At 57.2% G+C, this 55587-nt stretch carries 56 protein-coding genes (2 of these 56 only partly in view); 28 read left to right on the top strand and 28 right to left on the bottom strand.

All coding sequences use genetic code 11. From position 1 onward, the window contains the following. The 6 genes from AC2FIC_RS00580 to AC2FIC_RS00555 form a co-directional block, all read left to right on the top strand. Positions 1-813 carry the 3' portion of an ABC transporter substrate-binding protein gene (locus AC2FIC_RS00580; protein WP_496690977.1) on the top strand. 441 nt of this gene lie to the left of the window's left edge, so only the last 813 of its 1254 coding nucleotides appear in the window; its start codon lies beyond the left edge, outside the window; its stop codon occupies positions 811-813. A 65-nt stretch (positions 814-878) separates the two neighbouring features. Then, positions 879-1793 (top strand): carbohydrate ABC transporter permease, encoded by a 915-nt coding sequence (locus AC2FIC_RS00575; protein WP_142636674.1) that lies wholly within the window; start codon positions 879-881, stop codon positions 1791-1793. A gap of 10 nt (positions 1794-1803) precedes the next feature. Continuing rightward, positions 1804-2643: a carbohydrate ABC transporter permease gene (locus tag AC2FIC_RS00570; protein WP_142636672.1), complete on the top strand. Its 840-nt coding sequence runs from the start codon at positions 1804-1806 to the stop codon at positions 2641-2643. Next, positions 2640-3674: a Gfo/Idh/MocA family protein gene (locus AC2FIC_RS00565; protein ID WP_496869999.1), complete on the top strand. Its 1035-nt coding sequence runs from the start codon at positions 2640-2642 to the stop codon at positions 3672-3674. The genes AC2FIC_RS00570 and AC2FIC_RS00565 overlap by 4 nt, the downstream gene beginning before the upstream one ends. Continuing rightward, positions 3671-4666, top strand: a complete 996-nt coding sequence (locus tag AC2FIC_RS00560; RefSeq protein WP_496869998.1) for an ABC transporter ATP-binding protein — start codon at positions 3671-3673, stop codon at positions 4664-4666. Before AC2FIC_RS00565 ends, AC2FIC_RS00560 begins: the two co-directional genes overlap by 4 nt. A 207-nt stretch (positions 4667-4873) precedes the next feature. Beyond that, a complete protein-coding gene (locus AC2FIC_RS00555) occupies positions 4874-6763 on the top strand; it encodes a PhoX family protein (RefSeq protein WP_496869997.1) in 1890 nt (629 codons plus the stop codon). 47 nt (positions 6764-6810) lie between these two features. Here AC2FIC_RS00555 and AC2FIC_RS00550 read toward each other — a convergent pair whose 3' ends face one another. Beyond that, on the bottom strand, positions 6811-7377 hold the full coding sequence (locus tag AC2FIC_RS00550; protein WP_496690981.1) for a tetratricopeptide repeat protein: 567 nt from the start codon (positions 7375-7377) through the stop codon (positions 6811-6813). A 30-nt stretch (positions 7378-7407) separates the two neighbouring features. Beyond that, positions 7408-7890 carry an Lrp/AsnC family transcriptional regulator gene (locus AC2FIC_RS00545; RefSeq protein ID WP_496691044.1) on the bottom strand — a complete coding sequence of 161 codons (483 nt, stop codon included), beginning with the start codon at positions 7888-7890 and terminating at the stop codon, positions 7408-7410. A gap of 108 nt (positions 7891-7998) precedes the next feature. Between AC2FIC_RS00545 and putA the strand changes: the two genes are divergently transcribed. Further along, a complete protein-coding gene (putA, locus tag AC2FIC_RS00540) occupies positions 7999-11400 on the top strand; it encodes a bifunctional proline dehydrogenase/L-glutamate gamma-semialdehyde dehydrogenase PutA (protein ID WP_496690982.1) in 3402 nt (1133 codons plus the stop codon). 42 nt (positions 11401-11442) lie between these two features. Then, positions 11443-12186: a rhomboid family intramembrane serine protease gene (locus tag AC2FIC_RS00535; RefSeq protein WP_142636658.1), complete on the top strand. Its 744-nt coding sequence runs from the start codon at positions 11443-11445 to the stop codon at positions 12184-12186. Here the strand turns inward: AC2FIC_RS00535 and AC2FIC_RS00530 are convergent. Next, the gene (locus tag AC2FIC_RS00530) at positions 12151-12993 is read right to left on the bottom strand and encodes an IclR family transcriptional regulator (RefSeq protein WP_496690983.1); all 843 of its coding nucleotides are present in this window, start codon (positions 12991-12993) and stop codon (positions 12151-12153) included. The two genes, AC2FIC_RS00535 and AC2FIC_RS00530, sit on opposite strands and share 36 nt — an antisense overlap. A 189-nt stretch (positions 12994-13182) precedes the next feature. Between AC2FIC_RS00530 and bhcA the strand changes: the two genes are divergently transcribed. The 4 genes from bhcA to bhcD are packed head-to-tail and all read left to right on the top strand — an operon-like array spanning position 13183 to position 17525. Further along, the gene (gene bhcA / locus AC2FIC_RS00525) at positions 13183-14373 is read left to right on the top strand and encodes an L-aspartate--glyoxylate aminotransferase BhcA (protein ID WP_496690984.1); all 1191 of its coding nucleotides are present in this window, start codon (positions 13183-13185) and stop codon (positions 14371-14373) included. Positions 14374-14384: 11 nt separating this feature from the next. Continuing rightward, the gene (gene bhcB, locus AC2FIC_RS00520) at positions 14385-15356 is read left to right on the top strand and encodes a beta-hydroxyaspartate dehydratase BhcB (protein WP_496690985.1); all 972 of its coding nucleotides are present in this window, start codon (positions 14385-14387) and stop codon (positions 15354-15356) included. A gap of 11 nt (positions 15357-15367) precedes the next feature. Further along, entirely contained in the window at positions 15368-16531 is a 1164-nt protein-coding gene (gene bhcC / locus AC2FIC_RS00515) for a 3-hydroxy-D-aspartate aldolase BhcC (protein ID WP_496690986.1), read from the top strand. Positions 16532-16544: 13 nt separating this feature from the next. Further along, positions 16545-17525 carry an iminosuccinate reductase BhcD gene (bhcD, locus tag AC2FIC_RS00510; RefSeq protein WP_496690987.1) on the top strand — a complete coding sequence of 327 codons (981 nt, stop codon included), beginning with the start codon at positions 16545-16547 and terminating at the stop codon, positions 17523-17525. 54 nt (positions 17526-17579) lie between these two features. Here the strand turns inward: bhcD and AC2FIC_RS00505 are convergent, their stop codons facing one another. Further along, the gene (locus tag AC2FIC_RS00505; protein WP_142636646.1) at positions 17580-18365 is read right to left on the bottom strand and encodes an inositol monophosphatase family protein; all 786 of its coding nucleotides are present in this window, start codon (positions 18363-18365) and stop codon (positions 17580-17582) included. Positions 18366-18461: 96 nt separating this feature from the next. After that, on the bottom strand, positions 18462-19367 hold the full coding sequence (locus AC2FIC_RS00500; RefSeq protein ID WP_271949308.1) for a LysR family transcriptional regulator: 906 nt from the start codon (positions 19365-19367) through the stop codon (positions 18462-18464). 93 nt (positions 19368-19460) lie between these two features. On the opposite strand from AC2FIC_RS00500, the gene metF reads away from it, so the two are divergent. Together metF and AC2FIC_RS00490 are read left to right on the top strand one after the other, a co-directional pair. Beyond that, complete coding sequence (gene metF / locus AC2FIC_RS00495) at positions 19461-20327, top strand: methylenetetrahydrofolate reductase [NAD(P)H] (protein WP_496690988.1); 867 nt, start codon at positions 19461-19463, stop codon at positions 20325-20327. A gap of 214 nt (positions 20328-20541) precedes the next feature. Continuing rightward, a complete protein-coding gene (locus AC2FIC_RS00490; protein ID WP_496708716.1) occupies positions 20542-21213 on the top strand; it encodes a J domain-containing protein in 672 nt (223 codons plus the stop codon). A gap of 52 nt (positions 21214-21265) precedes the next feature. On the opposite strand, the gene AC2FIC_RS00485 is transcribed toward AC2FIC_RS00490, so the two are convergent. Beyond that, positions 21266-21784, bottom strand: coding sequence for a YHS domain-containing (seleno)protein (locus AC2FIC_RS00485; RefSeq protein ID WP_496690990.1), 519 nt, complete (start codon positions 21782-21784; stop codon positions 21266-21268). A 246-nt stretch (positions 21785-22030) separates the two neighbouring features. Between AC2FIC_RS00485 and yghU the strand changes: the two genes are divergently transcribed. After that, complete coding sequence (yghU, locus tag AC2FIC_RS00480) at positions 22031-22909, top strand: glutathione-dependent disulfide-bond oxidoreductase (RefSeq protein ID WP_271949300.1); 879 nt, start codon at positions 22031-22033, stop codon at positions 22907-22909. Between the two features lie 45 nt (positions 22910-22954). Here yghU and AC2FIC_RS00475 read toward each other — a convergent pair whose 3' ends face one another. Further along, complete coding sequence (locus AC2FIC_RS00475) at positions 22955-23743, bottom strand: SseB family protein (protein WP_281972684.1); 789 nt, start codon at positions 23741-23743, stop codon at positions 22955-22957. Continuing rightward, positions 23736-24323, bottom strand: coding sequence for a uracil-DNA glycosylase family protein (locus AC2FIC_RS00470; RefSeq protein WP_496690991.1), 588 nt, complete (start codon positions 24321-24323; stop codon positions 23736-23738). The genes AC2FIC_RS00475 and AC2FIC_RS00470 overlap by 8 nt, the downstream gene beginning before the upstream one ends. A 228-nt stretch (positions 24324-24551) precedes the next feature. On the opposite strand from AC2FIC_RS00470, the gene AC2FIC_RS00465 reads away from it, so the two are divergent. The 4 genes from AC2FIC_RS00465 to AC2FIC_RS00450 are packed head-to-tail and all read left to right on the top strand — an operon-like array spanning position 24552 to position 29113. Further along, complete coding sequence (locus AC2FIC_RS00465; RefSeq protein ID WP_142636630.1) at positions 24552-25211, top strand: ABC transporter ATP-binding protein; 660 nt, start codon at positions 24552-24554, stop codon at positions 25209-25211. Then, complete coding sequence (locus AC2FIC_RS00460; protein ID WP_496690992.1) at positions 25189-26763, top strand: KpsE/RkpR family capsule polysaccharide export protein; 1575 nt, start codon at positions 25189-25191, stop codon at positions 26761-26763. Before AC2FIC_RS00465 ends, AC2FIC_RS00460 begins: the two co-directional genes overlap by 23 nt. A 5-nt stretch (positions 26764-26768) precedes the next feature. Then, positions 26769-27602, top strand: coding sequence for a 3-deoxy-8-phosphooctulonate synthase (kdsA, locus tag AC2FIC_RS00455; RefSeq protein ID WP_496690993.1), 834 nt, complete (start codon positions 26769-26771; stop codon positions 27600-27602). Between the two features lie 14 nt (positions 27603-27616). Further along, positions 27617-29113, top strand: coding sequence for a phosphomannomutase/phosphoglucomutase (locus AC2FIC_RS00450; RefSeq protein WP_281994962.1), 1497 nt, complete (start codon positions 27617-27619; stop codon positions 29111-29113). 31 nt (positions 29114-29144) lie between these two features. Here the strand turns inward: AC2FIC_RS00450 and AC2FIC_RS00445 are convergent, their stop codons facing one another. Next, the gene (locus AC2FIC_RS00445) at positions 29145-31103 is read right to left on the bottom strand and encodes an AsmA family protein (RefSeq protein ID WP_496690994.1); all 1959 of its coding nucleotides are present in this window, start codon (positions 31101-31103) and stop codon (positions 29145-29147) included. Between the two features lie 96 nt (positions 31104-31199). Between AC2FIC_RS00445 and rimO the strand changes: the two genes are divergently transcribed. Beyond that, positions 31200-32588, top strand: a complete 1389-nt coding sequence (gene rimO, locus AC2FIC_RS00440; protein WP_142636620.1) for a 30S ribosomal protein S12 methylthiotransferase RimO — start codon at positions 31200-31202, stop codon at positions 32586-32588. A gap of 34 nt (positions 32589-32622) precedes the next feature. Here rimO and AC2FIC_RS00435 read toward each other — a convergent pair whose 3' ends face one another. Continuing rightward, positions 32623-32979, bottom strand: a complete 357-nt coding sequence (locus tag AC2FIC_RS00435) for a diacylglycerol kinase (RefSeq protein WP_496690995.1) — start codon at positions 32977-32979, stop codon at positions 32623-32625. Positions 32980-33110: 131 nt separating this feature from the next. Beyond that, the gene (locus tag AC2FIC_RS00430) at positions 33111-33299 is read right to left on the bottom strand and encodes a hypothetical protein (RefSeq protein ID WP_142636616.1); all 189 of its coding nucleotides are present in this window, start codon (positions 33297-33299) and stop codon (positions 33111-33113) included. Positions 33300-33525: 226 nt separating this feature from the next. On the opposite strand from AC2FIC_RS00430, the gene AC2FIC_RS00425 reads away from it, so the two are divergent. Next, positions 33526-33768, top strand: a complete 243-nt coding sequence (locus AC2FIC_RS00425) for a CDGSH iron-sulfur domain-containing protein (protein ID WP_142636614.1) — start codon at positions 33526-33528, stop codon at positions 33766-33768. Here the strand turns inward: AC2FIC_RS00425 and AC2FIC_RS00420 are convergent, their stop codons facing one another. The 5 genes from AC2FIC_RS00420 to AC2FIC_RS00400 all read right to left on the bottom strand — a co-directional run bounded on the left by AC2FIC_RS00420 (position 33769) and on the right by AC2FIC_RS00400 (position 35700). Beyond that, a complete protein-coding gene (locus tag AC2FIC_RS00420; RefSeq protein WP_271949278.1) occupies positions 33769-34026 on the bottom strand; it encodes a DUF6455 family protein in 258 nt (85 codons plus the stop codon). Next, positions 34023-34295, bottom strand: coding sequence for a DUF6455 family protein (locus AC2FIC_RS00415; protein ID WP_271949276.1), 273 nt, complete (start codon positions 34293-34295; stop codon positions 34023-34025). Before AC2FIC_RS00415 ends, AC2FIC_RS00420 begins: the two co-directional genes overlap by 4 nt. Positions 34296-34305: 10 nt before the next feature. Further along, positions 34306-34563 carry a DUF6455 family protein gene (locus AC2FIC_RS00410; protein WP_496701527.1) on the bottom strand — a complete coding sequence of 86 codons (258 nt, stop codon included), beginning with the start codon at positions 34561-34563 and terminating at the stop codon, positions 34306-34308. Positions 34564-34627: 64 nt separating this feature from the next. Continuing rightward, positions 34628-34996: a YigZ family protein gene (locus AC2FIC_RS00405; protein WP_142636608.1), complete on the bottom strand. Its 369-nt coding sequence runs from the start codon at positions 34994-34996 to the stop codon at positions 34628-34630. Next, a complete protein-coding gene (locus tag AC2FIC_RS00400; RefSeq protein WP_271949271.1) occupies positions 34993-35700 on the bottom strand; it encodes a M48 family metallopeptidase in 708 nt (235 codons plus the stop codon). The genes AC2FIC_RS00405 and AC2FIC_RS00400 overlap by 4 nt, the downstream gene beginning before the upstream one ends. Positions 35701-35822: 122 nt before the next feature. Between AC2FIC_RS00400 and AC2FIC_RS00395 the strand changes: the two genes are divergently transcribed. After that, a complete protein-coding gene (locus AC2FIC_RS00395) occupies positions 35823-36068 on the top strand; it encodes a DUF8831 family protein (protein ID WP_142636604.1) in 246 nt (81 codons plus the stop codon). Here AC2FIC_RS00395 and AC2FIC_RS00390 read toward each other — a convergent pair. Further along, a complete protein-coding gene (locus tag AC2FIC_RS00390) occupies positions 36059-36334 on the bottom strand; it encodes a DUF167 domain-containing protein (RefSeq protein WP_142636602.1) in 276 nt (91 codons plus the stop codon). The two genes, AC2FIC_RS00395 and AC2FIC_RS00390, sit on opposite strands and share 10 nt — an antisense overlap. 136 nt (positions 36335-36470) lie before the next feature. Between AC2FIC_RS00390 and AC2FIC_RS00385 the strand changes: the two genes are divergently transcribed. Both AC2FIC_RS00385 and AC2FIC_RS00380 read left to right on the top strand, forming a co-directional pair. Then, a complete protein-coding gene (locus AC2FIC_RS00385; protein WP_496690997.1) occupies positions 36471-37049 on the top strand; it encodes a nitroreductase family protein in 579 nt (192 codons plus the stop codon). Beyond that, the gene (locus AC2FIC_RS00380; RefSeq protein ID WP_496690998.1) at positions 37046-37744 is read left to right on the top strand and encodes an EI24 domain-containing protein; all 699 of its coding nucleotides are present in this window, start codon (positions 37046-37048) and stop codon (positions 37742-37744) included. Before AC2FIC_RS00385 ends, AC2FIC_RS00380 begins: the two co-directional genes overlap by 4 nt. Before the next feature lie 3 nt (positions 37745-37747). On the opposite strand, the gene AC2FIC_RS00375 is transcribed toward AC2FIC_RS00380, so the two are convergent. Continuing rightward, entirely contained in the window at positions 37748-38023 is a 276-nt protein-coding gene (locus tag AC2FIC_RS00375; RefSeq protein WP_142636598.1) for a DUF1467 family protein, read from the bottom strand. 17 nt (positions 38024-38040) lie between these two features. Further along, positions 38041-38445: a methylmalonyl-CoA epimerase gene (mce, locus tag AC2FIC_RS00370; protein WP_282168947.1), complete on the bottom strand. Its 405-nt coding sequence runs from the start codon at positions 38443-38445 to the stop codon at positions 38041-38043. 134 nt (positions 38446-38579) lie between these two features. Between mce and AC2FIC_RS00365 the strand changes: the two genes are divergently transcribed. Further along, entirely contained in the window at positions 38580-39296 is a 717-nt protein-coding gene (locus tag AC2FIC_RS00365; RefSeq protein ID WP_496690999.1) for a response regulator, read from the top strand. 194 nt (positions 39297-39490) lie between these two features. Here the strand turns inward: AC2FIC_RS00365 and aspS are convergent, their stop codons facing one another. From aspS to AC2FIC_RS00345, 4 genes are all read right to left on the bottom strand, one after another. Continuing rightward, positions 39491-41266, bottom strand: a complete 1776-nt coding sequence (gene aspS / locus AC2FIC_RS00360) for an aspartate--tRNA ligase (protein ID WP_142636592.1) — start codon at positions 41264-41266, stop codon at positions 39491-39493. Positions 41267-41345: 79 nt separating this feature from the next. After that, positions 41346-42017: a CPBP family intramembrane glutamic endopeptidase gene (locus AC2FIC_RS00355; protein ID WP_496691000.1), complete on the bottom strand. Its 672-nt coding sequence runs from the start codon at positions 42015-42017 to the stop codon at positions 41346-41348. Beyond that, a complete protein-coding gene (locus AC2FIC_RS00350; RefSeq protein WP_496691001.1) occupies positions 42014-42661 on the bottom strand; it encodes an aminotransferase class IV family protein in 648 nt (215 codons plus the stop codon). Before AC2FIC_RS00350 ends, AC2FIC_RS00355 begins: the two co-directional genes overlap by 4 nt. Further along, complete coding sequence (locus AC2FIC_RS00345) at positions 42616-43743, bottom strand: aminodeoxychorismate synthase component I (protein WP_142636586.1); 1128 nt, start codon at positions 43741-43743, stop codon at positions 42616-42618. Before AC2FIC_RS00345 ends, AC2FIC_RS00350 begins: the two co-directional genes overlap by 46 nt. Positions 43744-43920: 177 nt before the next feature. Here AC2FIC_RS00345 and carB point away from each other — a divergent pair, with 177 nt between their 5' ends. Continuing rightward, entirely contained in the window at positions 43921-47265 is a 3345-nt protein-coding gene (gene carB, locus AC2FIC_RS00340; RefSeq protein WP_496691002.1) for a carbamoyl-phosphate synthase large subunit, read from the top strand. A 60-nt stretch (positions 47266-47325) separates the two neighbouring features. Here carB and AC2FIC_RS00335 read toward each other — a convergent pair whose 3' ends face one another. The 3 genes from AC2FIC_RS00335 to AC2FIC_RS00325 are packed head-to-tail and all read right to left on the bottom strand — an operon-like array spanning position 47326 to position 51889. Continuing rightward, positions 47326-50376 (bottom strand): efflux RND transporter permease subunit, encoded by a 3051-nt coding sequence (locus tag AC2FIC_RS00335; protein WP_496691003.1) that lies wholly within the window; start codon positions 50374-50376, stop codon positions 47326-47328. An 11-nt stretch (positions 50377-50387) separates the two neighbouring features. Continuing rightward, the gene (locus AC2FIC_RS00330) at positions 50388-51425 is read right to left on the bottom strand and encodes an efflux RND transporter periplasmic adaptor subunit (RefSeq protein WP_271949243.1); all 1038 of its coding nucleotides are present in this window, start codon (positions 51423-51425) and stop codon (positions 50388-50390) included. Beyond that, positions 51422-51889 (bottom strand): MarR family winged helix-turn-helix transcriptional regulator, encoded by a 468-nt coding sequence (locus AC2FIC_RS00325; RefSeq protein ID WP_185956678.1) that lies wholly within the window; start codon positions 51887-51889, stop codon positions 51422-51424. The genes AC2FIC_RS00330 and AC2FIC_RS00325 overlap by 4 nt, the downstream gene beginning before the upstream one ends. Positions 51890-52055: 166 nt before the next feature. On the opposite strand from AC2FIC_RS00325, the gene AC2FIC_RS00320 reads away from it, so the two are divergent. Next, positions 52056-53180: a beta-ketoacyl-ACP synthase III gene (locus AC2FIC_RS00320; RefSeq protein WP_142636578.1), complete on the top strand. Its 1125-nt coding sequence runs from the start codon at positions 52056-52058 to the stop codon at positions 53178-53180. Positions 53181-53400: 220 nt separating this feature from the next. On the opposite strand, the gene AC2FIC_RS00315 is transcribed toward AC2FIC_RS00320, so the two are convergent. Beyond that, a complete protein-coding gene (locus AC2FIC_RS00315; RefSeq protein WP_142636888.1) occupies positions 53401-53862 on the bottom strand; it encodes a hypothetical protein in 462 nt (153 codons plus the stop codon). A gap of 353 nt (positions 53863-54215) precedes the next feature. Here AC2FIC_RS00315 and AC2FIC_RS00310 point away from each other — a divergent pair, with 353 nt between their 5' ends. Further along, positions 54216-54794, top strand: coding sequence for a thymidine kinase (locus tag AC2FIC_RS00310; protein WP_142636576.1), 579 nt, complete (start codon positions 54216-54218; stop codon positions 54792-54794). Here AC2FIC_RS00310 and AC2FIC_RS00305 read toward each other — a convergent pair. Beyond that, a protein-coding gene (locus AC2FIC_RS00305) for a 2-hydroxyacid dehydrogenase (RefSeq protein ID WP_496691004.1) crosses the window boundary here: on the bottom strand, positions 54791-55587 show its 3' portion. It continues 154 nt past the right edge of the window; 797 of the gene's 951 nt are visible here — the last part of the coding sequence; its start codon lies off the right edge, out of view; it ends in the stop codon at positions 54791-54793. The two genes, AC2FIC_RS00310 and AC2FIC_RS00305, sit on opposite strands and share 4 nt — an antisense overlap.

Below are 55587 nucleotides of genomic sequence, written 5' to 3'. Positions count from 1 at the left end.
TTTACCGAACTGGGTATCGAAGTTCCCACAACCGAGGACGAGTTCTTTGCCGCCCTCGACAAGATCAAGGAAGACGGCACTTATATCCCGATGGCGATGGGCACCAACGACCAGTGGGAAGCCGCCACTATGGGTTATAACAACATCGGCCCGAACTATTGGAAAGGCGAAGAGGGCCGCCAGGCGCTGATCGCGGGCGAGCAAAAGCTGACCGATGAAGCCTGGACCGCCCCCTATGCCACCCTGGCCCGTTGGGGCGCTTATCTGGGTGATGGATATGAGGCGCAGACCTATCCGGACAGCCAGAACATCTTTACCTTGGGCCGCGCAGCCGTCTACCCTGCGGGATCCTGGGAAATTTCGGGCTTCAATGCGCAGGCCGATTTCGAAATGGGCGCCTTTAAGCCCCCAGTCCAGAATGCGGGCGATACCTGCTATATCTCGGACCACACCGACATTGGCATTGGTATGAATGCGGCCACAGCGAATCCCGAAGCTGCCGAGACGTTCCTGGCCTGGGTCGCAAGCCCGGAATTCGCCGAAATCTTCGGCAACGCCCTGCCTGGCTTCTTCCCGCTCTCGAACACTCCGGTCGAGCTGCAGGATCCGCTGGCCAAGGAAATCGTAGGCTGGCGCGAAGACTGTGAATCGACCATCCGCTCGACCTATCAAATCCTGTCGCGTGGCACACCGAACCTTGAAAACGATACCTGGGGCGCTTCGGTTGCCGCCATCAAAGGCGCAAAATCCCCCGAGGAACTGGGTGCCGAACTGCAGGAAGGCCTGGCCTCCTGGTACGCTCCGCATCAGTAAGCTGATCCATACCCGGGCGGTGCCGACCGCCCGGGTAACTCCGACACCCCTTTGAAAGCAATCCCATGACCCGCCCCCGCATCCGCTGGCATATCGTTGTATTTCTGGCACCTGCCGTACTCGTCTATACCGCTGTGATGATTTTCCCGCTGTTCAACACACTGCGCCTTGCACTGTATACAGAGGTTGATCAGGCTCGCGTGTTTGTCGGATTGCAGAATTTCCGGACCCTGTTTTTCGATCCCAACTGGTCGGATCAGTTCTGGAATGCTCTGGGTAATAATTTTTGGTTCTTCCTGATCCATATGTTGGTTCAGAACCCGATCGGCATCGCGCTGGCCGCCCTTCTCAGCCACCCCCGCCTACGGTTTGCCGCCCTGTATCGCTCGGCGATCTTTATTCCTACGATCCTCAGCTTTGTGATCGTGGGCTTTGCCTGGAAACTGATCCTGTCGCCGATCTGGGGCATCGCACCTTCGATGCTGGATGCGGTTGGGCTGAAGTCCCTCTTTGCGCCGTGGTTGGGCAAAGAGGAATACGCACTGACCACGCTGGCGCTGATCTCGGTCTGGCAGTTCGTAGGCATCCCGATGATGCTGATCTATGCCGCCCTGCTGACCATCCCCGAAGAAATCCTTGAGGCCGGAGAGATCGACGGCATCACCGGGGCCTCGGCCTTCTGGAAGATCAAACTACCGCTGATCCTGCCCTCGATCGGGATCATCTCGATCCTGACCTTTGTGGGAAATTTCAACGCATTCGACCTGATCTATGCCTCACAAGGCGCGCTGGCGGGGCCGGATTTCTCAACCGATATTCTGGGCACCTTCATGTACCGCACCTTCTTTGGCTTCCAGTTGCAGCTGGGCGACCCGCATATGGGGTCCGCCATCGCCGGGGCCATGTTCGCAATCATCCTGGTGGGCGTCTGTATCTATCTGTTCGGCATCCAGACCCGGATGCGCCGGTATCAACTGTGAGGGCCAAGTGATGAACAAAGCACGCCAAAACCCCCTCAACACCGCAGCAATGCATGCCGGGTTGATCCTGTACACGCTGATCGCGCTGTTCCCGGTCTTTGTGATCCTGATCAACAGCTTCAAAACCCGCCGGTCGATCTTTCGCGAACCGCTGGCCCTGCCCAACGCAGACAGTTTTTCGCTGATCGGCTATGAGACGGTGATGAAGCAGGGGGATTTCTTCCTCTACTTTCAGAACTCGATGATCGTCACCGTGGCGTCGTTGTTCTTTATCCTGCTGTTCGGTGCCATGGCGGCCTATGCGCTGTCCGAATACCAGTTCAAAGGCAACCTGCTGATGGGCCTGTATCTGGCACTGGGGATCATGATTCCGATCCGCATCGGCACTGTCGCAATCCTTGAGATGATGGTGGCGACCGGGTTGGTGAACTCACTTTGGGCGCTGATCCTGGTCTATACGGCACAGGGTTTGCCGCTGGCTGTGTTCATCCTGTCCGAATTCATGCGGCAGGTCAGCGACGATCTGAAAAACGCCGGGCGCATCGACGGGCTGTCGGAATATACGATCTTCTTCCGCCTGGTGCTGCCACTGGTGCGGCCCGCCATGGCGACGGTGGCCGTATTCAACATGATCCCGATCTGGAACGACCTTTGGTTCCCGCTGATCCTGGCCCCCGCCGAAGAGACCAAGACCCTGACGCTGGGCAGCCAGGTCTTTATTGGTCAATTTGTCACCGACTGGAACGCGGTCTTGTCAGCCTTGTCGATGGCAATCCTGCCGGTCCTGGTTCTCTATGTCATATTCTCGCGCCAGTTGATCCGCGGCATCACGTCAGGGGCTGTCAAATGACACGTGTTCTGATCGCAGGTCTTGGCAATATGGGGTTCAGCCACGCGCTGGCCCATCACCATCACCCGGACGTGCAAATTGCTGGGCTGGTGAACCGATCCGGGCGCGTGGATGACCCCGATCTGGCGGATTATCCTGCCTATTCGGATTTCGAAACCGCGCTGGCCGAAACAAACCCGGATCTGGTCGTGATCGCCACCTATTCCGACAGCCATGCGGATTATGCCTGTGCGGCGATGGAAGCCGGGGCGCATGTCTTTGTAGAGAAACCGCTGGCCACCAATGTCGCTGATGCGCAGCGCGTGGTCGAAACCGCCACCCGACTGAACCGCAAGCTGGTTGTTGGCTACATCCTGCGCCACCACCCCTCGTGGGTGCGGCTGATTGCCGAGGCCCGCAACCTGGGTGGGCCTTATGTATTCCGCCTGAACCTGAACCAGCAATCCAGCGGCGCGGAATGGGAGACGCATAAAGCGTTGATGCAGACCACCTCGCCCATCGTGGATTGCGGCGTTCACTATGTCGATGTGATGTGTCAGATCACCGACGCGCAACCGGTGCGCGTCCACGGCATGGGTCTGCGCCTGTCCGATGAGATCGCGCCCGAAATGTATAATTATGGCCAGTTCCAGGTGGTCTTCGATGACGGCTCGGTCGGCTGGTACGAGGCCGGCTGGGGCCCGATGATGTCGGAAACCGCGTTCTTCGTGAAAGATATCGTGTCGCCCAACGGCTCGGTCTCGATCACCGACGGGAACAAGGGCGCCTCGGCGGATATCGACGGCCACACAAAGGTTGGCGGTCTGCTGGTCCACACACCGCAAGGCGACCACACAATCGACATGCCCGGTGAACCCGGTCACCAGGAACTCTGCGATGCCGAGCAGGGCTATATGCTGCGCGCCATCGCCGAAGACATAGACTTGACGCGTCATATGAATGACGCTGTCCAATCCCTTGCCATTTGCCTGGCCGCAGATGAAAGCATCCGCACTGGCCAGCCCGTTTCCTTTGAGGAGCAAGCGACATGACCGCCCTGACGCTGAACAAAATCAATAAATCCTTCGGCAATGTGCATGTCCTAAAAGACATCACGCTTGAAGTCGAAGACGGCGAGTTTGTCGTCTTTGTCGGCCCTTCGGGCTGTGGCAAATCCACCCTGTTGCGGGTGATTGCGGGGCTCGAGGATGCATCGTCCGGTGAGATCAACATTGGCGGGCAGCAGGTCAATCTGGTGCCCCCATCCAAGCGCGGGATCGCGATGGTGTTCCAAAGCTATGCGCTCTATCCGCATCTCAGCGTTCGGGGCAACATGACCCTGGCGCTGAAGCAGGAAAAGCAGCCCAAATCGGAAATCGAAGGCCGCGTGGCCAAAGCCAGCCGGATGCTGAACCTCGAGCCCTATCTGGATCGCTTCCCCTCGGAATTGTCGGGCGGTCAGCGTCAGCGGGTTGCCATTGGCCGCGCCATCGTGCGCGAACCCAAACTGTTCCTGTTTGATGAGCCTCTGTCCAACCTGGACGCCGCGCTTCGCATGAATACGCGAATCGAGATCGCCAACCTGCACCGAGCGCTGGATGCGTCGATGATCTATGTCACCCATGATCAGACCGAGGCCATGACATTGGCCGACAAGATCGTCGTTCTGCGTGACGGCCAGGTAGAACAGATCGGCAGCCCGATGGAGCTGTATAACAACCCCGCCAACCAGTTCGTGGCGGGGTTCCTCGGCTCTCCGTCAATGAATTTTCTGCCTCAAGGATTGCTCAACGAAAGCGGTCAGAACACGATCGGCATTCGGCCCGAGGATCTGTTCCTTGCAGATGACGGCCCGCTTACTGCACGCGTCAGCCATGTTGAGAAGCTGGGCGGAGACACCAATGTCATCGCACAGGTCAACGAACACGCCGTAACCGCCCGCCTGTTTGGCCAGCATGCGATATCTGAGGGGCAGGAATTGCGACTCGCCTATTCTCCGGACAAGGCCTATCGGTTCAATCCAGAAGGTCAGCGCCTTACCTGACCGCTTTTTCACTGGCAAATTACTAATAAAACACGCTGTGATCAGTCCGTTTTGACGGGCTGGTCCAATCGGCGTATCCTAACGCATCCCGAGTAAATCTGTTTCCTGAGTATCCCGGCGCCATCGTTATTGGCGCTGTTATCACCCTGTCACAAATGCCCCCTAAATCCGTTTCATCGACTTTTCACAGACAGCCAGGAGCAATCCATGAAAGACGTTGACCCTACCACACTTTCCGCCGACGACTGGGACGAGCTGCATTTCCCCCGCCCCGAAGAAAACGACTTTGACCGTGTCGTCGAAAGCGCCATTTCCCGCCGCGGATTTCTGTCCGGTGTCGTGGCCTTCGGCTCTGGCGCGGCTGCGATGGGTACTGGCCTACTTGGTTCGACCTCGGCGCAGGCACAGGCTGCATCCCGCTTTGCCTTCACGCCAATCGCCGCACAGACCGACGGCACCGTCCATGTGCCCGAAGGGTACGACTGGCAGATCCTGATGCGCTGGGGCGACCCGCTGTTTTCGGATGCCGATGGCTATGACCTAGCCGAGGGCGGCCCAGTCGAGAACTCGGACCGCATCTTTGGCGAGAATACCGACGGAATGGAGACCTTTATCTTCCAGGGTCATGAGCTGATTGCGATCAATCACGAATATCCGAACGGTAAGATCAACCTGCCCGCCGCGCAGGAAGGCGTTCCAGCCAGTGCTGACGACGTGCGCAAACTGCAGAACCTGCAGGGTGTGACCGTGATGGAAATCACCGAAGGCCCCGAAGGCTGGTCCGTGGTTAAAGACAGCCCGTTCAACCGGCGCATTCACCACAACACGCTGATGGCTATCGTCGGCCCCGCCGCTGGCCACGATCTGCTGAAGACCGAGGCCGACCCGACCGGCACAACCTCGCTGGGCACCATGAACAACTGCGGTGCAGGCAAGACGCCTTGGGGCACGTATCTGACCTGCGAAGAGAACTTTAACGGCTATTTCGGCTCCAGCGACGAAAACGCCAGCTATGATCAAAAGGTCGCGGACGGTTTCAAACGCTATGGTGTCAAAGCCGAAAGCTGGAACGGCTACGAACTGTTCGATCCGCGGTTCGATACCTCCAAAAACCCCAATGAGCCGCACCGGGTGGGCTGGATCGTCGAAATCGACCCGACCAAACCGGACAGCACCCCGGTCAAACACACTGGTCTGGGTCGCTTCAAGCATGAGAATGCCGAGGTGACTCTGGCCGCTGATGGCCGCGTGGTTGTCTATATGGGCGATGATGAGCGGGGCGAGTATCTGTACAAATTCGTCTCGAACGGCACCTATCAGCCCGGCGGCGAAACCCAGAGCCTGTTGAACGACGGCACGCTTTATGTGGCGAAATTCGATGACGACATGACAGGCACCTGGCTGCCGCTGACGCCGGATGCAACAGGCATGGATGCGGCGGATATTGCGATCTTCACCCGATTGGCGGCGTCCAAGGCGGGTGGCACGACCATGGATCGCCCTGAATGGGTGGCGTCCAGCCCGGTGGCGGTCGAAGCCTATTGCTGCCTGACCAACAACAAGAACCGCGGCGTGAAACCAAATGCCGGGGGTGACGATACGTCGACCAATGGACCCAACCCGCGTGAGGCCAATAGATATGGCCAGATCGTTCGCTGGAAACCGGATAATGACGACCACGCAGCCGATGCGTTCGTCTGGGATCTCTATGTCATGGCCGGCAATCCGACGGTGCATTCTGACGCCCGCGCCGGGTCGGCCAATGTGAACGAGGGCAACCTGTTCAACTCACCCGACGGGATGACCATCGACTCGACCGGTCTGGTCTGGATCCAGACCGACGGCAATGACGACAATGAAGAAGACTTCGCAGGCCACGGCAACAACCAGATGCTGGTCGGCGATCCGGTCACAGGCGAAATCGCCCGTTTCATGACCGGTCCAAACGGGTGTGAGGTCACGGGTCTGGCCTGGTCCAGCGATCTGCGCACCATGTTTGTCGGCATCCAGCATCCCGGCAGCGAATGGCCGGATGGTGGCACACCGCGCTCGTCGGTGATCACGATCAAGCGCACCGATAACGGGCTGGTCGGTTAAGCTGTTCCAGATTGTCCCCGGTCCTATGGGTCGGGGACGTCTATTCCTCAGATATCCTTACCCGGCGGCTCCAACGGTCCGCCCGGAGCCATCAGGTGGCGCTCGGACAGCCAGGGGTTAAGCTCCAAAGCACGTGACAGTGCCGCACGGGCTTCATCAATCCGATTCAAGCCAAGCAGCGTCAGGGCGCGCCCACTGATCGCAGCGACATGGTTCGGAGACAGCTCGATCGCCTTGTCCAGATCCGGCAACGCAGATGCGAAATCCTGGCTAAGATAATATGCAAAGGCGCGCTGATTGTACCCTTCGGCATAATGCGGGCAGTATTCGATGAGCTTGTCAAACTCCTCGATGGCGCCCCGAAGGTCCCAGCCACTGCGGCGGGTCATGCCCCGGTCCAGCACGGCCTGCGCAACAGCGTCGGGCGCATCGGTCCAGAACTCCCATAACTGATTGGAAAATGTCTGGGCTTCGGCCTCGTTTCCAACATCCTGAATTTGCGCGATTACGGCCGAGATGCTTTCGGTATGATCCGGCGAGGACGGGCATTCTTCAGACCAGGCGACACCTGGAAGGGCCGCCAACACTAGCAGAGGGAACACAAAACGCTTCATACGCGTATGGTGACGCGCTTGCGCAATTCGTCAACCCACCCTGTCCAAAGCGCCTGAAACAACGGTTTCCTTAACTGCCTCCATCGCCACAAAGGTCGAGGTATTCGCCACATGCGGAAGCGAGGATATCTTCTCAGCCAAAACGGCGCGGTATTCCGACATTGAACCAGTGCGGATTTTCAGCAGATAGTCGAAATTCGACGCGATCATATGGGCTTGCTCGATTTCGGGCACCTTGCGGACTGCGGCGTTAAACTCGGCCAGTGCCTTCTCTCTTGTGTCTGTCAGGCGCACCTCGACAAAAGCCACATGGTCCAGCCCCAGTCGGATCGGGTCCAGTAGAGCGCGATACCCGGTGATCACCCCGCTAACCTCAAGTCGCTTTAGACGCGCCTGGGTTGGGGATTTCGACAGCCCGATCCGCCGCGCAAGGTCGGCAACTGATATGCGCCCATCCTCTGAGAGAATCGCCAAGATCGCTCGATCAAACCGATCCAAATCCGGAAAGTTCATTTGCACGGCATTATCCCCTAAATACAGTCCATCCGACCAGATGAATTAAAAAATACGGCAATCGTCCTGAGAAATCGACATTATATTCAACAAAAGCCTGGAGGATTCATGTCACACAGCCTGAGCACCCATATCGACAGCCAAACCTACGCTGATCAAACCGCCGTTCTCGACAATCTTATCGATCATGCCGCGCTGTCTGAAACTGATCGAGCCCAAATCTGTGCGGCAGCCGCCCAGCTTGTGCGTGATATTCGATCCAGTACATCGCCGGGCATGATGGAGGTGTTTCTGGCCGAATATGGCCTGTCCACCGATGAGGGCGTGGCGCTGATGTGTCTGGCCGAAGCGCTGCTGCGCGTGCCGGATGCCGACACGATCGATGCTCTCATCGAAGACAAGATCGCGCCGTCCGACTGGGGCAAGCATCTTGGGCAATCCTCCTCGCCGCTGGTGAATGCCTCGACCTGGGCGCTGATGCTGACCGGTAAAGTTCTCGACGACGGCAAGCCCTCGCCTGTCAGTGCCCTGCGAGGTGCGATCAAAAGACTGGGTGAACCGGTTATCCGCACGGCCGTCGGGCGCGCAATGAAGGAAATGGGCCGTCAGTTCGTGCTGGGCGAGACCATCCAGTCGGCCATGGAACGTGCCAGCGGGATGGAGGCCAAGGGCTATACCTATTCCTACGATATGCTGGGTGAAGCCGCACGGACCGAGGCCGACGCGGCCCGATATCATTTGTCTTATTCCCGTGCCATCACCGCCATTGCAGAGGCCTGCACCCATGATGACATTCGGGCTAATCCGGGCATCTCGGTCAAGCTGTCGGCGCTGCACCCCCGGTATGAGCTGGCCCAAGAACAGCGTGTGATGGCCGAGCTTGTTCCCCGCCTGCGCGCCCTGTGCCTTTTGGCCAAAGCCGCTGGCATGGGCCTGAATATCGACGCCGAAGAGGCCGACCGCCTGTCGCTGTCCCTGCAGGTCATCGAAGCGGTGATGGCTGAACCTGCGCTGGCAGGATGGGACGGGTTCGGAATTGTGGTTCAGGCCTATGGTCCGCGTGCCGGAATCGCTCTGGACGCGCTCTATGGAATGGCCGAGCGCTATGACCGCAAACTGATGGTGCGGCTGGTCAAAGGCGCCTATTGGGATACCGAGATCAAGCGCGCTCAGGTTGAAGGCGTAGAGGGTTTTCCGGTGTTTACCAGCAAGGCCGTGACCGATGTTTCCTATATTGCTAATGTGCGAAAATTGCTGACCATGACCGACAGGATCTATCCGCAGTTTGCCACCCATAACGCTCATACGGTCAGTGCAATTCTGCAGATGGCAACTGATCAGCCTTTCGAATTCCAGCGGCTGCACGGGATGGGGGAAACCCTGCACCATCTGGTTAAGGACGCAAACAAGACACGCTGCCGCATATATGCGCCTGTCGGGGCCCATCGTGACTTGCTGGCCTATCTGGTGCGGCGACTGCTTGAAAATGGTGCGAACTCTTCATTCGTGAACCAAATCGTGGATGATACTGTTCCCCCGGAGGAAGTTGCGGCCGATCCGTTTCTGACTCTCCTCGAACCGGCGCGCGCCATTCCAACCGGACCCGAACTGTATCAACCCGAGCGGCCCAATTCGCAGGGGTTTGATCTGCGGCACATTCCCACTTTGGACCGGGTCAACGCCGCCCGCGACGCGTTTCGGGCGCATCGCTGGTATGCGCGCCCGTTGTTGTCCGGCGATGCGCGGCCCGATGACGATCAGCCCATCGTCAACCCCGCACAGTCGCGGGATCGCCCCGGTGCCGTTGCTCCGGCCAGCGCACAAGATGTCGAGCTTGCTTTGACTGCAGCCACCCCCTGGCAGGTAGTGGCAGATCAACGCTCGCAGGTTCTGAATGCCGCCGCCGACCTTTACGAGACCCATTTCGGTGAACTTTTCGCCCTGCTGGCCCGTGAGGCTGGTAAGTCCCTGCCCGATGCAGTCGCCGAACTGCGCGAGGCGGTAGATTTCCTGCGCTATTATGCGGCGAATATACCCGACGCAGAACCAGCGGGTGTGTTCACCTGCATCAGCCCGTGGAACTTTCCGCTGGCCATTTTCACCGGTCAAATATCCGCCGCTTTGGCCACTGGGAATGCGGTGTTGGCAAAGCCCGCACCGCAGACACCATTGATCGCGCATCGCGCCGTTGAATTGCTGCACGAGGCCGGAGTGCCACGCAGCGCGCTACAGTTGCTGCCGGGCGGTCCATCGGTGGGCGCAGCCCTGACCTCGGACCCGAGAGTGTCGGGAGTGGCCTTTACCGGCTCGACCGGGACCGCCCTGAAAATCCGTGCGGCCATGGCCGGAAACTTGCGGCCGGGAACGCCTCTGATCGCGGAAACTGGTGGCTTGAATGCGATGATCGTGGACAGCACCGCCCTGCCCGAACAGGCGGTTCAGTCCATCATCGAAAGCGCGTTCCAATCAGCGGGGCAAAGATGTTCGGCCCTGCGCTGTCTCTATGTCCAGGAAGACATTGCCGATGATCTTCTGACCATGCTGACAGGGGCTATGGATGCGCTGCTGGTTGGTGATCCCTGGCCTATCTCAACCGATTGCGGCCCGGTGATTGACGACGATGCTCGTCGCGGCATCGCCGATCACATCGCATTGGCACGGTCCGAAGGGCGTGTCCTGAAAGAGATGTCCGTCCCTGGTGACGGCACGTTCATCGCCCCAACCCTTATCAAAATCCCCGGCATTGCCGAGTTGGAGCGCGAGGTGTTTGGCCCCGTCCTGCATGTAGTGCGGTTCAATTCCTCAGAGTTGGATCAGATCATCGCCGATATCAACGCCACAGGATACGGGCTGACCTTTGGCCTGCACACACGGATCGACGACCGCGTTCAGCACATCACCGAAGCTGTTCATGCCGGAAACATCTACGTCAATCGCAACCAGATCGGCGCCATAGTTGGATCGCAACCCTTTGGCGGCGAGGGCCTGTCGGGGACCGGCCCAAAGGCGGGTGGGCCGAACTACCTGACCCGTTTCTGCGCCCCGGACCGGAAGGTCAGTCCCGAGCAATGGTCCACCGATATGACCGATCTACCATTACCAGAAGAAAAATCTGCTGAGATCAAGGCGCGGTTGCTGCCCGGTCCGACGGGTGAATCGAACCGCCTGAGTGAATTCTCACGCGCACCGCTATTGTGTATGGGCCCCGGAGTTGAAGCCGCACAAGCGCAGGCCAATGCGGTCAAAGCCCTGGGCGGTCAGGCGATTATCGCTACCGGTGCCTTTGACCTGCACCGGCTTGAAAACCTGACTGGCTTCTCGGGCGTATTGTGGTGGGGCGACGACGCAACCGGTCAGGAAATCGAGCGTCATCTGTCCCGGCGTGCAGGCCCAATCATCCCTCTGATCCCCGGCCTGCCAGATCGCACCCGCGTTCTGGGAGAACGACATGTCTGTGTCGACACCACTGCTGCGGGTGGGAATGCCGCATTGCTGGGGGGTGCGGCCTAAACAGGCCTTGACGCTGGGCAGCCAACCGCCCAGCGTCGCACCATGTTTCCAATTCGTGACCATAACCCTTCGGGACGCACACCGTATGTCATCTATCTGTTGATGGCTGCAAATATCCTGATTTTCCTCAGCTATGCGGGAAGCATGGAGAACCAGCGGCTGATCACCCAGCTGTATACCGACTATGCGGTGGTGCCCGCCCGGATTACGGACGGCTATACGCTTGAGACCCTCGTGACCTCGATGTTCCTGCATGGCGGCTGGATGCATCTGGCAGGAAACATGCTGTTCCTGTGGATCTTCGGCGACAACCTCGAAGACGAAATGGGCCACCTGCCCTTTCTACTGTTCTATCTTGCCGCCGGTATCGGGGCCGGTCTGATCCACGTCGTCACAGCGCCACAATCTCTGGTCCCTACGATTGGTGCGTCTGGCGCAATAGCTGGCGTCATGGGTGGCTATTTGTTGATGTTCCCCAAAGCGCGCGTGGACATCCTGCTTGTTCTGGTGATCTATTTCCGTGTCTTCTCGATCCCGGCGTTTGTCATGCTAGGCGTGTGGCTGGGTATGCAGTTCATTGGGAGCCTGTCCAGCAACCCCGACGAGGGCGGCGTCGCCTATTGGGCCCATACCGGGGGCTTCCTTGTTGGTTTGCTCTTGTGCATACCCCTTTGGTTGCGGCGCGGCGCGAGTGACTATTGGAACCGCACCCATGGGCATCCGCCCCATCCAGAGCACAAATACAAGCTGTCACAATCCCGCATCCCCCGCATCCCGCGCCGGTAAGCGCCCACCGCTGAGCAAGGTAACCTCTTGCGCGGCGGCTTGTACCAATCGGCCCAATTCCGGCGCGCGTTCAGTGCTGAACCGGGCGGTAGGGCCAGATACGGAAATGCCCGCACAGGGTTCCCTCCGGTCGTTGAAGATGGCCGCACCGATGCATGACATCCCCTCGTATCGTTCCTCCCGATCATGCGACCACCCGCGGGCCCGGGTCTGATCCAGATCGCTTTGCAGTGCATCGCCGGGCACCAGTGTTTGAGGCGTGAAGACCTTTGTGTCCAACGTGCCCAGCGCTTTGATCAATGCAGCCTCGTTCAACGCGGCCAAGATCGCCTTACCGGTGCCCGAGGCATACATCGGTGTCCGCGCGCCCGGTGGAAAAAAGGCCCGGATCGGATTGGCCGTTTCGACCTGCCCCACAAACACCACTTCGGCCCCGTCCGGAACGGCCAGATTCGCCGTTTCGCCGCTATCCTGCATCAGCCGGCGTAAAATGGGCCTTCCGATTTCGATAACACCATTACGGCGTAGAAAGGACGCTCCGGTGCGATAAGTCTCGATCCCGATCATCCATTCTTGACGCTCTTCATCAAAGGCGACGAAACCGTGCTTCTGCAGCGTCATCAGAATTCGGTGTGTTGTGGCCGTGGGCACATCAACTTCGCGCGCCAAATCGCTGAGTGCTGCGCGTTCCAGACGGGCCACTGTGGTCAAAACGCTCAGCGCCCGATCCAGCGATTGCATGGTCCCGGCCGAGCTTTCCTTGAACAGCGATTTTGGTCTGCCGCGTGGCCTTTTCTGCGTTTCCATCCCAGGCATTTCCTTTCAGCTGTCCAAAGTTTCTCGCGTCCGGATTTCTTGTACGTAAAAATGAAAAACGGAAAAGTTTAATATATCAGTAGCTTAATATTTATCTTAAATAAATGAAAATATTTTTCAAGAAAATTGCGTAATGCAGCTTTTTCCCGGACACTTATCTCCAAAGCAGAGGAACAAGCCATGTCGAACCAAAACCCGGTTTTCATTCCCGGCCCGACCAACATACCTGATAGATTGCGCCTTGCCATGCAGGTCCAGACGCAGGATCATCGCGCGCCGGACTTTGTCCAGACATTTGCACCCGTACTGGAAGACACCAAGAAGGTCTTTGATACGGCTGCGGCACAGATCGTTACCTTTCCCGCCAGCGGCACAGGTGGATGGGAGGCTGCAATCACCAACACGCTCAGCCCCGGTGATAAGGTCCTGATTGCGCGCTATGGCGTTTTCAGCCACCGCTGGATTGATCTGTGCACACGTCACGGGCTTGACGTTCAGGTCATCGACTGCCCTTGGGGCAGCGGCGCTCCCGCTGACCAATTTCAGACTGTTCTGAGTGGGGACAAAGCGCATGAAATTCGCGCCGTTCTGGTCACTCATAATGAGACGGCGACAGGGGTGCTTTCGGATATCGGGGTTGTAAGGCGGGCGATGGATGCCGCCAATCATCCGGCGCTTTTGATGGTGGACTGCGTCAGCTCTTTGGCCTCTGTACCGTTCGAGTTCGACCGCTGGGGCGTCGACATCGCGGTTTCGGGATCGCAGAAGGGATTCATGCTGGCCACTGGCATGGCCATCCTTTGCGTCAGCCAGAAAGCGCTGGACGCGATGGAAACCGCAGAGCTGCACCGGACCTTTTTCGATTTCCGGGATATGATGGCGGCCAATGCGACCGGAGGGTTTCCCTATACACCACCTCTGCAACTGATCTACGGGCTGCGTGAAAGCCTGAAGATGCTGTTTGAAGAAGGCTTACCGAATGTTTACGCCCGTCATCATCGGCTTGCCGAGGGCGTCCGGCGCGCCGTCGATGCTTGGGGGCTGGAACTGGTTGCTCAATCGCCAGACCTTTACTCGGACACGGTCAGCGCAATCTACGTGCCCGAAGGGTTCGACAGCAACATTCTGACCGACCATGCCTTTAACACCTACGGGATGTCCTTTGGTGTTGGCTTGGGCCAGTTGCACGGCAAGGCGTTCCGTATCGGGCATCTGGGCAGTCTGACAGATGCGATGGTCCTGTCCGGACTCTGTACGATCGAGATGGCAATGGCCGATCTAAGCTATCCGATCACGTTGGGCTCTGGCGTCGCCGCAGCCCAGGAACACTTTCGCGCCACACCCGGCAACCGAACCGAGGCCGCGGCGTAAGGAGAATGACAATGTTGGATCACCCCTCTGCCGCGGATCTGACGATCGAGGACATGCGTGTCGCGCATGATCGGATCAAACCGCATATCCGCCGAACTCCGGTCATGGTTTCGGACCACCTGAATGACCTGACCGGCGCGCAGCTGTTCTTCAAGTGCGAAAATTTCCAAGAAGCCGGGGCCTTTAAGGTGCGTGGGGCCTGCAACGCTGTATTCGGCCTTGCAGACCATTTGATGCCCAAGGGTGTCTGCACGCATTCCAGCGGCAACCACGCCTTGTCTTTGTCTTATGCGGCCGGCCGCCGCGGTATTCCGTGCAACGTGGTCATGCCGCGCACAGCCCCGCAGGCCAAGAAGGATGCAGTTCGCCGATATGGCGGTACAATCACCGAATGTGACCCTTCGACAAGCTCGCGCGAAGCAACATTTGCCGAGGTTCAGGCCCGAACCGGTGGCGAATTTGTTCACCCCTATAACGACCTGCGTGTGATTACCGGTCAGGCCACCTGCTCCGCCGAACTGCTGGAACAGACTGGTGGTATGGACGCCGTTATCGCGCCCATCGGCGGTGGCGGCATGATTTCAGGCACCTGTCTGACGGTTTCGAACCTTGCGCCCGAGACCGCAATTTATGCAGCGGAACCGGAACAGGCGGATGACGCTTACCGGTCCTTCAAGGCCGGTCATATCATCGCAGATGACGCCCCCAAGACAGTCGCGGATGGGCTGCTGGTGCCCCTGAAAGAAAACACCTGGCATTTCGTATCCAACCACGTGACCGATATTTTTACCGCCTCGGAAGAGGAAATCATCGAAGCTATGAAACTGACCTGGAAGCACCTGCGCGTGGTGATGGAGCCGTCTTCGGCGGTTCCTTTGGCAACCATTTTGAAGAACCCAGAGGTTTTCCGAGGCAAGCGCATTGGCGTCATCGTGACCGGTGGCAATGTAGACTTGGACAAACTGCCCTGGCTGAGAGGGTAAGGAGAAACAACATGAACAAGACCGTAAATTTTGAAGACCTCGAGGTCGGCTTCGACATCCCTGCCGCGATCGGCATGGACGAAAGCGAGATACAGACGCCTTGCCTGATCCTTGATCTGGACGCGCTAGAGAGCAACATCCGAAAGATGGGCGATTTCGCAAAGGCCCATGGGATGCGCCATCGTGTTCATGGCAAGATGCACAAATCGGTCGATGTGGCCAAGCTGCAGGAACGGATGGGCGGTTCGGTCGGCGTCTGCTGTCAGAAAGTGTCGGAAGCCGAGGTATTTGCCCGTGGCGGCATTACGGACATCCTTGTATCCAACCAGGTGCGCGACCCGGCCAAGATTGACCGACTGGCACGGCTGCCCAATTTCGGCGCGCGTATCATTGTCTGCGTGGACGATATCGACAATATCTCCGACCTGTCGGCTGCCGCTTCGCGTCACGGCACAGAACTGGAAGTGTTCATCGAGATCGACTGCGGCGCAGGGCGCTGTGGTGTAACCACGACACCGGCGGTCATCGAGATTGCCAAAGCTGTGCAAGCAGCGCCAAATCTGAAATTCACCGGCATTCAGGCCTATCAGGGTGCGATGCAACATCTCGACACCTATGAGGCCCGTAAAGAGAAGCTGGATGTTGCCATTGCCATGGTCAAAGACGCTGTCGCCGGGTTGAAAGCAGAAGGGATCGAGTGCGAACTGGTTTCGGGCGGCGGCACCGGTTCCTATTACTTCGAAAGTAACTCGGGCGTTTACAACGAATTGCAATGCGGCTCTTACGCCTTCATGGACGCGGATTACGGGCGGATTCTGGATCAGAACGGCCAGCGGATTGATCAGGGAGAATGGGAAAATGCGCTGTTCATCCTGACCAGCGTCATGAGCCACGCCAAAGCAGACAAGGCCATCTGCGACGCCGGCCTCAAGGCGCAATCGGTCGATAGCGGCCTGCCTTTTGTGTTCGGACGTGATGATGTCGAATACCTCAAGTGCTCGGACGAGCATGGGGTTATCGGGGATCCAGACGGCGTACTGAAGGTCAATGACAAGCTGCGGTTGGTGCCGGGCCACTGTGACCCCACATGCAATGTCCATGATTGGTATGTGGGCGTACGGGGCGGCAAAGTCGAAGCCCTGTGGCCGGTCTCGGCCCGCGGGAAAGCCTATTGAGATGAGGGATGTTATGAAAAGCGACGGCCTGCTGATTGTAGGCGAAGATCTGTGTGAGAAACTGGTAGGACGCCAGCAGGCCTTTGACGCTGTACAAGCTGTGTTCGGTGCGATGGCTAAAGGTGGCGCGTGGAACTTTCCCGTTATCCGCGAGGCTTTGGGCCATGCCGACGCACTCTATGGGTTCAAATCGGGATTTGACCGCGACGGTCAGGTGCTGGGCCTCAAATCCGGTGGATACTGGCCGGGCAATGCGGCGAAGGGCCTGACCAACCACCAATCCACGGTGTTTCTGTTCGACCCCGATACCGGGCGATTGTCCGCGCTTGTCGGGGGCAATTACCTGACAGCGGTGCGCACAGCGGCCTCTTCGGCGGTTTCGATCGCGCATCTGGCGCGGCAAGACGCAAGAGTACTTGGTATGGTCGGGGCCGGACATCAGTCAACTTTCCAGCTGCGGGCGGCGGCGGAACAGCGCGACTTCGAAAAGGTCATTGCCTGGAACCCGCATCCCGACATGCTGCCCCGCCTTGCAGCTGTGGCCACTGAGGTTGGGTTGGAATTCGAGGCCGTCAGCCAACAGGAGCTGGGCGCACAGGCGGATGTGATCATCACCATCACCTCGGCTTTTGAGCCGCTCTTGATGAAAGACTGGATCAAGCCCGGCACGCATCTAGCTTGCATGGGCACCGACACCAAAGGCAAACAGGAGGTTGACGCAGATCTCGTCGCTGCGGCGACTGTCTTTACCGACGAGGTCGCCCAGTCCGTGACAATCGGCGAGGCCCAACATGCCATCAGCCTTGGCGCCTTGACCGAGGATGCAATCGCGCCCATCGGCGCCGTCATCAATGGTGACCATCCCGGTCGGACAAGCGACGATCAGATCACTCTGTTTGATGGAACCGGGGTCGGGTTGCAGGATCTTGCAGTCGCCTCAGTCGCTGCACGATTGGCTGAAGAGGCGGATCTAGCCCAGCGCGCGACCCTCTGAAACGAAAAAGCGCGCCTCAATCGGGCGCGCTTGCTTGACCTGTCTGTTGGTGGCTCAGCCCCGGATGACCTTGGAAAACTGATCAAAGATGGGCTCGTTGGAACAGATGACCTCGCCGTCCTCCAGCACGTTACCTTCCGGGTTCAAAGCCTGCACAAAGCCACCAGCCTCTTTCACGATGATGATCCCGGCGGCAACATCCCAGGCATTCAGACGGCGTTCCCAAAAGCCTTCATACCGGCCAGCAGCAACATAAGCCATGTCCAGCGCTGCTGCGCCCCACCGACGTACACCGGCGCAGACTGGCATCAGACGTGCCAGATCCTGCAGGGTCGCTGGCAAGTCAGACCGTCCGCCAAAAGGCAGCCCGGTCGAAAAGATCGACTCGATCATGCGGTGACGACCCGAAACGCGGATACGGGTGTCGTTCATCCATGCGCCTTCGCCATTTTCTGCAAAGAACATCTCGTCCTTGGCGGCGTCATAGATCACACCGGCAACAATTTTGCCTTTATGTTCCAACGCGATCGAGATCGCCCAGTGCGGCAGGCCGTGCAGAAAATTCGTGGTGCCATCCAGCGGATCCACAATCCAGCGGCGGGTGGGATCTTCGCCGGCAATCTCGCCGCCCTCTTCGGCCAGCCAGCCATAGGTCGGGCGCGCGCCAAGCAGTTCCTCTTTCAGGATCGCCTCGGCTGCAATGTCTGCCTTGGACACAAAATCCCCGGCGCCTTTCATCGACACCTGAAGGTTCTCGACTTCACGAAAATCCTTGACCAGTGAACGCCCCGCTTTGCGCGCGGCTTTGATCATGATGTTGAGGTTTGCACTGCCAACCATTGTCCAAAGGCTCCTGTCCGGTCAAACCGCGCGTATACTGGGGCAATGCGCCCTTGCCAAGAGGAATGATACGCATAGCAGACCCGCGTTTTGTGCCTATTGCTCCTGCAGCTTGCGCGCCTCGGTTTTGGCCAGCTTGATCAGCTCTTGTACAAAGGGTTTCTCAAGGTCCTCGGTGCGCACTGCGGCGTACAGCCTGCGCGTAATTCCGTCTTTGGTCAGCGGGCGGGTGACATAGTCTGAATTATACTTCACCTCACGCACAACCCAGTCCGGCAGCACCGATATCCCCCGGTTCGACGCGACCAGCAACAGGATCACAGCGGTCAGCTCAACCTGCCGGATTGCGGCCGGTTCAACCCGCGCAGGGATCAGCAGCTGGCTGAATACATCCAACCGTGTACGTTCGACCGGATAGGTAATCAGGGTCTGGCCCCGAAAATCTTCGGCCTCAATGAACTCTTTCTGGGCAAGCGGGTGTGTCGAAGCCGCGACAAACACTGCGTCATAGTCAAAGAGTTCGATGAATTCGACACCGGGCAGATCTTCTGGGTCCGAGGAAACGACCAGATCGACCTCTTCTTTTTGCAAAGCCGGCAAGGCATCAAAGGCCAGGCCGGGGCGGATATCGACATCCACATCGCCCCAGGATTTACGAAAGGATTCCAGCACCGGGAACAGCCACTCAAAACAGGCGTGGCATTCAATGGCGATATGCATACGGCCCGTGCGCCCGTCGCGCAAAGAAGAGAACTCCTGCTGTGTCGCCTCGACCTGCGGCAGGATCTGCTCGGCCAGGCGTAACAGCCGCAAACCGGCCGCCGAAAGTTTCATCGGTTTGGACCGGCGCAAGAACAATTCGACTCCGGCCTGATCCTCTAGGCCTTTGATTTGATGGCTCAACGCGGATTGAGTGATGTTCAGTTGATCTGCGGCACGGGCAAGCCCGCCACATTCATGGATCGCCTTGATCGTACGCAGGTGGCGGAATTCGATATGCATTGCACGGAACTCATGTTGTTCTTGAATAATATGAGTTTGTCTCACAATGCGTAAGCTGGCACAAGGGTCAGAGATTTCACCCGTGAGGCCGAGATGACAAGACCAGAAGTTTCATTTGAATTTTTCCCGCCACAGACACTTGAGGCTTCATTCCGCCTTTGGGATACGGTGCAAACACTGGCACCGCTTGAACCGCGCTTTGTTTCTGTCACCTATGGCGCGGGGGGCACCACGCGCGAGCTGACGCGCGATGCGGTGGCCACATTGCACAAGTCCTCTGGCCTGCCTGTTGCTGCACATCTGACTTGTGTGGATGCGTCACGTCAGGAAACACTGGAAATCGCAGATACCTTTGCTCGGGCGGGCGTGGAGAACATCGTCGCCTTGCGCGGCGATCCGCCCAAGGGTCAGGATCGGTTCGCGCCGCACCCGGAAGGGTTCGCGGACTCGGTCGAATTAATCGAAGCACTGGCAGAAACCGAGATGTTCAGCATCCGTGTTGGCGCCTATCCAGACAAACACCCCGAAGCACGGGATTTTTCCACCGATATCGACTGGCTAAAGGCCAAGCTGGACGCTGGGGCCGACGAAGCCCTGACACAGTTCTTTTTTGAGGCCGAGACCTTTTTCCGTTTCCGCGATGCCTGTGAAAAGGCAGGGATCGACAAGCCCATCGTTCCGGGCATCCTGCCGATCGAAAACTGGAAAGGGGCGCGCAACTTTGCCCGCAGATGCGGGACACATATTCCGGATTGGATCGAGAATGCCTTTGAGAAGGCCATTCGTGACGACCGCGAAGACCTGCTGGCCACCGCGTTGTGCACAGAACTTTGTTCAGACCTGATCGAGGGCGGAGTAGACAAGCTCCACTTTTACACCCTGAACCGGCCGGAACTGACCCGGGATGTGTGCTTTGCCCTTGGAGTCACACCAAAGGCCGAGCTTCAGAACGTCGCTTGATATCCGCTTGTTTCAGACTGTGCACCCGGGGCTAAAACCCCGGGTGTTTTTGTGGAACAAGTTGGGATTGCCCTGCCTGACAGGGGCCACTTGAACAATCCAACTGAAGCCTTAATCATTGTCGCGATAAACCGTTCAATTCTGTTACAAATTTGACTTTAGCAACCGCCCATTCATTGTGGGGTCGTATAGTTTGTTTATGAGTGAATTTAGTATGGAACCTTTTGACAAGGTTAGTGCCCGCGCCAATGCATTCGGCACACTTGGTCTGGCTCAAAGCGCCAGTTCAGATGACATTCGAGAGGCCTGGCGCGACATCGCATTCGAAGCCCACCCCGATAAGAATGGCGGAGACGGTGCGGCCTTGGCCAACGCCAAGGCGGCCTATGATTTGCTGCGCAGCGAGGGGCTGGCCGGGAAAGGTCTGGCGGGCTCGGCGGCGGGGAAACCACGCCGCCCCCGGTTGCGCAAACGCGTTATTCAGCTGGAAACCCAAGATATTGATGCCTGTCGTGCAATGTTGAATACGGCGCTGCCCCACTTGCAGGACTCCCCGGACACCCCAGTGGACAGTCAAGATGCGGATCGCCTGCAAGATGCTGACCACATTCCGGACGCTGTCGGCTTGCATGGCCGCAACCTGACTTATTTCATTTCCGCACCTGTCTGCGAAGGTGCTAACCGCGTCGCATTGCCGACGAGTGTTCTTGCTGGCACCAAGCGCGTCAAGACAGAGATTCTGAGCTTTCAGTCCAAAGATGCGGGCACGGGCGAAGTTGTCGTACCCGTTGCGCTTGCGACCAAGAAATTTCCGGGCGCCCGCAGCGTCCGGATCAGATTCAACGCCGACCAGCAAACGCAGGATGAGTACTGGTTGACCGGATGACAAACAAAAGCCCGGCAAATCAATGCCGGGCTTTGCATCCGTTGCAGAAATCTCAGTTTGCGACCGGGCCTTCGGAGGTAAACTTCGGGATCACGCTGCTGGAGGCCCCGTCGGCCTCGATGCCCGGCCAGTTTCCTTCAGCCAGATTGATATTGCCGGGAATATCTTCTTCAAAAAACCCGACAACCACATCGGTAATGTTTAGATACAGCTTGTCATCAACAATCCGCCACAGGTTCGGGTTCGCAGGCACCTTGCCGCCGCGTGACACGCCATAGGCGCAGTGACCGTCATATTGCGGCGCATAATAAGCAGGGTTTTCCAAGAACTTGTCCCGGTTCTCTTCGGTCGAGAATGCCCAGGTAACGCCGTTGTATTCGGCCGTAATATCTGACCTTCCGCGGACGGCTTCGGGCTGTGATTGACCGACAGCAACCTGATCCAGACTGCGATAGGCAACCACGTCATATCCTGACACCGCATAGCCGGTGCCGTCCACATACTGATCACCTGCAAGGGCAGGCATGGCAAATGCCAAGGTCGCAGCTAAGGTCCAGACAAGTCGTTTCATAAGGGCGGTCCTTTTTTATTGGATGGGTGATCGGCCCGGAATACGGGGCTGTGCAGAGAATAGGTGATTCCTCGATCAAACGCAGTCCCGCTCGCGTCGCTGTGACATCGAATGAGAAAACGTGAAGTCTTTTGCACTGAATGTTACAAAATCTTCCCAACGGGCAGGGTTGGACTTTGCCCTTTGCAATATTAGCTGTTGCAGCGAACGGATAATTCACCCGAACTTTGCTGAGAAAGGCAAGAAATGAGCGAGCAATCGACCTATACGCCCCCGATGGTCTGGACATGGGACAGCCAAAACGGCGGACAATTCGCTAATATCAACCGCCCGATTGCGGGGGCAACTCATGACAAGGATTTGCCTGCTGGGCGCCATCCTCTGCAGCTCTATTCGCTTGCCACTCCGAACGGGGTAAAAGTAACCGTCATGCTGGAAGAGCTTCTGGCGCTAGGCCATGAAGAGGCCGAGTACAACGCCTGGCTGATCAACATCGGCGAGGGAGATCAGTTTAGTTCGGGCTTTGTCGAGGCCAACCCGAACTCGAAGATCCCTGCCCTTTGGGATCGGTCCGGTGAAAAACCAGTGCGCGTGTTCGAAAGTGCCTCGATTCTGTTTCACCTGGCTGAAAGGTTCAACGCATTTCTACCCGAATCCGGGCCAGAACGGACAGAGGTGATGAACTGGGTTTTCTGGCAAATGGGCAGTGCACCATATCTGGGTGGCGGGTTTGGCCATTTCTACGCCTATGCGCCCGAGAAATGGGAATATCCCATCAACCGCTTTGCCATGGAAACCAAGCGGCAGCTGGATGTTCTGGATCGGGAGTTGTCCGAGAAAACCTATATCGCAGGCGAGGATTACTCTATCGCCGATATCGCGATCTGGCCCTGGTACGGACAACTGGTTCTTGGGCGCCTGTACAGCGCAGCCGAGTTCCTGGACGTCGAATCCTACAAGAACGTCATGCGCTGGGCCAAGGAGATTGACGCCCGTCCCGCCGTGAAACGTGGTCGCATGGTCAATCGTGCCTTTGGCGAAAAGCATACACAGCTTCACGAACGCCACGAGGCCGGCGACTTTGAAACGCGTACACAGGACAAGCTGGAGCCAGCAGCCGAGTAAACAAACCGGGCTTCGCGCATCAATCTGCGAAGCCCCATTCTACCATTACTTGAGCAAAGGCGGTTTGTCCGGATCGCGCCCAGGAGCGATATGCGCATTCACACGCGCCTCAGGCTGCGGCAGATCGTACCGCAAACCCACCCGCGCCAAAGACGCTGCGGCCGTGTCACTTGATTTGAAAAAACCTACGTCCATTGCCCCAGCTTCGACCCCGGAAAAGGTAAGCGCTTCGGATGCGGCCTTGGCCAGAGCTGCCTCTGCCCCTTCGACGGCATCGACAAAACCCAGCAAATGCCCGAACCCACCTTCAGCCGTTTTGGTGCTGACCAGATAGGCGGCTTGCGCCAACCCAATGGCCGTAGCCAGCTTGGCGTCCAAAGCTGTCAGCAGTTCGTCGGGCAACCCCGATGGAGCCAGGAACTCGGACAGGTGCTGTTGCACCTCTTCGGGACCATGCTGCAAAGTTTCCACCAACCAGCCCAATGCCTCGGGCGGGATCAACATCGAGGACGGGGCAACCTCAAGGTTCAACCCCAGCCCGATCCCCTGCCCCGACAACATAGACGATAAAACCCGCCCCGACAGCGCAACATAGGGCACCGGGCGGTCTGCGAAGCGGGCCAGCCGGTCTTCGCGATCGAAAGCCAGCACAAAACGCCCATCTGCCACATCGAACAATTCGGGCGAAATATTCTCGTTCTTTGCCTCTTCCGTCAGCATCAGGAACAGCTCACTGTCAGCCAGCCGTTCAAAGAAACGCAGACGGGCCGCATCATCCTGCGGAGCAGCCTCAGCCGCGGCATGGGCGGCGTCCAGAGCCGAAATCTCAGTCATTCAGAACCTCTTGCACCCGTGCGCGCAAAACCGGCAACAGATCGGCTTCGAACCACGGGTTTTTCTTCATCCATGCCGTATTCCGCCAGGACGGATGAGGCAAGGCAAAGACCCGCGGCGCATAGTCCCGCCAGTTGCGGACGGTTTCGGTGACTGACCCACGTGACTTCAGGTGATATCTATGGGCGTGCCCCCCGACAAGAATGGTCAACGGCACAGGCCCAAGATCCGCCATGACCCGATCGTGCCAAGTCTGACCGCATACTGACGGAGGAGGCAAATCTGCCTTGCGCGCATCATAGCCAGGAAAGCAAAACGCCATTGGAACGATCGAGACACGCGAACGGTCATAAAACAGCTCCTCATCAACACCCAACCACGCCCGAAGCCGATCACCGGAAGGGTCGGTAAAAGGGCGACCCGACGCATGCACTCGTGCCCCCGGAGCCTGACCACAGACCAAAATGGGCGTGTCTTTGCGGAACCAGACAATGGGTCTTGGTTCATGCGCGGTTTCGGTTGCCGCAAATCGGTCGGCACAAATACGGCAGGCCTCTATTTCTTTTTCGAGTGGGTTCATGAGATCGCAATCAGTGCCGCATCAGATGGTTAGTGTTCTGAAAGCAAGATAGGTAACACACATCCAGACGCCAACAGATGCAAAAGTCACATTACCAAAAACGACCCCCGGAACGCATTGATCATTTGTTTCATAATTCGACATAATGTGGCCTATATGGCGCCGTAGAGGTACCGTTCTTTCGCCGGTCCGAACGGCGCAACAACAAGATAAACCCGCAGGCTTTGGATGCTTGAGTTTGAAAATGTCAGCAAGTCCTTTTGGACCGGGACGCGCCGAAAGGTGATTCTGGACAGAGTGTCTTTTCGCGTCGAACTTGGCACATCCATCGGTATTCTGGCCCCGAACGGTACCGGAAAAACCACCCTGATCAACATGATGGCCGGACTAGAGAAACCCGACGAAGGGGTCATTCGCAAATCCTGCCGCGTCTCTTTTCCGATGGGATTTACCGGCGGAGTTTCAAACAAGCTGTCGGCTCTGGAGAACTCGCGCTATATCGCCAAAATCTATGGTATGGACCCGGACTATGTCGAGGCATATTGCAGTTGGCTGTGTGGCCTGGGTGAATATTTCAATCAACCGCTGGCGACCTATTCATCCGGTATGCGGTCGCGGTTCACATTTGCGTTGATGCTGGCTCTGGATTTCGACATGTACCTCATCGACGAAGGGATGCCGGCCACAACAGATGTTGAATTCAACAAAAAGGCAGGCGACATTCTGCAGGAACGGCTGCGCACAACAACACTGGTCATCGTCTCTCACAACCCGGCCCTGCTTGAAAAATTCGCGCGTCAGGCGGCGGTATTAGTGGATGGTCAGCTTCACTTGTTCGAAACCTTGGAAGAGGCAAAGCAGTTATATGACTACCAAACCCAGGGCTGATAAATACAACTGGCGTCGCAAACGGCGGTCTGCGGGAAATGCCGAAACGCGCGAAGACGCGATCTCGCGCATTCGCCAGGCCACACAGGCGCCCGGCGCAGCAAATGAACCGCCAGTAGGGACCGAGATCGACGCTATCAAACGCGAAGGACTGACCGGCCGCCAACTGAGGGTGGCACGTCGTCTCGCCCAGAAAAACGGTCTTGCGGCGACTTCGGACTATGATGCAGTTCGGTTGTTGCGCAAAAAGGGAATTGATCCGTTTGAACGCTCCAGTCTGCTGAACCTTGCCTCGGAAAAGAAAACTTCGGACGAGCAGACGAATGATCGCATCACGATCCACCTGCCCCAGACCGTGAAAGATGCACCAGAGAATCTGCCCGGACCCGAGATGAGCCCGGCCGAGCGGCGTGAACGTGAAATCGGACAGATTCAGAGGGACATCGCCCGCCGCCGCCGTCGCAAACTGTTCGCTCTGTTTGCGCGGCTTGCGGCCTTTGTCCTGCTACCTACCTTTGTCGTGGGTCTCTATTTCTATCGGATCGCGACCCCAATGTACGCCAGCAACTCTGCCTTTCTGATCCTTCAGGCGGACGGGGGCGCGGGCTCTATTGGAGGGCTTCTGGCAGGGACCCAATTTGCGACCACGCAGGATTCGGTTGCCACCCAGGAGTTTCTGGAATCGAAAGATGCGCTTGAACTTTTGGACACAGAGGCCGGTTTCGCTGATGTGTTCAAACAGGACTGGATCGACCCCATTCAGCGATTATCCCCAGACGCCAGTCTCGAAGAGGCTTACAAGCTGTACAAACGCATGATCACGGTCGGATATGACCCGACCGATGGCCTGATCCGGATGGAGGTGGCGACACCTGACCCCCAGACTTCGGCCGCGTTTTCCCGAGAACTGATTTCCTATGCCGAGCAACGGGTAAACGCGCTGACCGAAAAGAAACGCGAAGACCAGATGAAAGATGCCCGGGAAGGGTTTGTAAGCGCTCAGGAAGAACGCAAGAAAGCTCAGGAAGACCTGATCGAGCTTCAGCTGCAAGGCGCAATCCTTGACCCTGAAAGCGTCATTGCCGGGTTGCGGGGCCGCATAAACGAAATCGAGACGCTTATTCAGGACAAAGAGCTGCAGCTTGCAGCCTTGTTGGACAATCGCCGCCCAAACAAAGCCAAGGTGGATGGCGCACAGGCCGATATCGCACGGCTTACGGTTGTGCTGGAGGAATTGAACGCCGAAATGCTGGATGTCTCTGCCGGCGAGAATTCGCTGGCCAGGCTGAGTGTTCGGATTCAGATGGCACAGGCCGATCTGGCCGCTCGGGATATGATCCTGCAATCAGCTATGCAGCATATGGAGACAACCAGGACCGAAGCCAATCGTCAGGTTCGGTATCTGACGGTTTCCGTCAATCCTGTTCCCAGTCAGGAACCCAGCTATCCGCGCAAGTTCGAAAATACGATTTTGGCTTTCCTGTTGTTTGCTGGTATCTACCTGATGATCTCGCTTACCGCGTCGGTCCTTCGTGAACAGGTATCCTCGTAAGACACATGAAACATGTAAAAATCTCCGATCTCACGGTCGGCAATGATCTTCCGCTGACGATCATCGCCGGTCCCTGCCAACTGGAAACTGCGGATCATGCCCAAATGATCGCAGGAAAAATGAAAGAGGCCTGCGACGCCGCCGGGGCGCAGTACGTCTTTAAAGCCTCGTACGACAAGGCGAACCGAACTTCGCTGTCGGGTGCGCGAGGTATGGGAATAGACACAGGGCTCAAGGTTCTGGATGACATCCGCAAAACCTTGGGCATTCCAGTGCTGACTGACGTACATACCGAAGCCCAGTGCGCGATTGCGGCCGAGGCTGTGGACGTGCTGCAAATCCCCGCGTTTCTTTGCCGACAGACCGATATGCTGCTCGCTGCTGGTAATACCGGCAAGGCGGTTAATGTCAAAAAAGGACAGTTTTTGGCCCCATGGGAGATGGGCAACATCGTGAGCAAGGTAGAAAGCACTGGGAACACAAACATCCTGCTGACAGAACGCGGAACTTCGTTTGGATATAATACGTTGGTCGCTGACATGCGCGGCCTGCCGCAGATGGCCAAAACGGGATACCCGGTCGTAATGGATGCCACACACTCGGTACAGCAGCCTGGCGGCAAGGGTGGTTCTACTGGTGGGCAGCGAGAATTCGCGCCTGTGATGGCCCGCGCTGCGGTTTCGCTTGGCATCGGTGCGGTTTTTATCGAAACCCATCAGGACCCTGATACTGCACCTTCCGACGGTCCTAATATGATCCCATTGGACCAGATGCCGCAGCTCATCGATACATTGATGCGTTTTGATGCGTTGGCCAAGGCCAACCCTATCCAAATCTGAACAAGAGTATTCCCATGACCAAACCCAACCCCGAGGTGACTCCGAACACCTGGAGCTTTCTGCGCGACGCAATGATCAAGCCAACCGGCTTTCGCGAATATGATGCCCGCTGGAAATATCCAGAAGAGATCAACTTGCCGGGCATGACCGCACTGGGGTTGGGTCTGGGCACACAGATGCGCAAGCGTGGGATTGAACCCGTGATTGCTGTAGCCAATGATTATCGTGATTATTCTCTGGCCATTAAAAATGCCCTGATCCTGGGCCTGATGCAGGCGGGAATTCAGGTAAAGGATATCGGTCCGGCGCTTAGCCCGATGGCCTATTTCGCTCAGTTCCATCTGGACGTTCCAGCCGTGGCCATGGTCACGGCCAGCCACAATCCAAATGGCTGGACCGGGGTCAAGATGGGGTTCGAACGTCCCCTGACCCATGGCCCGGACGAGATGTCAGAGCTGCGAGACATTGTTCTGAATGGCGAAGGGCAGACCCACCCTGGCGGGTCCTACGAATTCGTTGATGGCGTGAAAGAGGCCTATATCGACGATCTGGTCGGCGATTTCAGAATATCCCGACCTCTCAAAGTGGTCTGTGCCACAGGGAACGGCACCGCATCCGCCTTTGCCCCGGAAATATTTGAACGCATGGGGGTAGAAGTCGTGCCCAGCCATAACCAGCTGGACTATACTTTCCCGCATTACAACCCGAACCCAGAAGCGATGGAAATGCTGCACGACATGTCCGATACCGTGAAAGCCAGCGGTGCCGACATGGCGCTGGGGTTCGATGGTGACGGTGACCGCTGTGGCGTTGTGGATGACGAGGGGGAGGAGATTTTTGCTGATAAGGTCGGCGTGATCATGGCCCGCGATCTGGCCAAGATTTACCCCAATGCCACCTTTGTCGCCGACGTGAAATCAACCGGCCTTTTTGCCAGCGACCCCGAGTTGAAGGCCCGCGGGGTCAAGGCAGATTATTGGAAAACCGGCCACAGCCACATGAAGCGGCGAGTCAAAGAGATCAACGCGCTGGCTGGGTTCGAAAAGTCGGGGCATTACTTTTTGGCCGAACCGATTGGCCGTGGCTATGATTGCGGCATGCGCGTCGCGGTTGAGATCTGTAAACTGATGGACCGCAACCCGGACCAAAGCATGTCCGACCTGCGAAAGGCACTACCGAAAACATGGTCGACACCGACCATGTCCCCCTATGCAGCGGATACCGAGAAATACGACATACTCGACCGTTTGGTCGCAAAGCTGGTCGCCAAATCCGAAGCCGGAGAGACGCTTGCAGGTCGCCCGATCAAGGAAGTGGTCACTGTCAACGGTGCCCGAGTCATTCTGGACAATGGCAGCTGGGGGTTGGTGCGCGCCTCGTCGAATACGCCCAATCTGGTGGTCGTCTGCGAAAGCAGCGAAAGCGAAGAAGAGATGCGTGCCATTTTTGCGGATATCGACGCGGTCATCCGAACCGAACCTGGTGTCGGGGATTACGACCAGACCATCTGAGCGTTGGTGTCGGGGCTCTGGCCCCGACACTTCAATTTCCGCCAAACAGCTTAAGCAGCCCTTTCTTGGCCTCGTCCTCAAGCTTGTTCTTCAGCGCGTCCTCGACGCTGTCACCGTCAGTCCCGGCCGTACCGGTATCGCCGCCTATCTTGTCGATGACTTTCTTTTTGACATCATCCTCAAGCTCTTTGACTTTTCCTCCGGCGGCCGCTTCGATCACCTTGGTCAGGTCCGGCTTGATCGACGGATTGCTCCATGGTCCAACTATACGCACCGGAACCGACAGGCCTTCTCCCGAATTCGCACGCAGAGCGACTGGCGTGAACAGATAGTCGATATTGCGCGCTCCGATCCCGACTTTTCCTTTGCCATCCGCGCGGAAATTGTCCAGCGACATCAACAGATCGTTGTTCTGCAAAACGCCCTTATCAATGGTGAAGCTAGCCGTCAGGCTGTTGAACACGGTGGTGCCACCCGAACCTTTGCCTCGTCCCATCAGACGATCAAGGTCAAAACCCGATATCAGCCCCTTTCCTACATCCAAGCGGCCCTTACCGCTGAGAGAACGCATGATCTGATTCTCGTTCTGGCCGACGCCCAGAAACTCGAATGATCCCGACCCGGTCCCGGACAGCCGCTCGACCCCGACCAAGGCTGTCAGAGCTTGTTTGAGGTCAATGCCCTTGGCCTTTATCTTGCCGCCAACGGACAACCCATTCCGATTATTGGCCACCACCTGCCCGTTCAGCGTTCCGGAAAACAAGGTTGCCGGGTTCATCTCCAATGCAGCCCGAGACCGGTCCAGCCGCATTGTCAGGTCGCTGGGGCCAAGCGTCAGCTCGGGCAACGCGATAGATTTGGCTGTCAGTCGAATTTCACCATTGGCCAAAGCCAGCGCGGAGGCGTCGATCGGTTCCCTTGACCACCCCTCCGAGGCAGCACCCGAGCCGGAACCGCCGGAACTGGACGAGTCCGTCTGACCACTTTGATTATAGCGAGAAAGATCAAGATCACTGGCATCCAGCCGAGCGGTGATCTGTGGCGGGTTGGAAATTACAATATCAACTTCGCCTGTAAAACGGTTACTGTCGAGTGAAGCCACCAGATCGCGCACAGATATGCGGCCATCTCTGGTATAAGTCATCTGCCCCGACACATTCGCAGCGCGGCCCAACCCGTGCGGCACTCCAACGCCCTCCTGACCAAACGCAGCCAGCATTTTTTCCGTGTCTTTGGTTTCCAAGTGCAGCTTGCCGTCCATCTCTCCGGCAAGGTTGACGCGCCCGTCAAACCCGATGTCACCACCGGGGGCGGCAAGCGCCAGCTCAATCTCGGATGCCGCGCCCGAGGCATAGGCCGGCAGGTCGGGTATCTTGATATCCACGCGGGCCTCACCGCCCGGAACCGGCATTTGTGCATCCAGAACCATGGGGGCCGAGACTGCTGGCCAACTAGCAGACAAATCCACATCTGCGACATCAAATCGGGCCGATCCATTTTCAACAAAGATCAGACGCGCCTGAGTCAGTTTCAGATGCTCCAGTGTCACCGCACGCGATGCATCGGCCGGTTTTGATCCACCCGAGCCGCTGGCTGTCGGGGCGACGGCCGTGTCAAACTCCCAGTTTCCGCGCCCGTCTGACAGTTCAAGTCTGAGGGTCGGATTCTCGGCAATAATCCGTTTGATCAGCACATCGCCGGACAAAATGGCCAAGGTATCGACCCCAACCGCCAGGCTTTCGGCGCTGAGCATCGGCTCAGACCCCGCCCACGAGGCATTTCCGAAGGAAACCGCCCCGGTTTCCATGCCCAGCACAGGCCAGAAGGACAGCTTAACGCCCCCCGACAGTTTCAGATCACGCCCGGTTTGTGCCTTGACCTGCTCGGCCAGAATGGTCGCCAACTTGTCGCCCGGCATCAGCAGCAACGCGCCGATGACAAGACCGACCACAGCCACCAAAAGGAACAGGATGCGCATTAGCCATTTCATTTTCTGCTCTCCGACTTATTTGGCACGCTATAAAAAGATCATTCAAAGACGGCAGCGCATTTGCAAGGGGAAGCTTTCCCCACTATATGCCGCGCCATGACCACAAACCCGCCAAACCTCCGCCCCGACCTGGCACCTGCTGCCCGGATCACTGATACACCACGTCCGAACCAGCCGACCATCGGCATGGTATCGCTGGGTTGCCCCAAGGCTTTGGTCGACAGCGAGCGGATTCTGACGCGCCTGAGGGCCGAAGGATACGGCATCTCGCCGGACTATTCAGGCGCAGATGCCGTGATTGTGAATACCTGCGGATTTCTGGACAGCGCCAAGGCGGAGTCTCTGGATGCCATCGGCGAGGCTTTGGTGGAAAACGGCAAGGTTATCGTAACCGGATGTCTAGGGGCCGAACCCGATTACATCCGCGAGCATCACCCCCGTATCATGGCCGTCACCGGACCACATCAGTACGAGCAGGTGCTGGATGCGGTACACAAGGCCGTGCCGCCTGATCCCGATCCCTTCGTGGATCTGCTGCCTGCAGCCAACGTTCAACTGACGCCGCGCCACTACAGCTATCTCAAGATATCCGAGGGCTGTAACCACAAATGCAAGTTCTGCATCATCCCGGACATGCGCGGCAAACTGGCCAGCCGTCCGGCGCATGCTGTTCTGCGCGAGGCGGAAAAGCTGGTCGATAACGGTGTGCGCGAATTGCTGGTGATCTCTCAGGACACCTCGGCCTATGGGTTGGACCGGAAATACGATGTGAATCCCTGGAAAGACCGTGAGGTCCGCAGCCATATCACCGATCTGGCGCGTGAATTGGGTCAGTTGGATGCCTGGATTCGTCTGCACTATGTCTATCCCTACCCGCATGTACGTGAACTGATCCCGCTGATGGCGGATGCGGGCAGCAACGTGCTGCCCTATCTGGATATCCCTTTTCAACACGCACATCCGGATGTTTTGAAACGAATGGCCCGCCCCGCTGCAGCTGCCAGAACATTGGACGAGATCGCTGCCTGGCGCGCGACCTGTCCTGACATCACTCTGCGATCCACCTTTATCGTGGGCTATCCCGGCGAGACCGAGGCTGAGTTCCAGACCCTTCTGGACTGGATGGACGAGGCGCAACTGGATCGCGTCGGCTGCTTTCAGTACGAGAACGTCGAAGGAGCCCGATCCAACGACCTTCCTGACCATGTGCCCGCCGATGTCAAACAAGACCGATGGGAAAGGTTCATGGAAAAGGCTCAGGCGATTTCCGAGGCCAAACTGGCCGCCAAGGTCGGCCATACCCTGCAAGTCATCGTGGATGATATCGACGATGAGGCCGCGACCTGTCGCACCACCGCAGATGCGCCCGAGATTGACGGCAATCTGTTCATCGACGAGGGGTTTGAGGCCCTGAAGCCGGGCGACATTGTCTCGGTCGAGGTGGACGAGGCCGGGGAATATGATCTATGGGGCAAGCTTCGCTAACCACACCTACCTGAATTGACCGACCCAGCGGCAGTCAAAAAAGGCTCAACAGCCCGATAACCCAGGCCAATCCGCCAGCCAAAGCAGTCAGTGCCACCGCAGCGCTGGCGGCGTCTTTGGCTTGCCCGGCCAATAGATTGTGTTCGGTCGAAGTATGATCCACCGCCCGTTCGATCGCCGTGTTGAACAGTTCAGCCACCAGAACCAACAGACCGATCACCAGTATCAGAGCCCGAACGCCGTCGCTCAGGGGCAGCCACAGGGCCAGACCCGCAGAAACAAGATTGGTGCAGACCCAAGCGCGGAACGAGTATTCACTGTGCCAAGTGGCAGCCAATCCCTGCCAGCTCCAGCGGATGCGGTCCTTTAGATGGGTGACAAGTTTTCTCATGCGACCTCGGTAATTCAATAGGTCAAACAGAAACCCTAACACCGTATGACAGGCAATAAAAAAGCCACCCATAGGGCGGCTTTTTTGTTCGATTGTGCGGGCGGCTATGTCGGAATCCGCCCGCGAAAATCTTATTGAGCAGTCGGATTACATACGGTCTGACCTGCTTCGGTCGTCGCCAGATCTGTCCCTGCCGGGCAGCTCGGCGTGCCGTATTTGTCATAATCTGGGGTAATGTATACCGGTGTCGGCTCTTCCTGTTGCGAGCAAGCAGCCAGAACCAGGGCAAACGCACTAACGGCAGCAAATTTGAGTTTCATGTCCGTCATTCCTCTAATTAATTTCTGTTATTGCCCTGAACATGGGGCCGACTTCACAATACGGTGTGGTTGGTAATTTTGCAATAAAATCAACAGCGCGTTTGCGAAAGCAGGCAAAACCATGCCGGGGGGATTGCCCATGGAATGGGTGCCGCGTGGCAGCTACTGCTTTCGGCACATCTGTTCAGGCGATAGACTGGGGAAAGTCAGCGAACGGAGAAATCAGATGCCAGAAGGTCCTGTCATTGCGCAAAAAGCGCCCTATCCAATCGAAGTAACCGAAGGAAAAAGCTATTTCTGGTGCTCGTGCGGCCGGTCCAATCGGCAGCCATTTTGTGATGGATCTCACAAAGGAACCGGCTTTGAACCGGTCAAGTTCACGGCTGATACCAGCAAGAAACTGTTCTTCTGCGGCTGTAAAAACTGCGCTAACCCACCGTTTTGCGACGGGACACATTCCAAGATCTGATCACTTCAGCCGGTTGAAAACCTGGCTATTTACGCAGAACCCGGGCGCTGAACGAGGATCAGATTGCTGTGCGGCCAGCCATATCGTGCATTTCTCGTGACAGTCCGAGGCCCGGCAACGCGTTACCATCTCGGCGTATTCATCCGGACTCAACCGCCCGTCGGACATGGCTTCGGTCAACGAGATCTTAAGGCATCGGGCAACAGATCGAGTCAGCCAAAAGTGCTTTTCCACGTCGCCCAGTACAGCGTGTTTCATCCCAATTCCTGCATTTGTATTACTTTCAACGCGGCGAATTGATGTTTGTTCGGGCAGGTTTGTGGTGCTCCTGCAACATCTGGATGTCTTTCCATCCAATCCGGACAGGCAGCCGCCCAGCCACATCCCTGACACAGGCGGATCATTTCAGCCCAGTCTTCCTGACTTAGCCGACCTTTATTGTGGGCCCGCACAATATCCGTACCCGTAGCTTGCCCCATCCTCAACACAAGGCGCAAATGAGTCATGAGGTGTCCAAGGCGCGGCATTGCGGCCCCCCTAAGGGATCAACTTGCTTAACAAATCCTGGTTCCGGCAATATTCGGGGGTCTGCGCTGCCAGAACCGGTTGATTCAAAAAAGATTGGCAATGGCCCGGGTTCGGGCAATCGGTGCATCGCAGAACCGCATCGGTAATCTGATCCACCGATATATGTCCAGCGATTGCAGATTCCTGCAGATCCACCCCCAGCTTGCCAGCCATACGGTCAACAAGACCAGCATGATGCCTAAGCGTTTCGCGATCGGGCATTGGCATTCCTTTCCGTTTCGCTTTGTCCGATCAGACTAGCAATACGAAACAGCCCAAGCCTTGACGCAGGTCAAAGTCCCAATTCCAGTTCGTCCAGATAAGCCCGTGTTGCATCCTGCACCCGTCGGAATCGATCACCGCCCAGCTTTTTTCCGCCATACCATCGAGTGACAATGACGATATGACCGCTCAGTTCGGCCCTTTCCAGCATGCGCAGAATCACCATTCCGGCACCGCTTTCCCCGTCATCCGCCTTGAGCGCACCAGTGGGCAGGATTGCGGCCCAGGTATTGTGCGTGGCCTTGGCATAGCTTTTGTCAGATTTCAGATCCTGCAGGACAGCAGCCACCTCGTCACGGGAACTGACCAAAGCGCCGGACACGGCATATTTCGATCCGCGGTCCGTCAAGACAACCCCCAACCGTTTCAGTCCCGTCATTGTGTCAGCCCAAGCTGCCGCGAGGTTTCCAAAACAATTTCGACGCGCTGAGCATTCGGTGGATGGGTGCCTAGAAAACGATCGCCCGGGTCAGGAATTCGGGCAAAATAGCGGGCTCCTAACAAGGGATTATAACCTGCCCGGTGCGTGATGATCGTTCCCAACCGGTCCGCTTCCAGTTCAAAGTCCTTGACATATATCTGGGCACCCACCTGCGCGCCCAGCTTCTGCGCCTGTTCAAGATCTGCGTCATTTGCCCCCGCTATGCGTGCAAGCTCGCCAAAAATCGCGGCACTTTCTCGTGAGTTTTCGGACTGGCGGGGAATATGGCGCAGGATGTGATGAGCAGATTCATGCCCCATCACAAAGGCCAGTTCATCGGCGTTTTCCACCGATTGAATCATCGCGCGGGTGAAGATTATGACTGGTTGATTGTCGTCATCCAAGGTTTGAAAAGCATTTGCTGGTGCGCGAGGGTTCAGATCAACCACGATCGAAAAATCGCAGTTGCTGACATTACTGCGCCGCTTGCACTCTGCGCGCGCCACATCCCCGACCCTTTGACTGATTTCGCGAAAGGTCAGCACATCGACCTGAAAATCAGTTGAAGGTTGTTGCCATTCCTCTACCGGCTGAACGCGTAGCGAACCGGTGTCACAGGCCGACAGAACCAGACCAAATATCATCAAGATCAGGCGACGCATACTATTTCCTTTGGTCCGGTCATGCCTTTTCTTCGAACATAGCCCGACACAAGGCGGTTCGCCACCGGACGATTTCCCACGAACGGGTTGCATTGCAATGTTCCGCCCGGCAAGCTGGAAACATGTTTTCGATTGAGCATGAATTCGACTCGACGGTCATAACCCTGGTGGACGAAGGCGAAAAGCCTTTGAACGAGGATGTGGTTATTAACAATTTTGCAGAATGCGTAACGCTGGAACAACTGGATCCGCGCACTGACCAGGTTCAGAAGATTACGCTTTCGCCCGAACAGGTTCGTGATCTGGCTGCGGCACTGGATCTGCCCGAAGGTGTTTACCAAATTCGCGAAACCCCCGGTCAGGCCTGACACACAAAGACTTTCTCGCGCGATGTCTGCCCGCGCTTCAGGATGAGTGCGGACGGAGCAACCCCCAGCGCCACCGCCAGAATCTCACGTGTGGCATCATTTGCCCTGCCGTTTTCGGGCGGTGCAGTGATATATATTCTGATCGTTCCGTCCTGAACCAAAATCCTGTCTGCTGCGGCTTTCGGGGTAACCCTGACCGCAATCTCAGCATTCGGTGCTACACGGTCGCTCAGGTCTGGAAGATTTCTTAGTTTCGGTTTTCCCATTGGCACCTTCTGTTAACAAAGACCCTTGCACGGTTGGGCGGGGAATGAAATTGATCCAACTGGTCCAGCCGATTGCACTTGAAACTCGCCAGACGTTCAACCAGATACAGACAGCCTATGTAAAGGAAGTTAACATATGTCCTTGAAGAATCCGGCCGCTTTTGAGTTTCTGCAGACCCGTCGGTCGCGCCCAGCCAAAACGTTGATTGAACCGGCCCCCGACCGTGAGCAGCTGATGCCCCTGCTGACCGCAGCAGCCCGCAGCCCGGATCACGGAAAACTGGAACCCTGGCGGTTCATCGTGCTTGAAAAAGGCGCAATGGGGCGCCTGTCGGGGCTGACGCAGGAATGCGGTGAGGCGCTTGGCAAATCCCCTCAAAACATTGAAAAAGCGCGCGGACAGTTTGATTTAGGCCATCTCGCCGTCGCTGTGATCGAGGTTCAGAAGCCTTCGGAAAAGATTCCAGCCATCGAGCAGACCTATTCAGCTGGGGCTGTTTGCCTTGCTTTGCTGAACGCTGCTTTGACCGCAGGATGGGGCGCGAATTGGTTGTCTGGCTGGCAAACCCACGATCCAGAATTCTGTCGCAAGGCGTTTGGATTGCGGGATAACGAGAGTGTTGCCGGTTTGATCCATATCGCGACCGAGGGCTCGACCCCGCCCGACCGCCCTCGCCCGGATGTTGATGCCCTGACCGAATGGGTCACAGAATGATCATCCTCAACGCCTTTTTTTCAGCGCTTGGTCAGATCGGAGACCCGAAATTCCGCGGGGTCCTGCTTCGGGGCATTGGTCTGACCATTCTTATGCTGATCGCAGCCTGCGCCGGTGCAATTTGGCTGATCAACCGGCTGTCAGGGGACGAGATATCGCTGCCATTCATTGGTGCAGTTCCCTGGCTGAATGACGTCCTCAGCTATTCCGGCATTTTCCTGGTGCTGATCCTGCCAGTGTTTCTGATGATTCCCGTCGCCTCAGCCATCACGTCTGTGTTTCTGGACGATGTCGCGCAAGCTGTAGAGGACAGGCATTATCCGAGCCTGCCCACGGTTCCACGCATCCCGATAGGCGATGCGATCACTGACGCGCTTGGCTTTATGGGCGTGTTGATCCTGGCCAACCTTCTGGCGCTGATCCTTTATGCGATCTTCACGCCACTGGCCCCGTTTATCTTTTGGGCGATGAACGGATTTCTGCTGGGGCGTGAGTATTTTACGCTGGCAGCCATGCGCCGTATCGGGCGTGAGGGCGCGCGAAAACTGCGGGCACAACATTCGTCAACAATTTGGCTTGCGGGCACGTTGATGGCCATCCCACTGTCTATTCCGCTGGTGAACCTTGTGATCCCGATTATCGGAGCTGCTACATTCACGCATATCTTTCATAAGCTGTCAGGGCCAACGCCCTGAAGCTTAGTTTCGCGGTTCCATTTGATTTAGCCAGTCGAAATCCCGTACCGAAATCACGCCCGAAATAATGATCCCTGCAATGATAGCCCAGAGCACAACCGACACCCCGGTGGTGATCCATAACTTTTTCTTCATGTGATGCACTTCCGGGGCCCCTGAATGGGTGCCGGGAACGACCTCGCCCAAATCACCCTGGGTCTTGATGCGGATCGGCAGAATCACCAAAAGCGTCATGAACCAGATGACGGCAAACAGAACCAGTCCTGCAGTGATCGTCATGTGTACACCTCCGGTGTTTATACCTGTTCCAACTCGACCAGACAGCCGTTGAAATCTTTGGGATGCAGGAAAAGAACCGGTTTCCCGTGCGCCCCGATCTTGGGTTCACCGCTACCCAGCACCCGGGCGCCGGTTTCTTTCAGATGATCCCGCGCGGCAATGATGTCCTCGACCTCATAGCAAACGTGATGGATTCCACCGGCGGGGTTCTTCTCTAGAAAACCGTTGATTGGGCTGTCATCGCCCATCGGATACAGTAATTCGATCTTGGTGTTGGGCAATTCGATGAACACAACGGTCACGCCATGATCGGGCTCATCCTGCGGCGCGCCAACCTTGGCACCTAAAGCGCTGCGGTACTGTTCAGACGCCGCCTCAAGATCAGGGACGGCAATGGCAACGTGGTTTAAGCGGCCAATCATGGAACTCTCCTACCTTCTGCGTTGCAGCGGTTATGGGGACAGATCAAGCAAAGAACAAGTGCGCCAAATTGCCGTTAACCCCGTGTTAGCCAGAAGTTCCTAGCGTGAAGCATCTGCTGAATAGGAGTTCTGCCATGGACGATTCGAGCCCCTTCGCCTCACCCGCGCAGCCGACGGCCACGCGGCCGCTGCTGGGACAAACCATTTTGGTTGTGGAAGACAGCCGCTATGCCTGCGATGCCATCCGCCTGATGTGTTTGCATTCAGGCGCGCGGATCAGGCGGGCCGATTGCCTGAAGTCCGCCCGGCGCCATCTTCAGATCTATCGACCTTCGGTGATCTTGGTGGATATGGGGCTGCCAGATGGCTCTGGCGCTGATCTGATTGCCGAACTGGCCATGACTACGCCCCGGATCGGAGCGATCCTGGGCATGTCAGGCGACGACAATTCAGAAACCCTTGCGACAGAGGTTAGCGCGGACGGGTTTCTTGCCAAACCGCTTAACTCACTGTCCTATTTCCAATCGTCTATTCTGAATTGTCTACCGGAAGACCGCCGCCCCTGCACGCTCCACGCCGTTCGGGATGAGGTGATATGCCCCGATCCTATGGCCTATCAGGACGACATGGCACATATCGCAGATGTTCTGGCCGGACCGAATGACCATCGGTCACTGGACTATGCGGCCCAATTCCTGCGCGGAGTTGCCCGTGATGCGGAAGATACGGTTCTGGCCGAAGCCGCCCAGCAGTTGGCAGCCTCACGCGCCGCTGGTATGCCCATCACCGCTCTGACAGCCCAAGTTGCGGGAATAGTGCAGGCCCGTCTGGAACAGCGCGAGGCTATCTGAAGTGACAACCGCATATCTAATTACCGCATCGCTCCTTTGTCTGTGGGCATACAGACAGACACGCGTCAGCGCGCGTGACATTCGGAACAGCCGCGAGAGGAAAAAGGACCATTTCCTGTAAACCCGCTAACAGCGAATTGGGAATGGGTTGAAAACAGAAAAACCCGCCACAGGCGACTGTGGCGGGTTTTCTATCAGTCCTGAGGGATAATCCGCAGGCCCAACTCCATCAGCTGGTCCGAGGCCGGGTCGGACGGTGCCTGCATCATCAGATCCTCGGCACGCTGGTTCATCGGGAACATCATGACTTCGCGGATATTGGCTTCATCGGCCAAAAGCATCACGATCCGGTCGATACCAGCTGCACAGCCACCGTGCGGCGGGGCACCATAGTGGAAGGCGTTGAACAGCGCGCCAAAGCGGGATTTCACCTCATCCGCGCCATAGCCAGCCAGCTCAAAGGCCTTCAGCATGATCTCGGGCTTGTGGTTCCGGATCGCGCCCGAGACCAGCTCGTATCCGTTGCAGGCGAGGTCATATTGATAGCCGCGCACATCCAGAGGATTGCCGTTCAGCGCCTCCATCCCGCCCTGCGGCATCGAGAAGGGGTTGTGTTCAAAGTCGATCGCACCGGTTTCTTCGTCTTGCTCATAGATCGGGAAATCGACGATCCAGGCAAAGGCAAAGCGGTCTTTCTCAGTCAGGTTCAGTTCATCACCGATCACATCGCGCGCCCTGCCGGCCACCTTTTCAAAGGCTTTCGGTTTGCCGCCCAGGAAGAACGCCGCGTCTCCGACGCCCAGACCCAGTTGCTGGCGGATCGCCTCGGTCCGTTCAGGGCCAATGTTTTTGGCCAGTGGACCGGCGGCCTCCATCCCTTCGCCCTGATCGCGCCAGAAGATATAGCCCATACCGGGCAGACCCTCTTTCTGGGCAAAGGCGTTCATGCGGTCGCAGAACTTGCGGCTGCCACCCGTCGGCGCAGGGATAGCGCGGATTTCGGTGCCATCCTGCTCCAACAGCTTCGCGAAAATCGCGAACCCAGACCCGCGGAAGTGGTCGGAGACCACTTGCATTTTAATAGGATTCCGCAGGTCGGGCTTGTCGCTGCCATACCACAGGGCCGCGTCCTTGTAGGAAATCTGCGGCCAGTCCTGATCGACTTTACGGCCGCCGCCGAACTCTTCGAACACGCCGGTCAGAACGGGCTGAATCGTGTCGAATACGTCCTGCTGCTCGACAAACGACATCTCAAGGTCAAGCTGGTAGAAATCGGTGGGTGAGCGGTCGGCACGCGGATCTTCGTCGCGGAAACAGGGCGCAATCTGGAAATACTTGTCAAAGCCCGACACCATGATCAGCTGTTTGAACTGTTGAGGAGCCTGCGGTAAGGCATAAAACTTACCCGGGTGAAGACGTGACGGAACGAGGAAATCGCGCGCGCCTTCAGGCGAGGACGCCGTGATGATTGGCGTCTGATACTCGCGGAAGCCCTGATCCCACATCCGGCGGCGCATCGAGGCAACAACGTCCGAGCGCAAGGTCATATTCTGCTGCATCACTTCGCGGCGCAGGTCTAGATAGCGATAGCGCAGGCGCGTTTCCTCAGGGTATTCCTGATCGCCGAACACCATCAGCGGCAGCTCGTCAGCGGCGCCCAGTACTTCCAACTCGCGCACGTAAACTTCGATCTCGCCCGTGGGCAATTTCGCGTTCACCAGATCAGCGGCGCGCGCTTTGACTGTGCCATCGATACGGATACACCATTCCGAGCGGACTTTTTCCAGTTCGGCGAATGCCGCGCTGTCGCCGTCGCACAAAACCTGTGTGACGCCGAAATGATCGCGAAGGTCGATGAATAGAACGCCGCCGTGATCTCGGACCCGATGCACCCAGCCAGACAGGCGAACGGTTTCACCGACATTGGCGGCGGTCAGAGCGGCGCAGGTGTGGCTGCGATAGGCGTGCATGGATCATATCCCTTCGGGCGCAGAATTGGTCGGGCCGATACACCGCGTCAGACTGGGAAAGTCAAGGCAAGTCGCACCGTCAAAACGGCCTTTGCACGTTGCCTGAGTAGAAATAGATGCCCAGACCCACCGCAAAGATGATGTTCCCCGCGATGGCATGCAGCAGAACCGCATAGAAAAACGATCCGCGTTTGCGATAGGCCCAGGTAAACAGCAACCCTCCGGCAAATGTCATCAGAGCTACGATCCAGCTCCAATACATCAAATGCGCAAGCGAGAAGAGCGATGCATTCAGCAGATAAGCTGTGCGTCCATTGGGCAGGATTGCGTGGTAGCGACGAAAGAACAGCGACCGGAACAGCAGCTCTTGCGGCAGGGCGGAAACGAATGGGTAAAACACCCAAATCATCGCCAGCAGCTCGGGTTGGTTGTGCAACAGGAAAAAGGCAGCTTCGGGACGGGTCAGTCGTACTAGCGCAACACAAAACAGGGTCATTCCCACAGCAAAGCCGGCGACTTCGGGCCAGGACCAGTTGCGCCAGTTATATCGCAATTCCGCCCAGGCAAATCCGTGCGTGAAATGCAACAACACGATCCCGATGGCCGTAAAGGTAAACAGCGATGGAAACATCCAGTTGGGCGGGAAAAGTACGGCGATCAGCACGGGTACGGCGATGAAGAACAAACCAAATTCCAGTCGCAACCAACGGGAAGGTGCTGCGGCTTCAGTCCAATCGGTTTGCCTGTTCACAGTACCGCCAGTTCCGCCCAGATCAGGCCTCGCAAGGAATTGCCCATCCAGAACCTTTCCGCGCTTTGCAGGTCGGTCATGGTCAGCACCGCCTCGCTGACTTTATTATTTTCCAGCAAGTCTTCGCGCAAGATCCCGGGAAGCAAGCCGGAGGACAAGGGCGGCGTCAGGCAACGACCATCGGGCATGTCCAGAAAGATGTTAGCGATGGTGCCCTCGCACACTTCGTCACGCTCATTCAGAAACAGCCACTCATCTACGCCCTCGGGCAGTGCCGCCCGGGCTCGGTCATAAACATCGCGCTGCGTCGTCTTGTGCTGCAACCAGATATCAGAGGCGGCAAGCTTCGTATTGGAAACTGCGACCCGCCAGACGGACGGGTTATCCGCCAGTGCACCAGTTGTCACGCCAAACCCGCCACTGATGTCCATCGTCAATCGACAGCGCAACGAGGTTGAACCCGCAACTTGGTCGAGCGTTGCAATCGCGCGCCCTGCATCGAAAGGAAGCCCCAATGCCCGTGCCGAACGCTCCATCCGGGCCAGGTGTTTTCCAACACGCACAAACCCGCTCTCTGACCGGTATGCCAGCGTTTCGATCAGACGGAAGTCAGGGTCAGCTGGTGGGCGAAACGTGCCTTCCATAGCGCTTCCTCATATTCGGATGGGGCTGTGCTGTCCCAGACAACACCCCCACCCACATTCAGCGTGGCCTTGTTGCCCTCGACCATCAGCGTACGAATAGCCACGTTGAACTCGGATCGCCCGTCTGGCGCGGCCCAACCGATAGCACCACAATAGATATCGCGTGGCCAGGGTTCGAGATCGGTCAAAATCTCCATCGCGCGAATTTTGGGCGCGCCTGTGATCGAGCCGCAGGGAAACAACGCGTTTAGGATATCGGAAAGTTCTGCCCCAAGATGCAGCTGTGCCTGCACCAGCGAGATCATCTGATGCACGGTTGCATATGTTTCGACCTTGAATAGCTCGGGTACCTTTACGGACCCCGGCAGCGCAACCCGGCTGATGTCATTGCGCAGAAGGTCAACGATCATGAGGTTTTCAGCGCGGTTCTTCTCGTCTCTCGACAAGAAATCGCGGCGGCGCGCGTCCTCGGCCATGTCTTCGCTGCGGGGTTGTGTGCCCTTCATCGGGCGGGTTTCGATCGTCCGATCTGCACCGGTGCGAAAGAACAACTCTGGCGAGCGGCTGAGCAAATCGGGCAAATCATCCTGCTGAACCAGCGCTCCGTGACCGACCGGCTGGCCCACAGCCAACGCCGCATAAAGCGCGGCGCTATCCCCTTGCAATGTCAGGTCAATGGGGAACGTCAGGTTGGCCTGATAGATATCCCCTGCCCCGATCGCATCGTGGACCAGCTGAAAGGCGCTTGCATATCTTGCCTCGTCCCAGCGCGGTGTGAATTCGGCAACACCGCCTAGGGGTGCGGGCAGATCGCATTGGCCTGGCGCATCATAGGCACCGAAACACAGCAGTGGCAGGCGGCGGTCAGTAGGCATCCGGTCCAACAGGCGGGGTTCCAACGCATATCCAAGCTCATAGCTTGCATAACCGGCCAGCCAGGCCCCATCCGCGCGTGCCTCATCCAGCGCCGCCAAAGCCTGTGGCACGTCTTCCGCTTTGTCTGCGCGGATCACCCGGTCTGGCCGTTCGAAATAAGTTCCCGATCCGGCCGGCCCCTGATCAAAACGAATACGCACGTGCATCCTCATTTGTCGTGCTGCGCGGTATAGACAATACGGCGGTAAGGGAAAGAGGGGAAAGCGGCAATTTCGCCCCTGTTTCCGATACCTCTTGAACCTTTTGGCGCGGTCCCTATAACGCAGAACAATTTGGGCACGCGGGCGGTGCCCTGACTCGCAGTTAACCGAAGGAAACAGGCTATGCCGAGAAGAACCGACATCCAGTCGATCATGATCATCGGGGCGGGCCCCATTGTCATCGGTCAGGCCTGCGAATTCGACTATTCAGGCGCACAGGCCTGTAAAGCCCTGCGCGAAGAAGGATACCGGGTCATTCTGGTAAACTCAAACCCGGCGACAATCATGACCGATCCCGGTCTGGCCGATGCCACTTATATCGAGCCGATCACGCCCGAAGTTGTCGCCAAGATCATCGAGAAAGAACGCCCCGACGCCTTGTTGCCCACAATGGGTGGGCAGACCGGACTGAACACCTCACTTGCACTGGAAGAGATGGGCGTACTGGACGAGTTCGGTGTCGAGATGATCGGTGCGACCCGCGACGCCATCGAAATGGCCGAAGACCGCAAACTATTCCGCGAAGCGATGGATCGGCTGGGCATCGAAAACCCCAAGGCCACCATAATTACCGCCCCCAAGCGCGACGACGGCTCCACCGATCTTGATGCTGGCGTCCAGATTGCCTTGGGCGATCTGGAAGACATCGGCCTGCCTGCCATCATTCGCCCCGCCTTTACCATGGGCGGCACCGGCGGCGGTGTGGCTTATAACCGCGAGGATTATATTCACTTCTGCCGCTCGGGCATGGATGCCTCGCCGGTAAACCAAATCCTCGTCGATGAGAGCCTGCTAGGTTGGAAAGAGTATGAGATGGAGGTTGTACGCGACACGGCCGACAACGCCATCATCGTCTGTTCCATTGAGAATATCGATCCGATGGGTGTGCATACCGGCGACTCGATCACCGTGGCCCCTGCCCTGACACTGACCGACAAAGAATACCAGATCATGCGCAACGGCTCCATCGCCGTTCTGCGCGAGATTGGGGTCGAGACTGGCGGTTCGAACGTACAATGGGCGATCAACCCCGAAGACGGCCGAATGGTCGTGATCGAGATGAACCCCCGCGTGTCGCGTTCGTCCGCGCTGGCGTCCAAGGCGACCGGGTTCCCAATTGCCAAGATCGCGGCCAAGCTGGCTGTTGGCTATACGCTGGACGAGCTGGACAATGACATCACCAAGGTCACGCCCGCCTCCTTCGAGCCAACCATCGACTATGTCGTGACAAAAATTCCGAAATTTGCGTTCGAAAAGTTCCCCGGCTCTGAACCTTACCTGACCACGGCGATGAAATCGGTGGGTGAGGCCATGTCCATTGGCCGCACGATCCACGAATCGATGCAAAAGGCGCTGGCTTCGATGGAATCCGGCCTGACTGGCTTTGATGAAGTGGAAATCCCCGGCCTGAACGTTGGTGTCTGGGACGAGGTCAGTGACAAAGTCGCGGTGATCAAAGCGATCAGCAAGCAAACCCCCGACCGTCTGCGCACCATCGCGCAGGCCATGCGTCACGGTTTGACCGACGATGAGATTTTTGGGGTCACCAAATTTGACCCTTGGTTCCTGGCCCGAATACGCGAGATCATCGAGGCCGAGCGTCAGTTGCGCAAAGACGGCCTGCCGGTGACCGAAGAAGGTATCCGCAGGCTGAAAATGCTTGGTTTTACCGATGCGCGCTTGGGCAACCTGACAGGCCGTGACGAAGGCAATGTACGCCGCGCCCGCCGCAATCTGGGTGTTAACGCAGTGTTCAAACGCATCGACACTTGCGCTGCCGAGTTTGAGGCGCAGACGCCCTATATGTACTCGACCTACGAAGCCCCTATGATGGGTGATGTTGAGTGCGAGGCGCGCCCGAGTGACCGCAAGAAGGTTGTTATCCTGGGCGGCGGACCCAACCGGATCGGTCAGGGGATCGAATTCGACTATTGCTGTTGTCACGCCTGCTTCGCACTGACCGATGCGGGCTATGAGACCATCATGATCAACTGTAACCCCGAAACGGTTTCGACCGACTATGACACTTCAGACCGGTTGTATTTCGAACCGCTAACTTTTGAACACGTGATGGAAATCCTGACGAAAGAACAGGAAAACGGCACGCTGCACGGTGTTATCGTTCAGTTCGGTGGTCAGACCCCGCTGAAACTGGCCAACGCGCTGGAAGAAGAAGGCATTCCGATCCTCGGCACCACGCCCGACGCCATCGACCTGGCCGAAGACCGCGAGCGGTTCCAGGCGCTTGTCAATGATCTGGGCCTGAAACAGCCCAATAACGGCATCGCATCGACCGACGAGCAAGCGCTGAAAATCGCCGAGGATATCGGCTTTCCGCTGGTGATCCGTCCCTCCTATGTTCTGGGTGGCCGCGCGATGGAAATCGTGCGCGATATGGACCAGCTGCGGCGCTATATCAACGAGGCCGTGGTGGTCTCGGGCGACAGCCCTGTGCTGCTAGACAGCTATCTGGCGGGCGCGGTTGAACTGGATGTCGACGCGCTGTGCGACGGCACGGATGTTCATGTCGCAGGCATCATGCAGCATATCGAAGAGGCCGGCGTGCACTCGGGCGATAGCGCCTGTTCGCTGCCACCTTACTCGCTGTCGAAAGAAGTGATTGGCCGGGTCAAAGAGCAGACCTTCAAGCTGGCCAAGGCGCTGAACGTTGTCGGCTTGATGAACATTCAATTCGCGATCAAGGATGATGATATCTACCTGATCGAGGTCAACCCGCGCGCCTCGCGTACCGTGCCCTTCGTGGCCAAAGCGACGGACAGCGCCATCGCCTCAATCGCCGCGCGTGTGATGGCGGGCGAGAAGCTGGCGGATTTCCCACTGCGCCCTGCATACAAAACCGTGGACGATACCAAGATCGCCGACCAGATGACGCTGGCCGATCCGGATATGCCGTGGTTCTCGGTGAAAGAGGCGGTTCTGCCCTTCGCCCGGTTCCCCGGCGTCGACACTATTCTGGGGCCTGAGATGCGCTCGACCGGAGAAGTCATGGGCTGGGACCGAGACTTTCCCCGCGCCTTCCTCAAAGCACAGATGGGTGCGGGAATGGTGCTGCCATCCTCGGGACGTGCGTTTATTTCGATCAAGGATGCCGACAAGACGCCTGCCATGCTTGAGGCTGCACAGGTTCTGGCCGCGCAGGGCTTTGCCCTTGTCGCCACCCGCGGAACGCAAAGCTGGCTGGCCGAGCACGGTATTGCCTGTGATCTGGTCAACAAGGTCTATGAGGGCCGTCCTGACGTGGCTGACATGCTTAAAGATGGTCAGGTACAGTTGGTGATGAATACCACCGAAGGTGCACAGGCGGTCGAGGACAGCAAGGCCATCCGGTCCATCGCGCTCTATGACAAGATCCCATATTTCACCACCGCCGCCGCCAGCCACGCTGCCGCGTTGGCGATAAAGGCGCAGGCCGAAGGTGATGTCGAGGTCAGGTCCCTGCAAGGCTGACCTTCTCCCACTACACCAGAATAAAGCAAAACCCCCGGTCCATGACCGGGGGTTTTTCATTTAGACAACCGGCTGCGGTGGTTTCTTGCGCCGTTCCTCCGGCAGGAAGAACACCATGTAAAACACGGGGGCAGCCACCATGGTAAGGACCGTGGCAAAGGCCAGACCTCCCATGATGGTCACCGCCATCGACCTGAAGAACGCATCCGTCAACAACGGAGCCATACCCAAAATCGTCGTGATTGCGGCCAGCATCACCGGGCGCAAACGCGAGACCGAAGCCTCGATGATCGATTCACGCAGCCCCTGCCCGGTTGCACGTACCAAATCGATCTCTTCGACCAAAACGATACCATTCTTGATCAGCATCCCCGATAGGCTAAGCAGTCCCAGTAGCGCCGTAAATGTGAACGGCAGACCCGTGCCCAGCAGACCGATCACCACTCCGTTTACCGACATCGGTACCAACAGCCAGATAATGATCGGCTGACGAATGGCGTTGAATATCAGCACCGAAATCAGAACCATGATCAACAGGCTCAACGGCAACTGACGACCCAGGCTTTTATTTGCATCGCCAGCATTCTCGAACTCTCCACCCCATTCCAGTCGATAGCCCGCTGGCAGCTCCATGCTTTCGATGGCTGTGCGGACTTCGGAATGAACCTGCGCAGCTGTCAAATCCGGCGGGATGTCGGCCCCTACCGTAATGGTCAGCACACGATCCCGGCGGTGAACCAGCGTATTGAGTGCCTTATATTCGAACCTGTCGACCATCTGCTCGATCGGCACGAATTTCTGCGACTGGTCCGAGAATACAACCTGATCCACGATCGAATAATCCCCGTCCACCGGGCGGCGCAAGATGATCGGAATCAGACGGTCGCGCTCGCGGAACACACCACCGGTGATCCCATCGGTCGAGAATTGCAGAGTCGCCGCGATATCTTCGCGCGACACCCCTGCGGTCTGCGCCCGTTCGGTCGCATAAATTGGCTGGACAGCCAGCCCTTGTTCGCGCCAGTCGTGATAGACGTTCAGCGCATTGGGCGAGGCCGCGCGCATCGTCTGCACAGCCTCATTCGCAAGTTGCCGAAGCACCGCCGGATCGCTTCCCGAGAAACGGGCCTGAATTGGATCACCGCCGCCAGGACCAAAGACCAGCCGCTTGGTGCGGAACTTGCCTTCGGGGAACTGCGCCGAGCCAAACGCCTCGAGATCCGCCCGCAAAGCCGGAATGTCATCCAATGTTTCCGTCCGGATGATCATGTGACCGTAGCTGGGGTTCGGTTTTTCCGAAGAGTAGGTCAACAAAAAACGAGTTGCTCCTTGCCCAACAAATGTCGTGACAGATACCACATCGTCCCGATCCGCCAGCCAGTTTTCGAAAACAGCCATATCCTCGGCGGTGCGCGCAATGGGTGTGCCCTGCGGCAGGTTGTAATGCACGAAAAACAGCGGTGTATTCGAGTCTGGAAAGAACTGTTGTTTGACCAAACCAAATCCTGCGAAACAGACCACGGTAATGCCCACCAGCATTGCAATCACCATCCAACGGAACCGCAGCGCCCAGTTTAGGATCGCGCCATAAACACGGAACATGATCCCGCCATAGGCATCAATTTCACCTTCTTTGCCCTGCTTGAAGAAATAGTGCCCAAGCATCGGAGTCACCGTCAGCGCCAGGGTCCAGCTCAGCAGCAGCGATATCCCGATAACAGCAAATAGCGAAAACAAGAACTCGCCCGTCGCATCAGGGCTAAGACCAATCCCGGCAAAAGCCATGATGCCAATCACCGTTGCTCCCAACAGCGGGATTTGCGTTTTGGCCGCAGCCTCATCCGCCGCATCACGCGAATTCTTGCCGCGCAGCATTGCAATCTGCATTCCTTCGGCCACCACAATGGCGTTGTCCACCAACATACCCATCGCGATGATCAAAGCGCCCAACGAAATTCGTTCCATCTCGATCGAGAACAATGCCATGAACAACAACGTGCCAACCACGGTCAGCAACAGAGTTGTTCCCACAACCACAGCCGCGCGCCAACCCATGAACAGGGCCAAAACCGCAACAACAATAGAGACCGACAGCGCGAGGTTCACCAGAAAATCGTTCGATGCCTGCTCAACAACGACGTGCTGCTGGTAAATCGGCAGGATTTCGACACCATAGGGGATCTGAGGATCCAACTCGGCAAATTTCGCGTCAGCACGCTTGCCGACCTCAACGATATTATCAGTCGAAAGCCCAGCGATACCCAGAGTGAAAGCTTCGGTCCCGTTGAACCGGATGATGACATTAGGATCGGTTAGGCGACCACGATGTACATTCGACATATCGAACAGGTTGATAACCTGGCCCTGCGATCCAACAGAAAGGCCAGCAATGGCGGAAACCGTATCGGACCCTTCGGCGGTTAATATCGCGGTCCGGCCATCTTCTGATCGCAATGACCCCGACGAGTTTACCGAGTCCGCATTTGTAATCGCGTCGGTAAGTGCCTGCAGAGGCACGTTCTGGTTCACCGAAATAGACAGGTCGGGTTCGATAAAGATCGCCTCTTGCGGCAGGCCCATCACCTCGACATCCGCGACACCGTCAACCGTCAGTAGTTCGCGCCGAAGAAATGTGGAAAGCTCATGTTTTTCAGCGTCCGAGAAGCCCTCGGCCGTGACCGCATAAAACAAGCCAAACACATCGCCAAACCCGTCATTGACCAGCGGATCACCCACCCCGGATGGCAGTTCCCGTGAGGCGTCACGGACCTTGGCGCGCAATTTGGTCCAGATCTCCGGCAGCTCGGTCCCATCATAGGCTGAGTTAATCTCGACCTCGATCAGCGAAAAACCGGGCTGGTTCACTGATGTGATTGTCTTGACCTCGCCCATCTGCTGGATAGCGGATTCCAGTGGCTCTGAAACCTCCAGCGCCACTTGTTCAGCCGTTGCCCCCGGATACTGGGTTGCGATGACGGCGTTTTTGATTGTGAAGGCTGGATCTTCCAGACGGCCAAGCGACAGAAATCCCCAGATACCGCCGAACAAGGCGATCAGGATGACCAGCCATGTATAGATAGGGCGATCAATGGATGCGCGTGCGATGTTCATCAATCCGCCCCTTAGTTGGCAAGACCGGTAAAGCGGCGCACCACCTGACCGTCAATCAAAACGTCGCCGCCGGCGACAACGATTTCTTCCCCGTCACTTAGGCCGTCCAGTACGTTGACATCACCGGTTTCCGTGGGCTCGATGGTAACAGGGACGCGGCGCAGTGTCCCTTGGTCAGCCCCAGTCGGAGAAAACACCATTACGCCCAGCGCCCCTTCGACATCGGCCACAATGGCTGTAGGCGGAACAAAGATTCCCCGTTTCTGGTCCTTGACCCGAACGGTCACAGTAGCCGACGAACCAGGCAGAATTTGCAGCCCTTCAGGCGGTGTCAGGCCAAATTGGATGCGGAAGGTTTGACCGACGCTTGAAGATTCAGCATCGAATTCGCGGATCTGAAGCGGGAAGACTTCGTCGCTCACCGGAAATTTCGCGGTGATGGTGATGTCATCCTGCTGGCCCGACCGTTGAAACAAAATTTCGGGTACGTCGACCTCAATCCGAAGTTCGGACATATCATGGATACGCACGATCGGGGTACCTGCGGAAACAGTGGTAAAGGCCTCGACCGCCCGGCTGGACACCAGCGCGTTAAATGGTGCCGTCAATGTCGCCTGTTCCAGGTCGTAAAGCGCGTCACGCACAGCGATATCAGCCAGTTGCGCCGCAGTCTCAGAGTCGTCCACAGCCACTTGGCTGGCCGCAGTTCCCCGCAGCCGAGACAGGCGGGCCAGGGTCCGATCCGCCTGATCTTTCTGCAGAACGGCACGATCATAGCGGCGCTGGAACGGCTCACGATCCAGCTCGGCGATCAGCTCACCCTTGGGGATGACAAATCCTTCAGCCACTGGCATTTCAACAATCTGTCCAGCCACCTGAAAGGCCAGATCAACCGTTTGCCGCGCAGCGACGCGACCAAAGAACTGACGTGTGAACCCAGGCGTGGTTTCCTTTACCACCATCAGCTTTACCGGCTTGGCAGCTTCTTCAGCCATGATTGAGCTGGAGAGAAAGATCAGGGCCACGCCCAAAGCAGAGATCAGTTTCATTTCTTCAGTCCCTCGGGAATTCCAGTTTTCAGTATGTTTTCCCGGATCTTCCGGGCCAGTCTTGCGAATTCTGCGGTTTCATCTTTGTTCAGTCCGGACGCGCGCTGAAACAGGGCGCCCGCTTGGGCTACAAGCATCTGGCGTGTTTCTGTGCCTTTTTCGGTCAAAACCAAAAGCCATGCACGGCGATCCTCTGGATCGCGTTCGCGTCTCAGATAGCCCGCTTTTTCCAAGGCATCGGCGGTCGACGTGATTGTCGAAGGAACTGACAGCATGTCAGCCGCCAAAACGCCCATGCGCCTGGGCTGATCCAATTTGATCACCATATGGCATTCCTGATGGCTCAGCTCTATTTCGATGGCATCGAAGCTCTCCTCGAGCTTCCAATAGAGCGCATACACACCCATCATCGCCTGCATCTCGGGGCTTAAGCGATGCAACAGAGTGTTATGATCATGGGCCATGGGATGATTCCTTGCAGAATTTGACGCGTATATACTTCGAAAAACGAACTATTCAAGAACTGAAGCTCAATTTCCAACCAAGCTTAACATTCCCTCGGGTCAATCTCTCTTGAACAATACCAATCATAACGGCATTTTAGGTGAATCCAGAAATCCAGGACCCAACATGTATACGCCAGCAATCACCGGCTCGGGTGTTTTCACGCCAGATAATGTCATTACGAATGCCGAGCTCGTTTCGGCCTTCAATGCATATGCCGACAGGATGAACACCCAGAACGCAGAGGCGATTGCCGCTGGTGACGTTGAGCCGATGCAGCATTCGTCTGAAGAGTTCATTCTGAAGGCCTCCGGAATCGAGAACCGCTATGTGATGGACAAAGCGGGCGTTCTGGATCCCGACGTGATGCACCCGCTGTTTCGTCAGCGCTCTGACGATGAACCTGGCATCATGACCGAAATGGCCGTTGACGCCTGCAAGAAAGCGCTGGCACAGGCTGGGCGCAACGGGGACGATGTTGATCTGGTAATCTGCGCGGCTTCGAACCATGAACGGGCTTATCCTGCAATCGCGATCGAGATCCAGCAGGCGCTGGGATGCAAAGGGTTCGGATTCGATATGAACGTTGCCTGTTCTTCGGCCACGTTCGGCATTCAGGCGGCGGCGGATATGGTCAGGTCCGGTTCGGTCAAATGTGCGCTTGTGGTAAACCCCGAGATTTGCACGGGCCACCTGGAATGGCGTGACCGAGATTGCCACTTTATTTTTGGTGACGTGGCAACGGCCACCGTGATCGAACGGATCGAGGATGCGACCGGACCGCATTTCGAGATTTTGTCGACCAGCTGCGCCACGGATTTTTCCAACAACATCCGAAACAATAATGGCTTCCTGCGTCGCACTCGGCCAGAGGGATTGACCGACCGCCGCGACATGCAGTTCATGCAAAACGGCCGTAAAGTGTTCAAAGAGGTTCTTCCAATGGTCAGCAAACACATTGCCGATCACATGGACGCCGAAGGGATCAGCAACGCCGATCTCAAACGTCTTTGGCTGCATCAGGCGAACAAAACGATGAATGATTTCATCGGTAAAAAAGTCATGGGCCGCGAGCCCGCCCCCGGAGAGCAGCCAAACATCCTGCAAGACTATGCGAACACGTCCTCGGCAGGGTCGATCATCGCATTTTCGAAATACTCGGACGATTTCACCGATGGCGAGATCGGTCTTATCTGTTCCTTCGGAGCGGGGTATTCCGTGGGTTCGGTAATCGTGAAACGGCACGGTTAAGACAACACTCCGCGCAACTACAAATTCGTACAAGAAAACCGGGCTCATTCTACCCGGCTTGGTTGTTTGATCCTTGTTTCAGCACTGGCATCACCCCGTCCGGCGGCAAGCGGCAAAAGCCCCAGCATGCGAGCGTTCAGATCGGGTCAAGCTTGACCTAGCATGTCATGAGTATCGGTACGCACACCAAACTGGATCAAGACACGCAGCTTCCCTTGCCTCAGCTCACGCTTTCTTCTTCCAGGTGCAGCTTCATTTCGATCAGAACATGCTGCAGCAGGCTGGTTTCCTTCAACAGGCGTTTGGCCTCGTTCACCGTGATGATACCGTCTTCGATAGCAGACTGGTATTCGGTCATAAGCATGGCAAAGCGTTGGCTCAACGCGATGACATCCGAATTCACACCTCCGGTGCGAGGAGCGTCAGTGTTGCGGCCATCATATGACAGCGTAATGTTCTTGAGGTCGGCCAAAGCTGACGTCACATGCGGAAAGTTGGCCACCGCCTCAAGGCGTGCAACTGCATCAACCGGCATGAACCGATCAGCATGCTCTGCATTATCTGAATAATATCGGCCAAGCGTGGCTTTGGATTTACCCGTGATCTCGCACGCGGACTCAATTCCAACGTCCTTGACCAACGCTTCGGTGTGCTTTTTGAGATAGGCCCCGATATCTGCCATGTTTTTACCTTTGCTACCTGCCTTCCCCACTACATCTGCCATTGCGGGGGAAAGGGAAATGAAATTTCCCATACCTGAGTCATAATTGAAATGCGATATGTTGGCTATCCCTCAGATATGCGAGGGTTTTGTGAGTGAGTGGCGGCAATAATGCCGGTAGCGAGTGATAGCGGGGCACATATTAGCCCCGCTTCGTTTAGGCCGCTTATAGGCCGAAGGCGTCGCTGTTGTGAGTGCAGGGGCTCCATCCCCAAAGAGCGTGAGCTCATCCCCTAACTGGACAACGGCGGCGTCGCTCATTTCGCCACATGAGATGGCTTGCCCAGGCGGGGCTGGCGAATTAGACCCGAGCCATGGCAAAACTTTACTTCAACTACTCGACTATGAACGCGGGCAAATCGACCGTGTTGCTGCAGGCCTCGCATAATTATCGCGAGCGCGGCATGGATACTTACCTGATGACGGCTGCATTGGATGGACGCGCCGGTGCTGGGAAAATTGCCTCGCGGATTGGGATATCATCCGAGGCTGATACTTTTGACACCGATGATGATGTTTTCGCCATGATCGAAGCCCGTCTGGCGCAAGGCAAAATTGCATGTGTCTTTATCGACGAAGCCCAGTTCCTGACCGAAGATCAGGTCTGGCAACTGGCCCGCGCCGTAGATGACCTGAACGTGCCGGTGCTGGCCTACGGGTTGCGGGTCGATTTTCAGGGCCGGCTGTTTCCCGGATCGGCCGCCTTGCTGGCGCTGGCGGATGAGATGCGCGAGGTTCGCACGATCTGCGAATGCGGCCGCAAGGCAACAATGGTGATTCGTCAGGACGAGAATGGAAATCCCATCACCCAGGGTGCTCAGGTTCAAATTGGTGGCAACGAAACCTATGTCTCGCTGTGCCGCAGGCATTGGCGCGAGGCCGTGGGCACCTAAACCGGATTTGGCAGCGGACGCCCCTGAACAAAGGCCGCAACATTATCTAGCGCCATGTGCCCCATAGCGCTGCGGACCTCCTCAGTCGCGGTACCCAGGTGGGGCAACAGGGTCACGTTCTGCAAATCTATCAGAGCTTGCGGCACTGCGGGTTCGAATTCGTAGACATCCAGACCCGCACCCGCGATTTGCTTTTCTTGCAACGCCGAAATCAGGGCCGATTCATCCACTACCTCTCCCCGAGAAATATTGATCAGGATGGCAGCAGCGTTCATCGCCTGCAGCACCTGCGCATTGATCAGATGCCGGGTTTCGGCACCGCCCGGCACAGCCAGGATCAGGAAATCGACTCCGGCAGCCAAAGCTTTGAGGTCTGAGACATAATCCGCCGGAAACTCTAGCTCCTTTGGGCTGCGCGATTGATAGGCGACGTGCATACCAAACCCATAGTGGCAACGTCGCGCGATGGCTTGCCCAATGCGCCCCATGCCCACAATGCCGACCCGTTTGCCGGTCACGTGATGGCCCAACATCTGTGTCGGGTGCCAGCCCTGCCAAAGGTTTGAACGTACCAGCCGTTCGCCTTCTCCGGCGCGGCGGGCCGTGGACAGCAGCAATGTCATGGCAATATCGGCCGTAGCGTCAGTGACAGCGCCCGGCGTGTTGGTCACCGCGATTCCGGCCTGACGGGCCGCCTCCACATCTATGTGATTATACCCAACCCCAAAATTCGCCAGCAGTTTGCACCGCGGTTCCGGCACCTCAGCAAAGATCTGGGCAGAAAACAGGTCGC

It is taken from the genome of Ruegeria sp. CDSC079, assembly GCF_059610505.1.
Note: the sequence above shows the minus strand (reverse complement) of the source record. Positions and strands in the feature narration are given on the sequence as shown.

What these genes read in the sequence shown, in the direction of transcription:
- AC2FIC_RS00320 (WP_142636578.1), top strand. Translation starts at nt 52,056, where the DNA reads ATGTATACGCCAGCAATCACCGGCTCGGGTGTTTTCACGCCAGATAAT.
- AC2FIC_RS00345 (WP_142636586.1), bottom strand. Translation starts at nt 43,743, where the DNA reads ATGCACGTGCGTATTCGTTTTGATCAGGGGCCGGCCGGATCGGGAACT.
- yghU (WP_271949300.1), top strand. Translation starts at nt 22,031, where the DNA reads ATGAGCGAGCAATCGACCTATACGCCCCCGATGGTCTGGACATGGGAC.
- AC2FIC_RS00315 (WP_142636888.1), bottom strand. Translation starts at nt 53,862, where the DNA reads ATGGCAGATATCGGGGCCTATCTCAAAAAGCACACCGAAGCGTTGGTC.
- AC2FIC_RS00575 (WP_142636674.1), top strand. Translation starts at nt 879, where the DNA reads ATGACCCGCCCCCGCATCCGCTGGCATATCGTTGTATTTCTGGCACCT.
- AC2FIC_RS00330 (WP_271949243.1), bottom strand. Translation starts at nt 51,425, where the DNA reads ATGAAACTGATCTCTGCTTTGGGCGTGGCCCTGATCTTTCTCTCCAGC.
- AC2FIC_RS00325 (WP_185956678.1), bottom strand. Translation starts at nt 51,889, where the DNA reads ATGGCCCATGATCATAACACTCTGTTGCATCGCTTAAGCCCCGAGATG.
- bhcD (WP_496690987.1), top strand. Translation starts at nt 16,545, where the DNA reads ATGAAAAGCGACGGCCTGCTGATTGTAGGCGAAGATCTGTGTGAGAAA.
- AC2FIC_RS00400 (WP_271949271.1), bottom strand. Translation starts at nt 35,700, where the DNA reads ATGCGTCGCCTGATCTTGATGATATTTGGTCTGGTTCTGTCGGCCTGT.
- bhcA (WP_496690984.1), top strand. Translation starts at nt 13,183, where the DNA reads ATGTCGAACCAAAACCCGGTTTTCATTCCCGGCCCGACCAACATACCT.
- carB (WP_496691002.1), top strand. Translation starts at nt 43,921, where the DNA reads ATGCCGAGAAGAACCGACATCCAGTCGATCATGATCATCGGGGCGGGC.
- AC2FIC_RS00565 (WP_496869999.1), top strand. Translation starts at nt 2,640, where the DNA reads ATGACACGTGTTCTGATCGCAGGTCTTGGCAATATGGGGTTCAGCCAC.
- AC2FIC_RS00405 (WP_142636608.1), bottom strand. Translation starts at nt 34,996, where the DNA reads ATGACGGGACTGAAACGGTTGGGGGTTGTCTTGACGGACCGCGGATCG.
- AC2FIC_RS00395 (WP_142636604.1), top strand. Translation starts at nt 35,823, where the DNA reads ATGTTTTCGATTGAGCATGAATTCGACTCGACGGTCATAACCCTGGTG.
- AC2FIC_RS00375 (WP_142636598.1), bottom strand. Translation starts at nt 38,023, where the DNA reads ATGACGATCACTGCAGGACTGGTTCTGTTTGCCGTCATCTGGTTCATG.
- aspS (WP_142636592.1), bottom strand. Translation starts at nt 41,266, where the DNA reads ATGCACGCCTATCGCAGCCACACCTGCGCCGCTCTGACCGCCGCCAAT.
- AC2FIC_RS00545 (WP_496691044.1), bottom strand. Translation starts at nt 7,890, where the DNA reads ATGAACTTTCCGGATTTGGATCGGTTTGATCGAGCGATCTTGGCGATT.
- AC2FIC_RS00500 (WP_271949308.1), bottom strand. Translation starts at nt 19,367, where the DNA reads ATGCATATCGAATTCCGCCACCTGCGTACGATCAAGGCGATCCATGAA.
- AC2FIC_RS00415 (WP_271949276.1), bottom strand. Translation starts at nt 34,295, where the DNA reads ATGCCGCGCCTTGGACACCTCATGACTCATTTGCGCCTTGTGTTGAGG.
- AC2FIC_RS00450 (WP_281994962.1), top strand. Translation starts at nt 27,617, where the DNA reads ATGACCAAACCCAACCCCGAGGTGACTCCGAACACCTGGAGCTTTCTG.
- AC2FIC_RS00465 (WP_142636630.1), top strand. Translation starts at nt 24,552, where the DNA reads ATGCTTGAGTTTGAAAATGTCAGCAAGTCCTTTTGGACCGGGACGCGC.
- AC2FIC_RS00535 (WP_142636658.1), top strand. Translation starts at nt 11,443, where the DNA reads ATGTTTCCAATTCGTGACCATAACCCTTCGGGACGCACACCGTATGTC.
- AC2FIC_RS00445 (WP_496690994.1), bottom strand. Translation starts at nt 31,103, where the DNA reads ATGAAATGGCTAATGCGCATCCTGTTCCTTTTGGTGGCTGTGGTCGGT.
- AC2FIC_RS00350 (WP_496691001.1), bottom strand. Translation starts at nt 42,661, where the DNA reads ATGGAAGGCACGTTTCGCCCACCAGCTGACCCTGACTTCCGTCTGATC.
- bhcC (WP_496690986.1), top strand. Translation starts at nt 15,368, where the DNA reads ATGAACAAGACCGTAAATTTTGAAGACCTCGAGGTCGGCTTCGACATC.
- AC2FIC_RS00505 (WP_142636646.1), bottom strand. Translation starts at nt 18,365, where the DNA reads ATGGTTGGCAGTGCAAACCTCAACATCATGATCAAAGCCGCGCGCAAA.
- AC2FIC_RS00390 (WP_142636602.1), bottom strand. Translation starts at nt 36,334, where the DNA reads ATGGGAAAACCGAAACTAAGAAATCTTCCAGACCTGAGCGACCGTGTA.
- AC2FIC_RS00555 (WP_496869997.1), top strand. Translation starts at nt 4,874, where the DNA reads ATGAAAGACGTTGACCCTACCACACTTTCCGCCGACGACTGGGACGAG.
- AC2FIC_RS00385 (WP_496690997.1), top strand. Translation starts at nt 36,471, where the DNA reads ATGTCCTTGAAGAATCCGGCCGCTTTTGAGTTTCTGCAGACCCGTCGG.
- AC2FIC_RS00550 (WP_496690981.1), bottom strand. Translation starts at nt 7,377, where the DNA reads ATGAAGCGTTTTGTGTTCCCTCTGCTAGTGTTGGCGGCCCTTCCAGGT.
- AC2FIC_RS00335 (WP_496691003.1), bottom strand. Translation starts at nt 50,376, where the DNA reads ATGAACATCGCACGCGCATCCATTGATCGCCCTATCTATACATGGCTG.
- AC2FIC_RS00365 (WP_496690999.1), top strand. Translation starts at nt 38,580, where the DNA reads ATGGACGATTCGAGCCCCTTCGCCTCACCCGCGCAGCCGACGGCCACG.
- bhcB (WP_496690985.1), top strand. Translation starts at nt 14,385, where the DNA reads ATGTTGGATCACCCCTCTGCCGCGGATCTGACGATCGAGGACATGCGT.
- AC2FIC_RS00560 (WP_496869998.1), top strand. Translation starts at nt 3,671, where the DNA reads ATGACCGCCCTGACGCTGAACAAAATCAATAAATCCTTCGGCAATGTG.
- mce (WP_282168947.1), bottom strand. Translation starts at nt 38,445, where the DNA reads ATGATTGGCCGCTTAAACCACGTTGCCATTGCCGTCCCTGATCTTGAG.
- AC2FIC_RS00460 (WP_496690992.1), top strand. Translation starts at nt 25,189, where the DNA reads ATGACTACCAAACCCAGGGCTGATAAATACAACTGGCGTCGCAAACGG.
- AC2FIC_RS00380 (WP_496690998.1), top strand. Translation starts at nt 37,046, where the DNA reads ATGATCATCCTCAACGCCTTTTTTTCAGCGCTTGGTCAGATCGGAGAC.
- AC2FIC_RS00425 (WP_142636614.1), top strand. Translation starts at nt 33,526, where the DNA reads ATGCCAGAAGGTCCTGTCATTGCGCAAAAAGCGCCCTATCCAATCGAA.
- rimO (WP_142636620.1), top strand. Translation starts at nt 31,200, where the DNA reads ATGACCACAAACCCGCCAAACCTCCGCCCCGACCTGGCACCTGCTGCC.
- metF (WP_496690988.1), top strand. Translation starts at nt 19,461, where the DNA reads ATGACAAGACCAGAAGTTTCATTTGAATTTTTCCCGCCACAGACACTT.
- AC2FIC_RS00530 (WP_496690983.1), bottom strand. Translation starts at nt 12,993, where the DNA reads ATGGAAACGCAGAAAAGGCCACGCGGCAGACCAAAATCGCTGTTCAAG.
- AC2FIC_RS00490 (WP_496708716.1), top strand. Translation starts at nt 20,542, where the DNA reads ATGGAACCTTTTGACAAGGTTAGTGCCCGCGCCAATGCATTCGGCACA.
- AC2FIC_RS00430 (WP_142636616.1), bottom strand. Translation starts at nt 33,299, where the DNA reads ATGAAACTCAAATTTGCTGCCGTTAGTGCGTTTGCCCTGGTTCTGGCT.
- AC2FIC_RS00570 (WP_142636672.1), top strand. Translation starts at nt 1,804, where the DNA reads ATGAACAAAGCACGCCAAAACCCCCTCAACACCGCAGCAATGCATGCC.
- AC2FIC_RS00475 (WP_281972684.1), bottom strand. Translation starts at nt 23,743, where the DNA reads ATGACTGAGATTTCGGCTCTGGACGCCGCCCATGCCGCGGCTGAGGCT.
- AC2FIC_RS00310 (WP_142636576.1), top strand. Translation starts at nt 54,216, where the DNA reads ATGGCAAAACTTTACTTCAACTACTCGACTATGAACGCGGGCAAATCG.
- AC2FIC_RS00485 (WP_496690990.1), bottom strand. Translation starts at nt 21,784, where the DNA reads ATGAAACGACTTGTCTGGACCTTAGCTGCGACCTTGGCATTTGCCATG.
- kdsA (WP_496690993.1), top strand. Translation starts at nt 26,769, where the DNA reads ATGAAACATGTAAAAATCTCCGATCTCACGGTCGGCAATGATCTTCCG.
- AC2FIC_RS00410 (WP_496701527.1), bottom strand. Translation starts at nt 34,563, where the DNA reads ATGCCAATGCCCGATCGCGAAACGCTTAGGCATCATGCTGGTCTTGTT.
- AC2FIC_RS00470 (WP_496690991.1), bottom strand. Translation starts at nt 24,323, where the DNA reads ATGAACCCACTCGAAAAAGAAATAGAGGCCTGCCGTATTTGTGCCGAC.
- putA (WP_496690982.1), top strand. Translation starts at nt 7,999, where the DNA reads ATGTCACACAGCCTGAGCACCCATATCGACAGCCAAACCTACGCTGAT.
- AC2FIC_RS00435 (WP_496690995.1), bottom strand. Translation starts at nt 32,979, where the DNA reads ATGAGAAAACTTGTCACCCATCTAAAGGACCGCATCCGCTGGAGCTGG.
- AC2FIC_RS00420 (WP_271949278.1), bottom strand. Translation starts at nt 34,026, where the DNA reads ATGAAACACGCTGTACTGGGCGACGTGGAAAAGCACTTTTGGCTGACT.